General features: G+C 65.0%; 54 protein-coding genes and 4 tRNA genes (1 of these 58 cut by a window edge). 44 read left to right on the top strand and 14 right to left on the bottom strand.

Annotation, left to right across the window (positions count from 1 at the left end; all coding sequences use genetic code 11):
• The 3 genes in view from AC3LB0_RS04350 to AC3LB0_RS04340 are tightly spaced (at most 21 nt apart) and all read left to right on the top strand, a layout consistent with a single transcriptional unit that may run on beyond the window.
• On the top strand, positions 1–1,392 hold the 3' portion of the coding sequence (locus tag AC3LB0_RS04350; RefSeq protein ID WP_488649942.1) for a phosphoenolpyruvate carboxylase. Its footprint begins 1,329 nt before the window's first position; 1,392 of the gene's 2,721 nt are visible here — the last part of the coding sequence; the start codon falls outside the window, past its left edge; the stop codon is at positions 1,390–1,392.
• A gap of 21 nt (positions 1,393–1,413) precedes the next feature.
• Positions 1,414–2,226, top strand: coding sequence for an NAD(P)H-hydrate epimerase (locus AC3LB0_RS04345; RefSeq protein WP_488649941.1), 813 nt, complete (start codon positions 1,414–1,416; stop codon positions 2,224–2,226).
• Positions 2,223–2,417, top strand: coding sequence for a hypothetical protein (locus AC3LB0_RS04340; protein ID WP_488649940.1), 195 nt, complete (start codon positions 2,223–2,225; stop codon positions 2,415–2,417). The genes AC3LB0_RS04345 and AC3LB0_RS04340 overlap by 4 nt, the downstream gene beginning before the upstream one ends.
• Here the strand turns inward: AC3LB0_RS04340 and plsY are convergent.
• Positions 2,414–3,061 (bottom strand): glycerol-3-phosphate 1-O-acyltransferase PlsY, encoded by a 648-nt coding sequence (plsY, locus tag AC3LB0_RS04335; protein WP_488649939.1) that lies wholly within the window; start codon positions 3,059–3,061, stop codon positions 2,414–2,416. The genes AC3LB0_RS04340 and plsY overlap by 4 nt on opposite strands.
• A gap of 57 nt (positions 3,062–3,118) precedes the next feature.
• Here plsY and lpdA point away from each other — a divergent pair, with 57 nt between their 5' ends.
• The 3 genes from lpdA to AC3LB0_RS04320 are packed head-to-tail and all read left to right on the top strand — an operon-like array spanning position 3,119 to position 6,584.
• Positions 3,119–4,546 (top strand): dihydrolipoyl dehydrogenase, encoded by a 1,428-nt coding sequence (lpdA, locus tag AC3LB0_RS04330; RefSeq protein WP_488649938.1) that lies wholly within the window; start codon positions 3,119–3,121, stop codon positions 4,544–4,546.
• Between the two features lie 35 nt (positions 4,547–4,581).
• Positions 4,582–5,529 carry a lipoyl synthase gene (lipA, locus tag AC3LB0_RS04325; protein WP_488650038.1) on the top strand — a complete coding sequence of 316 codons (948 nt, stop codon included), beginning with the start codon at positions 4,582–4,584 and terminating at the stop codon, positions 5,527–5,529.
• Positions 5,526–6,584 (top strand): amidohydrolase family protein, encoded by a 1,059-nt coding sequence (locus tag AC3LB0_RS04320; RefSeq protein WP_488649937.1) that lies wholly within the window; start codon positions 5,526–5,528, stop codon positions 6,582–6,584. The genes lipA and AC3LB0_RS04320 overlap by 4 nt, the downstream gene beginning before the upstream one ends.
• On the opposite strand, the gene AC3LB0_RS04315 is transcribed toward AC3LB0_RS04320, so the two are convergent.
• Entirely contained in the window at positions 6,581–7,036 is a 456-nt protein-coding gene (locus AC3LB0_RS04315) for a hypothetical protein (RefSeq protein WP_488649936.1), read from the bottom strand. The two genes, AC3LB0_RS04320 and AC3LB0_RS04315, sit on opposite strands and share 4 nt — an antisense overlap.
• Positions 7,037–7,139: 103 nt before the next feature.
• On the opposite strand from AC3LB0_RS04315, the gene AC3LB0_RS04310 reads away from it, so the two are divergent.
• The 4 genes from AC3LB0_RS04310 to AC3LB0_RS04295 all read left to right on the top strand — a co-directional run bounded on the left by AC3LB0_RS04310 (position 7,140) and on the right by AC3LB0_RS04295 (position 10,505).
• Positions 7,140–7,216, top strand: a tRNA-Glu gene (locus AC3LB0_RS04310).
• A gap of 68 nt (positions 7,217–7,284) precedes the next feature.
• Positions 7,285–8,232 (top strand): acyl-ACP desaturase, encoded by a 948-nt coding sequence (locus AC3LB0_RS04305; RefSeq protein WP_488649935.1) that lies wholly within the window; start codon positions 7,285–7,287, stop codon positions 8,230–8,232.
• 69 nt (positions 8,233–8,301) lie between these two features.
• A complete protein-coding gene (locus AC3LB0_RS04300) occupies positions 8,302–9,333 on the top strand; it encodes a succinylglutamate desuccinylase/aspartoacylase family protein (RefSeq protein ID WP_488649934.1) in 1,032 nt (343 codons plus the stop codon).
• The gene (locus AC3LB0_RS04295) at positions 9,324–10,505 is read left to right on the top strand and encodes an enolase C-terminal domain-like protein (RefSeq protein WP_488649933.1); all 1,182 of its coding nucleotides are present in this window, start codon (positions 9,324–9,326) and stop codon (positions 10,503–10,505) included. The genes AC3LB0_RS04300 and AC3LB0_RS04295 overlap by 10 nt, the downstream gene beginning before the upstream one ends.
• A gap of 32 nt (positions 10,506–10,537) precedes the next feature.
• Here the strand turns inward: AC3LB0_RS04295 and AC3LB0_RS04290 are convergent, their stop codons facing one another.
• A complete protein-coding gene (locus AC3LB0_RS04290) occupies positions 10,538–11,044 on the bottom strand; it encodes a hypothetical protein (RefSeq protein ID WP_488649932.1) in 507 nt (168 codons plus the stop codon).
• A gap of 38 nt (positions 11,045–11,082) precedes the next feature.
• Positions 11,083–11,310: a hypothetical protein gene (locus tag AC3LB0_RS04285; protein ID WP_488649931.1), complete on the bottom strand. Its 228-nt coding sequence runs from the start codon at positions 11,308–11,310 to the stop codon at positions 11,083–11,085.
• A gap of 21 nt (positions 11,311–11,331) precedes the next feature.
• Here AC3LB0_RS04285 and AC3LB0_RS04280 point away from each other — a divergent pair.
• The 3 genes from AC3LB0_RS04280 (at position 11,332) to AC3LB0_RS04270 (ending at position 14,004) form a co-directional block, all read left to right on the top strand.
• Positions 11,332–11,408: transfer RNA gene (locus AC3LB0_RS04280), tRNA-Arg, on the top strand.
• A gap of 232 nt (positions 11,409–11,640) precedes the next feature.
• Positions 11,641–13,044, top strand: a complete 1,404-nt coding sequence (locus AC3LB0_RS04275; protein WP_488649930.1) for an NCS2 family permease — start codon at positions 11,641–11,643, stop codon at positions 13,042–13,044.
• 117 nt (positions 13,045–13,161) lie between these two features.
• Positions 13,162–14,004, top strand: a complete 843-nt coding sequence (locus AC3LB0_RS04270; RefSeq protein WP_488649929.1) for a hypothetical protein — start codon at positions 13,162–13,164, stop codon at positions 14,002–14,004.
• Here the strand turns inward: AC3LB0_RS04270 and AC3LB0_RS04265 are convergent.
• Together AC3LB0_RS04265 and AC3LB0_RS04260 are read right to left on the bottom strand one after the other, a co-directional pair.
• The gene (locus AC3LB0_RS04265) at positions 14,001–15,578 is read right to left on the bottom strand and encodes a phytoene desaturase family protein (protein WP_488649928.1); all 1,578 of its coding nucleotides are present in this window, start codon (positions 15,576–15,578) and stop codon (positions 14,001–14,003) included. The genes AC3LB0_RS04270 and AC3LB0_RS04265 overlap by 4 nt on opposite strands.
• On the bottom strand, positions 15,575–16,444 hold the full coding sequence (locus AC3LB0_RS04260) for a UbiA family prenyltransferase (RefSeq protein ID WP_488649927.1): 870 nt from the start codon (positions 16,442–16,444) through the stop codon (positions 15,575–15,577). The genes AC3LB0_RS04265 and AC3LB0_RS04260 overlap by 4 nt, the downstream gene beginning before the upstream one ends.
• Before the next feature lie 114 nt (positions 16,445–16,558).
• On the opposite strand from AC3LB0_RS04260, the gene AC3LB0_RS04255 reads away from it, so the two are divergent.
• Genes AC3LB0_RS04255 through AC3LB0_RS04245 form a run of 3 tightly spaced genes read left to right on the top strand, consistent with a single transcriptional unit; the run spans position 16,559 to position 19,166 of the window.
• A complete protein-coding gene (locus tag AC3LB0_RS04255) occupies positions 16,559–17,857 on the top strand; it encodes a DUF4032 domain-containing protein (protein ID WP_488649926.1) in 1,299 nt (432 codons plus the stop codon).
• Entirely contained in the window at positions 17,854–18,564 is a 711-nt protein-coding gene (locus AC3LB0_RS04250) for a J domain-containing protein (RefSeq protein ID WP_488649925.1), read from the top strand. Before AC3LB0_RS04255 ends, AC3LB0_RS04250 begins: the two co-directional genes overlap by 4 nt.
• An 8-nt stretch (positions 18,565–18,572) precedes the next feature.
• Positions 18,573–19,166 carry a hypothetical protein gene (locus AC3LB0_RS04245; protein WP_488649924.1) on the top strand — a complete coding sequence of 198 codons (594 nt, stop codon included), beginning with the start codon at positions 18,573–18,575 and terminating at the stop codon, positions 19,164–19,166.
• A 3-nt stretch (positions 19,167–19,169) separates the two neighbouring features.
• Here AC3LB0_RS04245 and trxA read toward each other — a convergent pair whose 3' ends face one another.
• Together trxA and AC3LB0_RS04235 are read right to left on the bottom strand one after the other, a co-directional pair.
• Positions 19,170–19,502: a thioredoxin gene (trxA, locus tag AC3LB0_RS04240; protein WP_488649923.1), complete on the bottom strand. Its 333-nt coding sequence runs from the start codon at positions 19,500–19,502 to the stop codon at positions 19,170–19,172.
• A gap of 74 nt (positions 19,503–19,576) precedes the next feature.
• A complete protein-coding gene (locus AC3LB0_RS04235; protein WP_488649922.1) occupies positions 19,577–19,915 on the bottom strand; it encodes a metallopeptidase family protein in 339 nt (112 codons plus the stop codon).
• A 36-nt stretch (positions 19,916–19,951) separates the two neighbouring features.
• Here AC3LB0_RS04235 and folE point away from each other — a divergent pair, with 36 nt between their 5' ends.
• The 16 genes from folE to AC3LB0_RS04155 all read left to right on the top strand — a co-directional run bounded on the left by folE (position 19,952) and on the right by AC3LB0_RS04155 (position 35,801).
• On the top strand, positions 19,952–20,593 hold the full coding sequence (folE, locus tag AC3LB0_RS04230) for a GTP cyclohydrolase I FolE (RefSeq protein WP_488649921.1): 642 nt from the start codon (positions 19,952–19,954) through the stop codon (positions 20,591–20,593).
• On the top strand, positions 20,586–20,993 hold the full coding sequence (locus AC3LB0_RS04225; RefSeq protein ID WP_488649920.1) for a cobalamin B12-binding domain-containing protein: 408 nt from the start codon (positions 20,586–20,588) through the stop codon (positions 20,991–20,993). The genes folE and AC3LB0_RS04225 overlap by 8 nt, the downstream gene beginning before the upstream one ends.
• Complete coding sequence (locus AC3LB0_RS04220; RefSeq protein ID WP_488649919.1) at positions 20,977–21,903, top strand: GTP-binding protein; 927 nt, start codon at positions 20,977–20,979, stop codon at positions 21,901–21,903. The genes AC3LB0_RS04225 and AC3LB0_RS04220 overlap by 17 nt, the downstream gene beginning before the upstream one ends.
• On the top strand, positions 21,896–22,840 hold the full coding sequence (locus AC3LB0_RS04215; RefSeq protein ID WP_488649918.1) for an SGNH/GDSL hydrolase family protein: 945 nt from the start codon (positions 21,896–21,898) through the stop codon (positions 22,838–22,840). The genes AC3LB0_RS04220 and AC3LB0_RS04215 overlap by 8 nt, the downstream gene beginning before the upstream one ends.
• Positions 22,841–22,881: 41 nt before the next feature.
• Positions 22,882–22,956: transfer RNA gene (locus AC3LB0_RS04210), tRNA-Lys, on the top strand.
• A 74-nt stretch (positions 22,957–23,030) separates the two neighbouring features.
• Positions 23,031–24,215, top strand: a complete 1,185-nt coding sequence (carA, locus tag AC3LB0_RS04205; RefSeq protein WP_488649917.1) for a glutamine-hydrolyzing carbamoyl-phosphate synthase small subunit — start codon at positions 23,031–23,033, stop codon at positions 24,213–24,215.
• Positions 24,212–27,529: a carbamoyl-phosphate synthase large subunit gene (gene carB, locus AC3LB0_RS04200; RefSeq protein ID WP_488649916.1), complete on the top strand. Its 3,318-nt coding sequence runs from the start codon at positions 24,212–24,214 to the stop codon at positions 27,527–27,529. The genes carA and carB overlap by 4 nt, the downstream gene beginning before the upstream one ends.
• A 4-nt stretch (positions 27,530–27,533) precedes the next feature.
• The gene (locus tag AC3LB0_RS04195; protein ID WP_488649915.1) at positions 27,534–27,932 is read left to right on the top strand and encodes a hypothetical protein; all 399 of its coding nucleotides are present in this window, start codon (positions 27,534–27,536) and stop codon (positions 27,930–27,932) included.
• A gap of 1 nt (position 27,933) precedes the next feature.
• A complete protein-coding gene (locus AC3LB0_RS04190) occupies positions 27,934–29,223 on the top strand; it encodes a M16 family metallopeptidase (protein WP_488649914.1) in 1,290 nt (429 codons plus the stop codon).
• Complete coding sequence (locus AC3LB0_RS04185) at positions 29,220–30,605, top strand: M16 family metallopeptidase (RefSeq protein ID WP_488649913.1); 1,386 nt, start codon at positions 29,220–29,222, stop codon at positions 30,603–30,605. Before AC3LB0_RS04190 ends, AC3LB0_RS04185 begins: the two co-directional genes overlap by 4 nt.
• A gap of 5 nt (positions 30,606–30,610) precedes the next feature.
• The gene (locus AC3LB0_RS04180) at positions 30,611–31,150 is read left to right on the top strand and encodes a PfkB family carbohydrate kinase (protein WP_488649912.1); all 540 of its coding nucleotides are present in this window, start codon (positions 30,611–30,613) and stop codon (positions 31,148–31,150) included.
• Positions 31,151–31,172: 22 nt separating this feature from the next.
• Positions 31,173–32,390 (top strand): rhomboid family intramembrane serine protease, encoded by a 1,218-nt coding sequence (locus tag AC3LB0_RS04175; RefSeq protein WP_488649911.1) that lies wholly within the window; start codon positions 31,173–31,175, stop codon positions 32,388–32,390.
• A 2-nt stretch (positions 32,391–32,392) separates the two neighbouring features.
• Positions 32,393–32,974: a hypothetical protein gene (locus tag AC3LB0_RS04170; RefSeq protein WP_488649910.1), complete on the top strand. Its 582-nt coding sequence runs from the start codon at positions 32,393–32,395 to the stop codon at positions 32,972–32,974.
• A gap of 5 nt (positions 32,975–32,979) precedes the next feature.
• Complete coding sequence (locus AC3LB0_RS04165) at positions 32,980–33,639, top strand: MBL fold metallo-hydrolase (RefSeq protein ID WP_488649909.1); 660 nt, start codon at positions 32,980–32,982, stop codon at positions 33,637–33,639.
• Positions 33,636–34,367, top strand: a complete 732-nt coding sequence (locus AC3LB0_RS04160; RefSeq protein WP_488649908.1) for a hypothetical protein — start codon at positions 33,636–33,638, stop codon at positions 34,365–34,367. The genes AC3LB0_RS04165 and AC3LB0_RS04160 overlap by 4 nt, the downstream gene beginning before the upstream one ends.
• A gap of 36 nt (positions 34,368–34,403) precedes the next feature.
• Positions 34,404–35,801, top strand: a complete 1,398-nt coding sequence (locus AC3LB0_RS04155; protein WP_488649907.1) for a class II fructose-bisphosphate aldolase — start codon at positions 34,404–34,406, stop codon at positions 35,799–35,801.
• A 21-nt stretch (positions 35,802–35,822) separates the two neighbouring features.
• On the opposite strand, the gene AC3LB0_RS04150 is transcribed toward AC3LB0_RS04155, so the two are convergent.
• The 5 genes from AC3LB0_RS04150 to AC3LB0_RS04130 all read right to left on the bottom strand — a co-directional run bounded on the left by AC3LB0_RS04150 (position 35,823) and on the right by AC3LB0_RS04130 (position 41,144).
• Entirely contained in the window at positions 35,823–37,163 is a 1,341-nt protein-coding gene (locus AC3LB0_RS04150) for an aspartate aminotransferase family protein (RefSeq protein WP_488649906.1), read from the bottom strand.
• The gene (locus tag AC3LB0_RS04145) at positions 37,160–37,954 is read right to left on the bottom strand and encodes an ABC transporter permease (protein ID WP_488649905.1); all 795 of its coding nucleotides are present in this window, start codon (positions 37,952–37,954) and stop codon (positions 37,160–37,162) included. The genes AC3LB0_RS04150 and AC3LB0_RS04145 overlap by 4 nt, the downstream gene beginning before the upstream one ends.
• Positions 37,954–38,784 carry an ABC transporter permease gene (locus AC3LB0_RS04140; RefSeq protein ID WP_488649904.1) on the bottom strand — a complete coding sequence of 277 codons (831 nt, stop codon included), beginning with the start codon at positions 38,782–38,784 and terminating at the stop codon, positions 37,954–37,956. Before AC3LB0_RS04140 ends, AC3LB0_RS04145 begins: the two co-directional genes overlap by 1 nt.
• A gap of 67 nt (positions 38,785–38,851) precedes the next feature.
• Entirely contained in the window at positions 38,852–40,027 is a 1,176-nt protein-coding gene (locus AC3LB0_RS04135; protein ID WP_488649903.1) for a polyamine ABC transporter substrate-binding protein, read from the bottom strand.
• A 19-nt stretch (positions 40,028–40,046) separates the two neighbouring features.
• Positions 40,047–41,144 (bottom strand): ABC transporter ATP-binding protein, encoded by a 1,098-nt coding sequence (locus tag AC3LB0_RS04130; protein WP_488649902.1) that lies wholly within the window; start codon positions 41,142–41,144, stop codon positions 40,047–40,049.
• A 115-nt stretch (positions 41,145–41,259) separates the two neighbouring features.
• On the opposite strand from AC3LB0_RS04130, the gene AC3LB0_RS04125 reads away from it, so the two are divergent.
• The 10 genes from AC3LB0_RS04125 to AC3LB0_RS04080 all read left to right on the top strand — a co-directional run bounded on the left by AC3LB0_RS04125 (position 41,260) and on the right by AC3LB0_RS04080 (position 51,465).
• On the top strand, positions 41,260–42,384 hold the full coding sequence (locus tag AC3LB0_RS04125) for an Mrp/NBP35 family ATP-binding protein (RefSeq protein ID WP_488649901.1): 1,125 nt from the start codon (positions 41,260–41,262) through the stop codon (positions 42,382–42,384).
• A 4-nt stretch (positions 42,385–42,388) separates the two neighbouring features.
• A complete protein-coding gene (locus AC3LB0_RS04120) occupies positions 42,389–43,144 on the top strand; it encodes a hypothetical protein (protein WP_488649900.1) in 756 nt (251 codons plus the stop codon).
• Positions 43,137–43,571, top strand: a complete 435-nt coding sequence (locus AC3LB0_RS04115) for a hypothetical protein (protein ID WP_488649899.1) — start codon at positions 43,137–43,139, stop codon at positions 43,569–43,571. The genes AC3LB0_RS04120 and AC3LB0_RS04115 overlap by 8 nt, the downstream gene beginning before the upstream one ends.
• A tRNA-Leu gene (locus tag AC3LB0_RS04110) sits at positions 43,551–43,636 on the top strand. The genes AC3LB0_RS04115 and AC3LB0_RS04110 overlap by 21 nt, the downstream gene beginning before the upstream one ends.
• A gap of 31 nt (positions 43,637–43,667) precedes the next feature.
• The gene (tig, locus tag AC3LB0_RS04105; RefSeq protein WP_488649898.1) at positions 43,668–45,032 is read left to right on the top strand and encodes a trigger factor; all 1,365 of its coding nucleotides are present in this window, start codon (positions 43,668–43,670) and stop codon (positions 45,030–45,032) included.
• Between the two features lie 45 nt (positions 45,033–45,077).
• Positions 45,078–45,680, top strand: coding sequence for an ATP-dependent Clp protease proteolytic subunit (locus AC3LB0_RS04100; protein ID WP_488649897.1), 603 nt, complete (start codon positions 45,078–45,080; stop codon positions 45,678–45,680).
• Positions 45,681–45,690: 10 nt separating this feature from the next.
• Positions 45,691–47,049, top strand: coding sequence for an ATP-dependent Clp protease ATP-binding subunit ClpX (gene clpX, locus AC3LB0_RS04095; protein ID WP_488649896.1), 1,359 nt, complete (start codon positions 45,691–45,693; stop codon positions 47,047–47,049).
• Positions 47,046–49,745 (top strand): valine--tRNA ligase, encoded by a 2,700-nt coding sequence (locus AC3LB0_RS04090; protein ID WP_488649895.1) that lies wholly within the window; start codon positions 47,046–47,048, stop codon positions 49,743–49,745. Before clpX ends, AC3LB0_RS04090 begins: the two co-directional genes overlap by 4 nt.
• Positions 49,745–49,999: an FmdB family zinc ribbon protein gene (locus tag AC3LB0_RS04085; RefSeq protein ID WP_488649894.1), complete on the top strand. Its 255-nt coding sequence runs from the start codon at positions 49,745–49,747 to the stop codon at positions 49,997–49,999. Before AC3LB0_RS04090 ends, AC3LB0_RS04085 begins: the two co-directional genes overlap by 1 nt.
• Positions 50,000–50,031: 32 nt before the next feature.
• Positions 50,032–51,465 (top strand): glycine--tRNA ligase, encoded by a 1,434-nt coding sequence (locus tag AC3LB0_RS04080; protein WP_488649893.1) that lies wholly within the window; start codon positions 50,032–50,034, stop codon positions 51,463–51,465.
• On the opposite strand, the gene AC3LB0_RS04075 is transcribed toward AC3LB0_RS04080, so the two are convergent.
• Entirely contained in the window at positions 51,462–52,277 is an 816-nt protein-coding gene (locus tag AC3LB0_RS04075; RefSeq protein ID WP_488649892.1) for an FAD-binding oxidoreductase, read from the bottom strand. The two genes, AC3LB0_RS04080 and AC3LB0_RS04075, sit on opposite strands and share 4 nt — an antisense overlap.
• A 182-nt stretch (positions 52,278–52,459) precedes the next feature.
• On the opposite strand from AC3LB0_RS04075, the gene dnaG reads away from it, so the two are divergent.
• Complete coding sequence (gene dnaG / locus AC3LB0_RS04070) at positions 52,460–54,373, top strand: DNA primase (RefSeq protein WP_488649891.1); 1,914 nt, start codon at positions 52,460–52,462, stop codon at positions 54,371–54,373.
• Positions 54,370–55,702 (top strand): sigma-70 factor domain-containing protein (locus AC3LB0_RS04065; RefSeq protein WP_488649890.1); only part of this gene is annotated, 1,333 nt, incomplete at its 3' end. The genes dnaG and AC3LB0_RS04065, both read left to right, overlap by 4 nt.

The following is a 55,702-nucleotide window of genomic DNA, read 5'->3' as shown; positions in this document are numbered from 1 at the left end:
GTTGGTGAGGTGCTGGCGACGATTCGCGTTGCTGCGGAGATCCAGCGCACGCACGGCGAGGAGAGCCTCGGTCGCTATGTGATTAGTGGCTTTGAAGGGGTCGATGACCTGCATGAGCTCATGGCGCTCTTCGCCTGGGCAGAGGATCAACGCATCGGCTTTGAACTTACGTCGGGGGCTGTTGCAGGCTCACCGAAGGTTGACATCGTGCCGCTGCTGGAATCTGCGCGCGTGCTGGAGCGCGCCGCTGATCTGGTTGATGAGATCGTTGCGAACCCGGTGCTGCAGGCGCGCATCGTGGAGCGCGGCCGGCGCCTCGAGGTGATGCTCGGTTACTCCGATACGAATAAGGAGTCAGGCTACCTCTCGAGCGTCTGGTTGCTGCATGTGGCTGAGGCGGCACTCGTAGAACGTGCCAACGCACACAACCTAAAGCTCACCCTCTTCCATGGACGCGGTGGTGCAATCGGTCGCGGCGGCGGCCCAACGCATCGCGCGATCTTGGGGCAACACCCAGCCGGCCTGCTCGGCGACTTTAAGGTGACGGAGCAGGGTGAGGTGATCGCCTCGCGCTACTCCGATCCTGCGATCGCGTTTAGCGAGGCGGAGCAGATCATCTCGGCGCTGCTGACCATGCGCAGCCCGCTCGCCGAGCAGCGACGCGCAGAGTGGGAGGGGGAGTTTGCCCCCGCCGTTGGCGCCGTCGCCCAAGCAGCACGCGACACGTATCAGCAGCTGATCCCGAACGACCCCGCATTTGAGTCGTTCTTTCGCGCCGCCACACCGATCGCCGAACTGGGCGGGTTGAACCTCGGCTCACGCCCTTCCGTGCGCGGGGGAGTGGCGAAGGGCGGCTCGGGTCTCACCAGCCTGCGCGCTATCCCATGGGTCTTCTCATGGAGTCAGGCGCGCGTGAATCTCCCTGGCTGGTACGGACTCGGTGCGCTGCGCGCAACGCTCGACGACGCCACAGCTATGGCCACGCTGAGCGAGGCGTATCGACGCTGGCCCTTCTTCCAATCGATTGTCGACAACGCGGCGATGATCCTCGCCAAGTCCTCACCCGAGGTCGCTGAAGAGTTCGCCGCGCTTGGTGGTGTCGGGAGTGATGCTGATGCGACGAGGGTCTGGGCGACGATCGTGGCCGAGCGCACCGCCGCTGGCGAGGCGCTACGACGCATCACTGGCACAGCCGAACTGCTCGCCAGCGACCCAGAGTTACGCGCCTCCATTGAGGGGCGTGCCCCCGAGGTGAACGCCCTCTCACGGGTGCAGGTGCAACTCCTTCGCGCACTGCGCAGCGCCACCGATGAGGGTCAGCGCGCCGAGCTCTCACACCTTGTTCGCCTCACGGTCAGTGGGGTCGCCGCCGGCCTGCGCAACACCGGCTAGCCACACGTCTATCCTTCACCCATGTTGAAGCGACCCTCCCGACCCAGCGTGCGCGGTGTGATGAGCCCCGAGCAGATTTCGGCGTGGGTTGGGCCCGTTGCCACACGTTGGCGTAAGCACCGCGATCTCGCCGCAGTTTCGATGGCGGCAATGCGCGGGATTGAGGCGAAGGCGCTGCGACTCGGACACACCTCCGAACAGTTGCTTGCGAGTGGCGGCGACGCGATCGCCGAACTCGCTCTGGCGCTCGCCAAGGGGCGCATTGCATCCGGTGCCGCCGCTCCTGGCGCGCCCGTTTTTATCCTCGCCGGATCTGGTGCCGAGTCGGCCCTGGCCCTTGAGGCTGGCTTGCGTATCGCTGCAGCTGGTACGCCGATTGTGGTGGCCCTCTGCGGCACACGCGCGCGGCCAGAGCATGCGGCAGCATCGGCCGCCTGGGATCGACTTGAGTCGCTAACAAATGCGCGACGCTTTCGCGTGCCAGACATGCGTGAAGCGGCGCACTTCCGCGCAGGCATTGAAGATGTTGCCCTGGTGATGGAGGCGCTCGGCGGCTCCACCGATGCGATCGTGCCACCCGTGCCAACGCAGGCAGGGATCGATCTGGTGATTCGCGCACGCGCCGCAGGCGTGCCCTGCCTGGCGATTACCTCACCAGTCGGGCTTGATCCGGAGACGGGGAGTCGACGACGCGGTGCACCTGGTGCAGATGTGACCATTACGCTGCACCGCCCGCTGATCACGCTCCTCAGCGAAACGTCGCGCAAGCTCGTTGGCGAGCTCATCGTTGCGCCGCTCGACCTGCCACGCGACGCTGATACGCTGGCACAGTGAGCCAGCCCAGGAGTCCGCTCCGCTCCGCAACGCTTGCTGCACTCGCCGCTGGAGCGGCTGTACTTGTACTGCAAGAGATCAGCGCGCTCGTACCACCGATCGGTTCAGCGGTGCGTAGCCTGCCAATTGTGGCGATCGTGCTGGTGCTGGCAACGATCTATATCGTGGTGCAGTTGATCCGTTCGCGTTAGTCGCGCTGCAGCATCCCCGTATCAAAGGTGCGCTCGGTGCCGTCGCGTAGTCGCGCGATGTTGTCGGCGTGAGCAAACCAGACCAACGCAGGTCCAACGATGCCATATGCAATGAGCGCGCCGTCGAGCATCCCGGTTGTGGTGTAGCTAAGGATGAAGAGGGCTGGAGCAAAGAGCGCTGCGGTGGCGAGTGACCCGAGCGAGACGATCCTGGTTCGCCAGATCACGATGAGGAAGATTGGCGCAACCGCAGCAAGTGCGAGTGGCGCAATCGCGAGCGCGGTACCGAAGCCGGTTGCGATGCCGCGACCCCCCTTGAAGCCGACCCAGATTGAACGGGTGGCGCCGATGACGGCAAAGAGCGCGGCGATCACAGTCCAGGTGCTCGTCCAGATCTCAGCCCCCTGCGCGGCCAGCGAGTGCACGGCGAGAACGGGGAGGGTCCCCTTGAGGATGTCTCCCGCGGAGACCACGGCGGCGCGTCGACGACCGAGCGCCCGTAGTGCATTGGTACCGCCAGTACGGCCAGAGCCGATTGAGCGTGGGTCGGGTCCACCGGTGAGGCGCGCCACAAGGAGACCGAACGGGATAGAGCCCGCCAGGTAGGCGCCCAGAGTGGCGGCGAGGATCAGCGGTAGGTCCATTGCGGCGGAGATTAGCAGCGCGCGGCAAGGGTCGGCGGCGGGGCGTAGGATTCTCGTATGCCCGACTACGACCTCCTAGTTCTCGGTGGTGGAACTGGTGGCTATGCCGCCGCCTTCCGTGCCGCCCAACTCGGCAAGCGCGTGGCGCTCGTTGAGCAGGAGAAGGTGGGTGGCACCTGTCTCCACTGGGGCTGCATCCCCGCCAAGGCGATGCTGGAGAGCGGCGACCTGCTCGCCAAGATCGGCAAGGCGGCCGACTACGGCATCCAAGTCACCCCCGCCACTGGCATCGACACGACCGTCGTTGGCGCTCGCCGCGACAAGATCGTGGCCAAGATGCACGCCGGCCTCAAGAGCCTCTTTAAGAAGAACAACGTCGAGCTGATCGCCGCCCGCGGCACCATCACAGCACCGGGCAGCATCAAGGTGGCCCTCGTCGACGAAGCGGGCGCACCAACTGGCGAAGAGCGCACAATCACCGCCACCGACATCGTCGTTGCCACGGGATCGAGTGTGCGCAGCATTCCAGGACTCGAGACCGACGGCACGGTCATCGTCGACAGTGATGACATCGTCACGGGGACACTGCATCCGAAACGTGTCATCGTGGTTGGCGGCGGCGCCGTTGGCTGCGAGTTCGCCTCCTACTTCCGCGACCTCGGCGCCGAAACCACCATCGTTGAGATGCTCCCCGCAATCGTGCCGCTCGAAGATCGCGACGCATCGAAAGAGCTTGCGCGTGCCTTCACCAAGCGCGGCATCGCCATCCACGTCGCACACCGCATTACAGAGGGGAGCCTGGTACGTAGCGCCGATGGCGTAACGCTGAGCATTGAGCCGGTTGACGGCTCGGGCACCGCAACGCCGCTGAGCGCCGACCTGCTCGTTATTGCCGCCGGTCGCGTGCCAAACAGTGCCAACATCGGTCTCGAGAACACCGCAGCCACTGTTGAGCGCGGCTTCATTACTGTCGACGCACAGATGCGCACCAAGCAGGAGCACCTCTATGCCGTGGGTGACGTGATCGGTGGACTGCAGCTGGCACACGTTGCCGCACACGAGGGCTTGATCGCTGCTCACGCGATTGCGGGTCAGCCGATTCACGCGATGAACTACGCGAAGCAGCCACGCGCCACCTACTGTCGCCCCGAGGTTGCCTCGGTCGGTGCCACCACGCAAGAGCTGGAGCGCGACGGTGTGCCCTTCGTTGCAGGGGTGATGCCATTCGCTGCGATCGCCAAGGCGCAGATCGGTGGCGACAGCGATGGCTTCTGCAAGGTGCTGCGACACGCCGAGAGTGGCGAACTGCTCGGCGTGCACATGGTTGGCCCGAAGGTGACTGAGCTTATCGCCGAGGCGAGCCTCGCCCTTGAGCTCGGCGCGACCGCCGAACAGGTGGGCGGCACCACGCATCCACATCCAACGCTCAGTGAGGTACTCGGCGAGGCGGCACTCATCTCGCTCGGCCGCTCGGTGAACTTCTAGTGGCTGGGTCGCCGCTGATCGGTCGACAGCTGCCAATGCTTGGCGCCTCTCCAAGCCACACCGAAGAGATTCTCGTCGCCTCGAAGCACCCAGAGTGGATTCGTTCAAAGGCCCCAGGCGGCGCACGCTATCGCGAACTGCAAACGCTGATGCGCACGAAGAGCCTGAACACCGTCTGTGAAGAGGCACGCTGCCCAAACATCGGCGAGTGCTGGGAGCAGGGGACCGCGACGGTAATGATTCTCGGTGACACCTGCACGCGCGCCTGCGGCTTCTGCGCCGTGAAGACCGGTCGACCGGATGGCCTTGACCTTGATGAGCCGCGCCGCGTTGCCGAGGCACTTGCCTCGCTAAACCTCGACCACGTGGTGGTGACGAGCGTCGCCCGCGACGACCTTGCCGACGGTGGAGCGGCAATCTTCGCCGCCACGATTCGTGAGCTTCGTGCCCTTGCACCAGACACGGGTGTTGAGGTGCTGATCCCCGACTTCGACGGCCGCGAGGAGCCGCTCCGTGCGGTCATGGAGGCGGCCCCCGACATCGTTGACCACAACCTCGAGACGGTGCAGCGCCTGCAGAAGCCGGTGCGGAAGCGCGCCCGCTGGGAGCGTTCGCTCGAAGTGATTCGCCGCGCCAAGGAGATGGCGGCGGAGCTCGGCAACCCGGTGCATACCAAGAGCTCGCTGATGGTTGGGCTTGGCGAGGAGCGCGCCGAACTGACCGAGGCGTTTAAGGCTCTGCGCGCCGTTGACTGCGACGTGCTGACGATTGGCCAGTACCTGCGCCCAACCGCCAAGCACCTGCCGCTGGTGCGCTACTACACGCCCGCAGAGTTCAACGAGATGCGCGACGAGGCGTTAGCGCTCGGCTTCAAGCATGTGGAGTCGGGCCCGCTGGTGCGCAGCTCGTATCACGCGCGAGACCAGGTGCCGGCTGGCTCCCCAGCGCTACGTGGCCGCCGCGCCGAGCGAGCGAGCGCATGAGCCGCGCCATCACGCTGAGCCCGCGCATTCCACTCGCTGAACTTCACTGCCACCTGGGTGGCTCCGTGACGCCAGCGATCATGTGGGGGATCGCGCACTCGCAGGGGATTCGACTCCCATCGAAGGATTACTGGGCCTTCCGCAAGATGATCACCGCGGGGGCCAAGCGCACGCGCAGCTTCAACGGCTACCTTGACCTCTTCCACTGGACGGAGCTAATTCAGTCATCGCCGATCGCGGTGGAACGCTCCGTGTACGAGGTGGTTGCTGGTGCGTATCGCAAGAACCACATCACCACCATGGAGCTGCGCTTCAATCCGATGAAGCGCAATCGCAACGGTGAGCAGGACCTTGACCACATCATTGCTGCGGCAATCCGTGGCGCTGACCGCGCTGCGCTGGAGTATCCAGTGATGCCAGGTCTCATCCTCTGTCTCGACCGCGGCTTTACCTATGCGCAGAACGAGATCATCGTGGAGAAGGCGATTGCCTGGAAGAGCCGCGGCATCGTCGGCATCGACGTTGCCGGCCCTGAGTCAGCCGCCTTCAAGGTTGCCGAATACAAGAAGCTCTTCCGCCGCGCCCGTCTCGCCGGCCTCGGCATCACCGTGCACACGGGTGAGTCTGGCCCCGTCAGCGAGGTGCTCGACGTGATCAAGAACCTCGAGCCCGACCGCATCGGCCACGGCGTGAAGTCGGCGCAAGATCCTAAGACGCTGAAGGCGCTCGCCGAGCGCAAGATTGTTCTCGAGATCTGCCCAACCTCAAACCTCATGACGCAGGTGGTGAAGGATTGGGACGAGTTCCGCCAGATCTTCGACGCCCTGCGCAAGAACAAGGTGCGCTATGTGATCGGCACCGACGGCCCCGAGATGCTGCAGACCTACATTCGCGACGAGCTCGCCGCCCTCGGCAGGCACAGCATCCTTTCCGTAGAGGAGCAGGAGATCGCCGCCGCCATGTCCATCAAGGCAAGCTTCGTGAAGAACGCCAGCAAGGCGGCAATTCCGCGCAGTGCGGGCACCTCGCCGCGCACGCTGAAGGAAGAGGTCTAGTTCCCCGCTGCGTCGTAGAGCGATGTGCGCAGCGCATCGATGAATGCCTGATCAGTCGCCCCCTCCATCACCAGCACGTAGGGCGAGGCGTCAATCATCAGTAGGCTCGCGGGGTCCGTGACCCACTCCGCGGCGCAGGTATCGACCGTGGCACGCAACTTGGTGTACGAGGCGTCGTTGCGGAAGCGGTAGAGGCGGGCGGGGAGGGGAGTAGCCTCGCCGAGCCCAGCGATCGTGAAGGAGATCGCCATGGGGGCGAGCCCCTGGTCGGTGCACCCTGCATCGCCGCTCACGACCGTGTCGACGGTGAGGTTGAACTTGGAGAATCGCTTGGTGAGCCCGGCGAAGTCGGTGGGGGTCGCTTTGGGCGACCCATGGATCGCATCGAGCCCCGAGCCGCAGCCCACCAGCAGCAGGGCCAGGGAGGCAACCAGGGCGATTCGGCTCTTCATGCACTAACCCTACACGCAGGGTCCAAAACGGCCTCCCGCCTCCCAGTTGGACGCATAGCGCCCCGATCGGTATCATCTGCATCCGGGCACGGCCCGCACTCGGGGCGCATTCGTCTAGCGGCCTAGGACACTGCCCTCTCAAGGCAGAGACCACCGGTTCGAATCCGGTATGCGCTACCACTACCCCAACAGCGATTTAGCCAAAAGGCACCACGGACGCTTTAGGAAACTTCAATTACACTTGCGCCATGACTGATGAGCAGCCTAACCAAGGGACCGCCCTCGACCGACGGATTCTCGTGGAGCTGGAGCCCGAGGCCGCCCGACTGCTGGATCGCCATCTCAAGGTGGCGGAAGAGTGGTTCCCGCACGAGTTCATCCCGTACCGTCTCGGCCGCGACTTTGACAAGGAGCCCTGGACCCCTGACCACCCGCGACTGACGGGCGTGGCGCAGACCGCGTTCGAGATCGGGCTGCTGACCGAAGACAACCTGCCCAGCTATCACCGCCTCATTCACGGCATGTTTGGCTCTGGCGACGGCGCCTGGATCAACTGGGTGGGTCGCTGGACGGCGGAGGAGGGGCGGCACGCCATCGTCCTGCGCGACTACCTCACGGTCACCCGCAACATCGATCCAGTCCTCTTGGAGCGTGGCCGCATGAGTCAACTTGAGAAGGGCTACGAGCACCCCTTTCCAGACACGCTGCACGGCCTTGCCTACGTCGCCTTCCAAGAGCTGGCGACGCGTATCGCGCACCGCAACACCGGGCGCTACTCCGACGATCCCGTGGCGGATCGGATCATGGCTCGCATCGCTGCCGATGAGAACATGCACATGGTGTTCTACCGCGACATGCTGAAGGCGGCGATCCAGCTTGAACCTTCGGCCGCGGTGCGGGCGATTGTCGACGAGGTCCTTGGCTTCCAGATGCCGGGTGCAGGCATTCCGAACTTTCTCCGCAAGGCCGCGGATGTGGCGAAGGCCGGGATCTACGACCTGCGCGTCCATCGCGATGACGTCCTAATGCCGATCCTGCGCTTCTGGGGAATCTTCGAACTGAGCGGACTCGACGCTGCGGCCGAGCAGGCGCGCATCCGCCTGCATGAGCATCTTGAGAAACTCGACGCTGCCGCCCGCCGCTTTGAGGAGCGCCTGGCATTGTCAACGGTTCCGCGCCTGGAGCGCGCCCGCTAGCCTCGTCCCTCAATCTGTTAGCCGCGGAGTCCCGCGGCATTAGCTGTTTCCCCCTGTCATGATGCGCGCATGAATGTGCAGCTCGGTACCGCCATCGCCGCTCCTGGAAGTCGCGCCACCGGTTGGCTCGCCATAGAGACGGCTCCTGGCGAGCAGACGCAGATCCCTGTGGTCGTAATCAATGGTGGGCAGCCTGGCCCACGCCTCGCCATCACCGCGGGCATTCATGGCGGCGAGTACACGGGGCCAGCCGCACTTCGTTCGCTGCTGCTCTCGGCTGAGGCTGGCGACCCAACAACACTCAGCAACCTCAAGGGCTCGATCATTGCGACGCTCGCCACGAGCCCCGCAGCCTTCAAGGCGCGCTCGATCTACGTCAATCCGCAAGACGACAAGAACCTGAACCGCGTCTACCCGGGCTCGGCGACGGGGAGTGCAAGTGAGCGGATCGCCCACGCGATTGCGACGCAACTCATGACCGGTGCCGACGTCTACCTCGATCTGCACGCGGGCGACATCAACGAGGCGCTCTCGCCCTTTGTCGGCATCGAACAGACGGGCGACGCTGCACGCGATGCACGCGCCGTGGCGCTCGGCCGCGCCGTTGGCGCAGAGTGGCTGCTGATTGGTGCGAGCCCTGGCACCACCACCTCGACCGCCGAGCAGCTCGGCGCGATCGGCATCCTCTGTGAGTTCGGTGGACAGGGGCACGTGGAGCCCGAGTTCGTCGCGCGCCATGCCGCCGGCGTGCGCGGCGTCATCGCCGAGATGGGGATGGGCAGCTTTCCGCAGAGCCCCATCGAACGCGAGGTCGGCCCGCTCAAGCCTGGCGCCAGCACTCGCCTCAACAGCGAGGCGTGGCTGCGCGCCGAGATCCCTGCCGATGTCGCCGGCTACTGGCACCCGGCTGTGGCCGTGGGCTCTGTCGTCAAGAAGGGCGAGAAGCTCGGCGAGGTGCAGGGCGTGTTTGGCGATGTGCTGCAAACGCCTACGGCACCGATTGATGGTGTAGTGATCTTCTTGGTTACCACTCTCGCCATGAACAACGGCGATCCGCTCCTGGCGCTCGGTGGCGACCCCGAGGGGGGCGTGTGGCCGTAGCGCCCACGCACTCGCGCCTCGCCGCGTTTAGCGCGGGCGGCCTCGACGTTGAGGTGCACCTGTGGGATATCCCGTATCTGGTGCCGTTCCGCATCGCGCGACCCGATCCGAACGAGGAGAGCTCGCGCACCGCGTTCGTGCACATCACCGATCGCGCCACCGGCCTCGAAGGGTGGGGGGAGGGCTGCGCCGACCCGTATTACGGCGACACCCCAGAGACAATCGCCGCCGTTGCGCCACTCCTCTTCTCGGTAGCGCTCCCCGCAATCGAGGCCGCACTCGCCGAGGCGGGTGGCGCAACGACTGGCAACGGCTACGCAGCGGCCCGTGGCCTAGCGGGCATCAGCGGCCGCGCGCCCGATGCACTCGCCCCAATGAGCGCTGCGATGGATATCGCCCTCGGCAATCACGGTGCCGCCAAGTCGGCGATCGAGCAGGCACTACAAGATCTGCTCGCCCGATCGGCGAAGACCTCGTTGCGCCGCTGGCTCGGTGCGCCAGAGACGATGGGGCATACGAACCTCACCATCGGTATCGCGCCGATTGACACCATGGTGGAACGCGCCGCCGCCGCAACGAAGTACCCGAGCCTCAAGCTAAAGGTTGGCCTCGGCGGGGAAGAGGAGCTGCTGCGTCATGTGCGCGAGGTGTATCAGGGGCCACTGCGCCTGGATGCGAACTGCGGCTGGAGCCTGGAGCGAGCGCTGGAACTTCTTCCGCTCATCGAGCGCAGCAACGTCGAGTTGCTCGAGCAGCCGCTGCAGCCTGGCCGCATCAAGAACATGGCGGCCCTCGCCGCCGCCACCGAGATCCCCGTGATCGCCGATGAGGACTGCATCGTGTACGACGACATTGAGCAGCTCGTTGGCCTGGTCGATGGCGTCAACCTGAAGCAGGTGAAGATCGGCGGGCTTGGCCCATCACTGCGTGGCTTCCGCAAGGCGGAGTCGCTCGGCCTGCGCCGCATGTTCGGCTCCATGGTGGAAACGAAGCTCGGCACCGCGGGCGCCGCTGCCGTTGCGGGAGCGGCAGAGTTCCTTGACCTCGACGGGCCGATCGGCCTCATCGGCGATCCATTCACTGGCCTCAATCTTGACGAGGGGTGCCGCTGGATACTGAACGATGACCAGCCGGGGAGTGGCGTAACCTTTTCTCCAGACGCGAACGGCTAGGGGATAGGCGCGAATCTTCTGCTCAGCGGGCGTTAGGGCTGTGGGAACGACTTGAGGATAATCTCAATCCCAAGCCCATCCGAGAGCTCAATGCTCGCTGGGTCGCTGACGACCTCGCCTAGAACCTTCACTTCGGCGAGCCCAGCGTTCACTGCATCTGGAATCGTTGGATTGGTGGAACGTCGCCAGATCTCCAGGAAGTCGGCAAGGGTAGCGGCCGTTGCGGCGGGAGCCTCAACGTGCAACTCCCCCGTCTCAGCATGGGTATGCAGCCAGTACATGCAGCCGGTTCCGACGCCGATATCTGGTGGAACATCGGCACTGGTGCCGTCGGGAAGATAGACGGCGAGTTGCGAATGCAGGTGGAACGCGGCGTCGTACCCACCCGAGTCGCAAGAGACATCTCCAACTGTCTCTCCGAATCCAGGTGCGGTCGGGGCAAGTGGCACGCCGTACTTGTCGGTGCTTGCGCATCCCGCAATGAGCACGATGGCAGCGAGGAGAGTGAATACTCCGCTGATGTGGTGACGCTTTTGCATGTCAAATCCTCCAATCATCATTTCCCGCCCTAATAGCCTTAGGCGCGGATCTTCCGCCGGGCCATCTCGCCCTCTATTTGGTGCTCTGCCTCAACGTAGAGGTCAATCTCGTCGCGGAGCTTGTTCGCCTCAGGGGTATAGAGATGCACCTGTTGCTGCAGGATGTAGGAGAGGCGGCGCGAGGTCATGCGGGTGTGGTCAAGGTTCTTCATCAGGACCAGGGGGTCCATCGATGCCAGCTCGGTTCCGTCATAAAGGGCCTTCATACCTCTATTCTACAAGAAGCTGGCCCCGTAGCTCAGTGGATTAGAGCAGCTGCCTTCTAAGCAGTTGGTCGCAGGTTCGACTCCTGCCGGGGCCACCAGTTCACCCTCACCGTTGTGCCTCTCCCGCCCCCATCTTGTGCATCTGCACGAAAAGAACTCCCAAGATCGTGTCATTTTGCCCAGTTTTGGGGGTCTGCAGCACGGTGGGGTGGCGTAGGTTGAGCACGACACGCCGCTGGTCACGCAGGTGACCGCTCCAGGCAGCGCGGAGGCTGTCCGGAGGTGGGGTTCCGGTCGGCCGACCGTCCATTCGGCCCAGGGGAGGAAACCATGGCAACGATTGCCTCGTACTTCGAGCTCAAGAAGCGTGGGACCACGGTCGGGACGGAAGTCCGCGCCGGTGCCACCACGTTCTTGGTGATGGCGTACATCATCTTCGTGAACGCGAACTATGTCGGCGCGGGCGCCGCAGGCGGCGCGATCGGCGCTGCGGGCGCACCAAGCGCTGAAGCGATCTTCGCCGTCACCGCGCTCGGTGCCGGCCTGCTCACCATTCTCATGGGCGTGGTGTCGAACTACCCGTTCGCCGTGGCCGCAGGGATGGGGCTGAATGCGGTCGTCGCATTCCAGCTGATTCTTGGTCTTGGGCTCACCTGGTCCGAGGCGATGGCCGTGATTGTCTGGGAGGGCATCTTCATTACGATCTTGATGCTCACCGGACTCCGCAAAGCGCTCCTCGAGGCGATCCCACTCAACCTGAAGCGTGCGATTGCCGTTGGCATTGGACTCTTCCTGCTCTTGATCGGCCTCTTTGAGGCCAATGTCGTCGTGAAGTCGTTCGCTGGCACCGTGCCACTCGGGCTCTTCTCCGGCATCGGCTTCGGCGGTACCGAGATTCCACGGGCGGATCTTCCGCAGCTGGCAATCTTTGGCGCTGGGCTTTTGACCGCACTCGCACTGATCCGCCGACCGGGCGGCATCTTGATCTCTATCGGTGTCGGCACGGCCGTCGCACTTGCGCTTGGGGTCAGCTCAATCCCAAGCAGCTTCGTCAGCCCGCTTGATGCATCTAACTTTGTTGGCATCGGTCAGGCGTTTGGCTCAATGCTCACCGTCTGGTCGAGCGGCGCAGGCTTCCTCGCGGTTGCGCTCGCCGTCTTCTCGATCATGTTGAGCGACTTCTTTGACACGGCCGGCACGATGGTCGGTCTCGGCGCACGCGCCGGACTCTTGAACAGCAAGGGTGAACTTCCTGGTGCAAAGCGCGTCCTTCTGGTCGACTCGATCGCGGCGATGACTGGTGGCGCCCTGGGCGTCTCCTCCAACACCACGTACATCGAGTCTGCCGCAGGCATCAAGGAGGGTGGTCGCACCGGTCTGACCAGCGTGGTGACCGGTCTTCTCTTCCTCGCAGCCGTGCTGCTCTCGCCAATCGCAGGGATCGTTCCTGCTGCGGCGACGGCACCAGCGCTCGTGATCATTGGCTACCTCATGTTTGAGGCGATTCGCGATGTGCAATGGAAGGACGCCGTCGACGGCTTCCCAGTGCTCGCAACGTTGATCGTGATGCCACTCTCGTACTCGATCACCGACGGTATCGGTGTCGGGTTCATTACCTACGCCATCTTGAAGGTGACGTCAGGGAAGGCTCGCGACGTGAAGCCCCTCTTCTGGGTCTCCATTGCCGCGTTCCTCGTGTACTTCTTGGTGAAGCTCGGCATTATCGCCGTCTGAGTCAAGCGTTCGCCCAGTGGGGGCGCAAAGAGGCCAGTCCCTTCGGGGGCTGGCCTCTTTCATTGCCGTGTAGGATTCGCTCGTGAGCAGGTCGCTGTGCTCGCAGAGGAGGTCTCAATGAGGGTTCGCAAGCTCGCCGCAGCCTTGACGCTCGTGAGTCTCCTGTTGAGCGGCGCGGGCTCAGCCCTGGCGCATCAGCCAGTCCTGATCGATAGCGAGGCGACGGAGGTCGTTGAGCCAGAGATCTCCAAGGCCTACTTCGGCAGGCTGTCAGGCGCGCCCCACACGTATCGAATTGATTCCGATGTGGAGTTCAACCTGTACGTGGGCATTCTCGTTCCAGAAGATGGGAGCCCCAAGAAAGACGTGACCGCCGAGATCTATGCGGGTACCGAGCTGATCGCCACCCTCGGAGGCGTCGGTGCCGAGTGGGTGACCTTCTACGAACCGTTCGGGCAGAACACCTATTGGGATGGCGGGGAGTACCGTACTCGGGCTCCCGCCGGCGTCTACTCCATCACTATCTCCAGCCCTGAAAATCAGAGTAAGTATTCACTCGCGGTTGGGGAGATTGAGTTCTTTGACCTCGAAGATCGAGCGAATGCTTTGGTCGTGCTGCCAGAGATTCAGCGAGAGTTCTTCGGCTCGTCACCTGTTGAGATGGTTGGCACTCGATTCGGCATCTTCAATCTCGTTGTGATCTTGGGCGCGGCACTCGTGTCGAGCCTGCTGTATCGCCTGCTCTTTCGAAACGTTCTCGCTCGCCTCGCGGGAGAGCGACGCTGGAGCATCAACTGGAAGTTCAGAGTGATCGCAGGTCTGGCGCTGTTCGGTTGGGCGATCGCCACCTCGTGGAGTCCCGTGGTGCTCTACCTCTCTGGGCTCACCCTCTTTGAGGCCTTGTTAGGGAGACTAGGCGTGTCAGATTCGGAGAGGGCTGCGGGCGCGCCACTCCGCTAGGCGATGTGCCCCGCCTCGCTGGGGGGCAGGGCGTAGCCAAGGTCGCGCAGGATCTGACGGCTGGCGATGTAGCCCGAGAGCATAACCAGCGGGATGCCGCCGCCTGGCTGCGTGCCGCCACCGGCGAAATAGGCATTGCGTAGATCGCTGGAGCGATTCGCTGGGCGGAAGTAGGCGCTCTGGAAGAAGCTTGCGGCGAGGGCGAAGATCGAGCCGTCGTGGCAGCGCTGCTCGTTCTCGAATTCGAGCGGTGTCCAATCGGCGACCTCTTCAATCTCTTCGGGCTTCAGGCCGGTGCGCTCGCAGACGCGCTTGATCGTGGCGGCGCGGTACTCGTCGCGATGCTCGGCCCACCAGCTGCGATCCTTGAGTGGCGGCACCGGGGTCAGCACATAGAGGGTGGTGCGGCCGTCGAGCTTGGCGGTCGGATCGGTGGCGGCAACGTGCTGGATGTAGAGGGTTGGGTCGCCGCTCGGCACCGGCGAGTCGATGATGCGGTCGAGCTCCTCGTTCGGGTTCTCGGGGTGCCAGACGGTGTGATGGGCGAGATCGGGGAAGGTGCGCTTCACCCCCAGGTGCAGGATGTAGGCGCTCGACGACGGGGTGATGTGCTTGAAGCGGCGGCGGCTGAAGAGGCCAAGGTGCTCGTCGCCGATCAGGTCGCGATGGGCGTGCACGATGTCGGCATTGAAGAGCACCGCGTCGGCCTCAATGCGCTCCTCGCCCGGCTGGTTCGGCGCGGCGGGGCCGCTGCCGAGCGCTCGCGTGTCGCTGCGCGGTGCCACGCGCAGCGCGCTGATGCGCTTCTTGCTGATGATGCTGCCGATCGCGTCGGTGCCGTAGCGAAACTCCACGCCGAGGCGACGGGCGAGCCGCTCCATGGCGAGCGGCGCTTCGTGCATGCCCCCCTGTGGATGCCAAGTGCCGAACTTCGCCTCGATGTACGGAATCGAGAGGAATGCGCCGGGCACGCTCTGCGGCGTTGAGCCCAAGTAGATGGACTTGTAGCGCATCACGTGACGAATGCGCTCGTCGTGGAAGGTGCTGTTGATGCGGCGGCTGTACGGCGTGGCGGCATCGAGACGAATCCCTGCGAGCCACGACATCGGTGCCAACAGGCTGAGTGGGCTCAGCGACTGTCGGAAGAAGGTCTGGTCCAGTTCGCGCCAGAGCTTCTCACCGCGGCGCATGAAGGCGGGGATCCCCGCTGCGTCGCGCGGATCAAGTGCACCGAAGCTTGCGGCGAGTTTGGCGAGGTCGCTCGACGTTTCAAGCACACTCCCGTCGGCGAAGAAGGTGCGCGACGCAGGTTCTACTTTCAGCAGCGTGAGGTCATCACTGCGCTTCGCGCCAGCGGCGCTCCAGAGCTGATCGAAGAGTTCTGGCAGGGTGAAGATCGTCGGGCCGCTATCCCAGCGATACGGGCCGATCTCGCGTCGGCCCATCTTGCCGCCGGGGCGCGTGCCGCGCTCGACGACGGTGACCTGCACCCCCTCGGCGGCGAGGCGAATGGCGGTGGCGAGTCCGGCGAGGCCGGCGCCAACAACAACGACGCGCTTCGGTGCGAGGCTCATCGGCGCTGCAGAACTGCGCGGCCCACGGAGACGCCGAGGGCGATCGCGGTGCCAGCCATCGCCAGGATCCCGGCAGGGATCGCCGCATCGACGCTGACACTCAGCAAGACCATCATGGTGATCGATGCGCCCAGGGCCACGTTGGTGATGAGGAATAGGCGATAGAGGCGACGCCCCGCCTCACCACGAGCATCGCGCCCAATGAAGCAGAGGGCGAGGTAAGGGAGGGCGAGCAGCGCCGCTGCCGGTGTTCCGGTGACGGAGGCAACACCCAGCCCAACGAGCGCAAACCAGGCGGCGGCGAAGAGCGCCGTGTTGCGACGGCCAAGGAGCACCGCAATGGTGCGCACGCCAGCTGCGGCATCTTCATCGCGATCGGTGATGGTGGTGAGCGCATGCGCGCCGATCCCCCAGGCGGCGAAGACGAGCACTGGTGCGTCGATCAGGTTCGGGCTCCCTGCCGCATGTAGCCCGATCTGCAGTGGAATCGCGTAGAGCACGTTGGTGAGTGAGTCCAACACTGGCCGCCCCTTTAGGCGCGTTGGTGGTGCGTTGTATCCGGCGGAGAGAACGAGCAGCACAAGGAGCGAGAGCAGGGTGAGCGGCGGCGTTGTTGCCGCAACGGCAACAAGGAACGGCGCCAAAAGGAGGGTGCTGATGATCGCGTGTCGCGCCAGGAGCGGCTTCGGTGTGAGGGCGCCCTCAATGCCGCCCTTGCGCGGATTGCGCGCGTCGGTCTCAAAGTCGAAGTAGTCATTCGGCGCGTGCAAGAAGTAGTTGTACGGGAAGAGGAAGAAGGCGAAGAGGACCACATCACTGAGAACAAGATTTCCGCGCAACCCAATCGCACCCCAGAGCAGCGGCATCGACGTGTTCAGCCAGAGCAGGGGTCGCGAGATCTCAATTGCCTTAAGTAGATTGCGGATGGAGCCTCCTTCGTTCTCCCCTCATCGTAGGGGAGGGGGCTAGACTTAGTTTCTATGCCTGTAGCCGCCCCACACGTCACGCTACGCAGCCCTGAGCCGGCGCTGATCGCGCTGCCGTGGGCGAAGCCGTTACGCGACTGGGCCAGCCCCGAGGTGGAGTTGGTGCCGCTCGAAGTCGGGCCGTCGCGTCACCTCGTGCGCTTCGTGCGCGTGGCCGGTCGTCTGTTGGCCGTCAAGGAGCTCCCGACGCCACTCGTGGAGCGCGAGTTTGCGATCCTGCGCCGCCTTGAGTCGGCGGGGATGCCGGCCGTGACGCCCGTCGGCGCCGTTGACCGCGGCGAAGGCGAGGGCTTCATCATCACCGACTACCTGCGCGGCAGCATTCAGTACCGGCGACTCCTCAGCACTCCGGGTGCCGCAACGTCGGGCCAATTTTCGGGTCGACTTCTTGACGCCCTTGCCGTTCTGCTCGTTGACCTTCACCGGCACGGCGTCTGGTGGGGCGACGGCTCGCTCGCGAACGCGCTGCTGAAGCGCGACGGGAATCGACTGCAGGCCTATCTCGTCGATGCCGAGACGGCCGAGTATCACGAGCAGCTGAGCGATGGGCAGCGCCAGCACGATCTCGACATCCTGGTGGAGAACGTGGCCTTCGGCCTCGCCGATGCCGCCGCCGCCCTGGGCGGCAGCGAGGTTGATACCGATGCGGCGGTGCGCGCCTCGGCGGCGCTGCGCGATCGCTACATCGCCCTCTGGGGGCAACTGCACCGCCCCTTCGTCGCGAGTGCAGACGATCGTCGCGCCGTGGCCACCCGCATTCGCGACCTGAACGTGCTCGGCTTTGCCGTCGAAGAGTTGAGCCTCGATGTGACGAGTGGCGAGGGGATGCGCGTCTCGCTGGCGATCGCTTCGCGCCGCTTCCACGCCGAGCAGCTCCTGCGCCTCACCGGCGTTGATGCGCTCGAGGGTCAGGCTCAACTCCTACTAAATGACCTTCACGAGTACGGGGTCTGGCTGCAAGTGCAGGGCGGCGCACAACTCGCCGCTGGACTCGTGGCGGCGCGATGGCGCGCCGAAGTTTTGGAGCCGACACTCGTTCGCCTGCGCCCGCACCTGGCTCCGGGCCGAGACGCGCTGCAGGCCTACTGTGATGCGCTAGAACACAAGTGGATCCTCTCCGAACGGGCTGGTGCCGATGTTGGTCTGGATGCCGCGGTGGTCGACTACGTCGCACTCGGCGCGCCGGCCCCCGAGAGTGCCCGCGCTGGCAGTGATGGCGTAGACACGATGTTTGCCGAAGACGCACTCGTCTCTGCAGCGGTGAGTGCCGCCGATGAGGATGCCTCGCGATGACTCGTCGTCGCACACCGCATGAGGTCCTCGGTGTGCCACTCGGCGCGAGCGCCGATGAGATTCGCGCCGCGCGTCGAGGGCTCGCCCGCGAGCATCACCCAGATCGATTCATGGATGACCCGCAGAGCGCCGCGAAGGCGACGCGCGAGATGGCCCTCATCAACGCTGCGGCAGAAGCACTGCTCGCTGAGGCGTGGGCCTCTGATGGTGCGCCCGCCGCTGAGCCTCCGGCAAAGGGTGGACATAAGCCAGAGCGCCCCGTCACCGCGAGCGTCGTGGTCGATGCCGCACCCGCCGCAAATGCGCGCACCAGTCGCCCGACGCCGATCAACTGGCGCCCAGAGCAGCCGTGGGCGCCGCGTGCGCCGCGCGGCCCCGTTGGCCCGCTCCCAGGCTCACCCGCGGGCCCCGTGGAGCGGAGCTTCGCGCCACTCCCGGCCGACTACCGACGCCCGACACTTAGCGAGGCCGCCACAACCGTCTTCGCCTTCGGTCGGTACGAGGGGGCAACGGTTGGTGACGTGGCGAAGCGCGATCCGGGCTACCTCGTTTGGTGCGCCGATAACGTGCGCCGCGATCAGGAGCTGGTGCGCGCAGCGAATGTGGTGCTCGACGATCTAGAAGAGCGCGGCGCGCCGCACCCACCTCGGGGGAGCACCAGGCGACCAACGGCACCGCTCTTCGATCCGAACAGGGAGTTGGAGTAGGCGTCATGATGAGCGCTATGCGAACGCTACTTGCGGCACTCCTTCTCGTGGTTACAGCGGGTGCCTGCGCGCCAGTGGCGCCACCCGACGGCTCACTGCCGTGCAACGAGACGATCGATCAGCAGCGCGCCGCAGGCTTCGACACCGCGCTTGAGGCTGCGCTTCCCGTAACGGGTTGGGATGCAACGCCCGTGACGATTGACTCTGGCCGCGAGTGCTCGCCGCTGCGCCTCGGCCCACTCTGGGGCGCGGGGATCCGTGAGCTGCGATCCGCGGGAGCCGTCTTCGAGCTCCCTGACAAGACGGGCTACTCGCTCGTGGTCTATGCCGCGGATGGGCTTACGCTCACTAATCTCTCCTACGCGTTTGAACGCGGTGCCCGCGGTGGGCGCAAGACGCAAGGGCTGACGATCATCGACATCAAGGTCGGGGACTGGCCAGGGAAGCAGTTCACGCTCCTGAATGGCGATCACCGCCAGGTGATCACACTGTTTGATACGGGCGAGCCAGATCGCGTGCGCGCGCTGCTGGCATCCGATATTTCGAACGCACTCATCGCCGAACGCCTCGCCGCATACGCGGCGGCGTTGGCTACGCCGTAAGGGTTAGACGAGCTCCTTCAACGCGAAGCGCGCCTCTAGCTGCTCAGCAGTCTGGAAGCCGACGGCGCCAACTGGCTGTGCACCGGCGCCCTTGAAGTAGGCGATCGTTGGGATCGACATGATGTTGAACGCCTGCTGCAGGGCAGGGTTCTCGTCGACGTTCACCTTCACGATGGTGACCTTGCCGTCGTACTGCGCGGCGAGCTTCTCGAGCTCTGGGGCAACAAGCTTGCACGGGCCACACCATGGCGCCCAGAAGTCAACGATGACGGGATGTGCCGAATCCATGACGTCCGTCTGGAATGCTGCATCGCTGGTGTGCTTGATCTCCGCCATGGTTCCCCCTGCGCTCTTCTTGTGGCGGAACGGTTCCTCCGCCCTAACCACCATCATAGCGAGCGGCGGCAAAACTACTCGAGCCCGCGGGCGTGCAGATCCTCCTCGCTCAGCCCAAGGTAGTGCCCGATTTCATGGACGAGTGTTCGGCGCACCTCCCGCCGCAGGGCCTCGGCATCGGGGAAGTCGGCGAGGAGCGTTGCGGCGTAGAGAGTCACCTCGGGGGGCGGCTCGCCGAGGCCGCCCTCAATCCCCTTCGGTAGCCCGTAGAACTCGCCATAGAGGTCAACCCCAGGCTTATGGCTCACGGTGACGAGGAGCTCCTGGGCGGCGGAGCGTAGGGGTTCAGGTAAGCCGCGCAGCGCCTCTTCGGTCAACTGCTCCACGCGTTCAATCTCTTCCAGGGGGTCCACGAGGAGATCCTACGACGGGGCGGGTAGGATGAGCGAATGCAGTCAAAGAGCAAGACAGCGCGGGCAATCGTGCCCACTACAGATGCCGAGGCCCGGATCGCTGAGGCGGCTGAGACCATCCTGCGCGCCATTGGCGAGGATCCAGCGCGTGACGGGCTCGTCGATACCCCAGGCCGCGTTGCTCGCGCCATGCTCGAGCTCACCAGTGGCTATGCGAGCGATCCGTACGAGATCCTTGGCACCGTCTTCGAGGAGCCAGCGGGCGCCCCAGCCGGAGACCTCGTCGTTGTTGAGGGGATCCCGTTCCACGCCCTCTGCGAACATCACCTCCTCCCGTTCCCTGGCGTCGCCACCGTTGGCTACGTGCCGAGCGGTCGCATCGTTGGCCTCTCGAAGATTCCACGCCTCGTTGATGCCTTTGCGCGCCGACTGCAGGTGCAGGAGCGCCTCACCGCGCAGGTCGCCGATGCACTGAACGACGCCCTCGCGCCAGCCGGCGTTGGCGTGCTGATCAGCGCCGAGCATCTCTGCCTTGCGGCGCGCGGCGCACGCCAGCCGGGCGTTGTGATGACCACCGAAGCGATGCGCGGGTCGCTGCGCACCGATGCCACGTTGCGTGAGGCGCTGGCGCGCGCACATGATCGCGGCGTGGCGCGACGCGAGGGGCTCCATGGCTGAGCGAACGACGCCGATTCGTGTGTTGATCGCCAAGCCTGGCCTTGACGGCCATGACCGTGGCGCCAAGGTGCTTGCGCGCGGTCTGCGCGACGAAGGCTTCGAGGTGATCTACACCGGGCTGCGTCGCACGCTTGATGCGATCGTTGCCGCCGCAATTGAAGAGGACGTGGATGTGGTCGGCTGCTCGATCCTCTCCGGTGCCCATGCAACCCTTCTGCCGAAGCTCGTCGCAAGCCTGCGCGCCTCTGGTGCCAGCGATGTGCTGGTGGTCGCGGGCGGAATCATCCCCGAGGCCGATCGCCCAGAGCTCGAGCAGGCCGGCATCTCGGGAATATTCGGGCCAGGAACCACGATTGCCGAAGTTGCCACCTTCCTACGCGCGAATGCCCGCCGACGCTAAGCATCTCGCGGCGCGGCGCGAGCTGGCGCAGGGGATCAGCGCGGTAGAGCGTCCGGGTCCGGCAGCAAATAAACGCATTCAAGAGGCGCTCGCCGCATCGGTGGCCGACGCGCGCAACGCCCTTGTCGTGGGGCTGACTGGTTCGCCTGGGGCGGGGAAGAGTTCACTCGCTGCAGCCCTCGCCGATGTGGCGCGTGCTGGCGGTCGTCGCGTCGCCATCCTCGCAATTGACCCGAGCTCCCACGAGAGCGGTGGTGCACTGCTTGGCGATCGCGTGCGCATTGACGAGCATCCCGACGATGACGGTCGCTTCACGCGCTCCATTGCTACACGTGGCAGCGGTCGATCGCTCGCGCATGTCGCCGCTGCGGCAACCATCTTGGTTGAGGCGGCAGGGTTTGATCTGATCTTTGTGGAGACCGTAGGCGCTGGACAGGCCGAGATCGGCATTGCACGGCTCGCCGATGTGCTGCTCGTTGTGGAGGGGCCTGAGGGTGGTGACGAGGTGCAGGCGATGAAGGCGGGGATCCTCGAGGTTGCCGATATCGTTGCGGTGAACAAGTCGGATCGACCTGGCGCACAGGCGGCCTTCGATCGCCTGCGCAGTGGACTCGCCCTCGGCGCTGGCGCGCCGGAGCTTGCGCTCGTCTCTGCCACCGCTGGTGCTGGAATCAGTGAACTCTTGGCCACCATCGACGACCTGGGCGCGGGCCGCGGCGTGCGCGGTCGCGCTCGCCGTGTTGAGGCGCACCTTGTTGCCGCCGCCGAATCACATGTTGATGCGCAGGTGCGCGAGGCAAGGGCGAGCGGCGCACTCACGACGCGCGCCGAGCAGATCGTTGCCGGAACTCAATCGTTGACTGGATCGCTCACCGCGCTCTTCGGCATCAGCGAGACGCCTGATGCGTAAGCGTCTTGTTGCTGGTGCCCTCGCCGGACTGATCGTCGCCGCGCTCGGTGGCGTCGGCGGGCCAGGGCTGCGCTTCGACGCGGCGATCCCGGCGCCGATCCTGGTCGGCCCGAGTGATGCATCACTGCCAACGCTGAACCTCGTTGTTATTGGTGACAGTTACGCGTCGGCGGCGCTCCCGTTTGATCGCGGCACGCTGCAGGTTCTTGGCGCGCCGAGTGTCTGTGCCCGCGGGCCAGCCTGGCCGCGCCTCTTGATGCCAACCAACATGCGACTCTCACTGACCCACGTCTCGTGCAGCGGCGCCGTTGTCGCCGATCTGGTCGATCGCCGCATGCGCGCGGGGGAGATCTTGCAGGTGCAGGCGCTCAGCGCCGAGACCGACATCGTCATGCTCGGCATCGGCGGGAACGACGCCGGCTTCTCTGAGGTCTTCGCTGCCTGCCGCACCGAGGATGCGGCCGCCTGCGTCGCCGCGGGCGAGCGCATGAAGCCCCAGGCGGCAGCCCTCAGCGGCACCCTGGTGCGCCTCTATCGCACGGTGCTCGCCAAGGCGCCGAACGCGGTGGTCATCGTGGTCATGTACGCCGACTCGCTCCCTGCGGCGGGCACCCCCGGCCTTGACGCATGCTCCGGCTTGCGTGCTCCCGGCGACAGCATCTCTGACGCTGACCTTGCGGTGCTCGAAGAGTGGGGGGGCGACATCGCCGACCGCGTTCGTGGGGCGATCACCACCGTCAACGACCCGCGACTCCGTGTCGCCGAACTCGCCGACGCCTTCCTCGGCCATCGCCTCTGCGACCCCGAGCCATACCAATGGGGGAGGGATGGCGAGATCCCGTTCCACCCGAATGCGTCCGGCCACGCCGCCTTGGCAGCTCGACTCTCCGCGGTGCTGGATGCCCTTGTTACCGAGGGAGCCGCCGCGCGCCGGTAGCGCCGTAGCACGCTACGCCCCGCTCATCTATTCTCCGCCGTGGGCCGGTAGCTCAGCGGTAGAGCAAGTGACTCTTAATCACTAGGTCGTGGGTTCGAATCCCACCCGGCTCACCAGTGAAGACTGGCGTTCCTTTCGAGACGATCCAGAGAGATCGCAGATGGCCCTGTGAGGCCGGAGAGGAGTACAGGTGAACGAGCGCGCAATTCGAAGCCTCGCACCCTATCGCCGCTCCCTTATTCCCCTCCCAGAATCTGCCTCTGTTGTTGACGCGCGCATCGGCGATCACGGGCCCGCCCTCCTCACACTCGAAGATGGCAGCGTCTTCCCTGGCGTCTCGTGGGGTGCGCCGATCGCATCGGGCGGTGACCTCGTCATGAACACCAGCCAATCGGGCTACCAAGAGATCTGCACCGACCCGAGCTACGCCGGCCAAGTCGTGCTGATGACCTATCCGCTCATCGGCAACCACGGCCGACTGATCGCCGACGACCAGAGCGCCCGCCCATGGCTGCGCGGACTCGTGGTTGCGCACGCCACCGCCGCGATCAGTGACGATGCCGCGCAACTTGCCGCACTGCTGCGTGCGCATAACGTGCCAGCGATTGCTGGCGTCGAGACGCGCAGCCTTGCCCGTCGCTTGCGCGATACGGGCGCCCAGCGCGCGCGCATCTCTGCGCCGTGGGAGAGCGACTTCGACGCCGCCGTTGCCGCGACCAAGCTGATCACCCCGTGGGAGAGCGAAGACTTCGTCGCTCAGGTCTCACCAACGCGCGTTGAGACGTATGGCGACGCGAACGAGCCGCTCGTTGTCGTCGTGGACTTCGGACTGAAGTCCAATATCGTTCGCGCGCTGCGATCACGCGGCCTGCGCGTGCGCGTGCACCCGCACAACACCTTGAGCAACGACCTCTTGGATGGGGGGCCGGTCGGCATCGTGCTCTCGCCTGGTCCTGGGGACCCGGCGCGACTCACTGGGCCCGTTGCGCTGGCGCGCGAGATCATCGCCACGGGGCGACCGCTGCTCGGCATCTGCCTCGGGCATCAGATTGTGGCGCGCGCCGCTGGTGCCGAGACGAAGCGACTCGCGTTCGGGCATCACGGCGCGAATCATCCGGTGCGCGACCTGCCGAGTGGCCGTGTCTACGTAACGGCGCAGAACCATGAGGTTGAGGTGGTTGGCGGCACGCTCCCGATTGACTCAGGATTTGAAGTGAGCCAGATCAACCTGAACGACGGCTCCGTTGAGGGGCTGCGACACCGCGAGCTGCCGATTGAGACGGTGCAGTATCACCCCGAAGGTTCGCCGGGCCCACTTGACGCGACGCCAGTGTTTGATCGCTTCATGACCGCGATCGCTCAGAGCGAGCGATGAGTACCAAACCGGCAAGCGTTCTGATCATCGGCTCAGGGCCAGTGGTGATTGGCCAGGCGGCGGAGTTTGACTACGCAGGAACGCAGGCGTGTCGCGCGCTGCGCGCCGAAGGGATCCGCACCATTCTCGTGAACTCCAATCCGGCGACGATCATGACCGACCCGTCGGTTGCCGATGTCGTCTACTTAGAGCCACTCACCGTTGAGGTGATTGAACGCATCATCGAACGCGAGAAGCCTGAGGGGCTGCTCGCCGGGCTCGGCGGGCAGACGGCACTCAACATGGCGGTGGCACTCGACGATGCCGGTGTGTTCAAGCGGCATCCGATTCGCCTCCTCGGCACGCCGCTCTCTGCGATCAAGATGGCGGAGGATCGTGAACTCTTCCGCGAGATGTGCGATCGCATCGGTCAGCCGACGGCACCGAGCGCCATGGTGCAGGGGGCCAGCGACGACGAGCGCATGAAGGCCGCAACGGCGGCGCTCGCACAGATCGGTCTCCCCGCCATCATTCGCCCCGCCTTCACCCTCGGCGGCACGGGCGGCGGCATCGTCGCCACTGGGGAGGAGTACTGGGAGCGCGTGCAGAGCGGCTTGCGCGCCAGCCCGATTCGCCAGGTGATGATCGAGCGCTGCCTCGTCGGCTGGCAGGAGATCGAATACGAGGTGATGCGTGACGCCGAGGACACCTGCATCGCCGTCTGCTCCATGGAGAACGTGGATCCGCTCGGCGTGCATACGGGCGACAGCATCGTGGTCGCCCCCGTGCAGACCCTGCCCGACCCAGTGCACCAGCGCCTTCGGACCGCCTCGCTCGACATCATTCGCGCCCTCGGCGTAGAGGGGGGCTGCAACGTGCAGCTCGCCCTCTCGCCCGACTACACCGAGTACGTGGTGATTGAGGTGAACCCGCGCGTCAGCCGCAGCTCGGCGCTGGCCAGCAAGGCGACCGGGTATCCGATCGCACGTGTGGCGGCGCAGATCGCCATCGGTCGCACGCTGCGCGAGATCCCGAACGCCGTCACGCGCACCACCGTCGCCGCCTTCGAGCCCGCCCTCGACTACATCGTGGTGAAGCTGCCGCGCTTCCCATTCGACAAGTTCCCTGGCGCCGATCGCCTGCTCGGCAGTCAGATGAAGGCGACCGGCGAGGTGATGTCGATCGATCGCACCTTTGGTGCCGCACTGAACAAAGCCCTGCGTTCGATGGAGCAGTCGGGGAGCGGCCCAACGGCGGAGGAGGCCTCGTGGGAGGCGGAGCTCGCGCCGATCATCGCGAAGGACGATGCGCCAGCGCTGCGCCACTTCTTGCGGCCATCGGACTCGCGACTCTGGCGACTCTTCGCAGCGATGCGCCGCGGTGTGTCGGCCGACCAGATTCACGCCGCAACGGGGATCACGCGCTGGTTCCTCGCGGAGTTTGAGCGTCTCATCGCCATTGAACACCGAGTGCGCGCCGCGGGCCAGACGCTGATCGGCCCAGATCCCGCCTCGGTCTCACTGCTCGCCACGGCGAAGCGTTCCGCAATCGGCGATCGCGACCTTGCGCTGATGAGCGGCGTGTCGGAGCCGCGCATTGCCCAGCGCCGCTCGCAGCTCGGCTTAACGCCCGGGTACGCGATGGTCGACACCTGCGCCGCGGAGTTCGCCGCCGCCACGCCCTACTTCTATTCAACCTACGCCGCAGCTGGCTCACCGCCAGAGGCGCCGCCAGTGCCGCGAAAGGCGGCGATGGTGATTGGCTCAGGGCCAGTGCGCATTGGGCAAGGGATTGAGTTTGACTACTGCGCCGTCCGCGCCGCTGAGCGGCTGACGGAGCGGGGCTGGTCGGCGGTGATGGTGAACAGTAATCCCGAAACGGTCTCAACCGACTTTGACGCGTCGACGCGCCTCTACTTTGAGCCGCTCGACGCCGAGTCCATCATGGAGATCGTGCGTGCCGAATCGCCCGAGGGGGAGACGACGCTCCCAGCCTTCGTGCAGTTCGGCGGGCAGACGCCACTCAATCTTGCGGCACCACTCGCCGCAGCGGGCGTGCCACTCCTCGGCGCCTCACTCGAGGCGATCGATGAGACCGAGGATCGCGTGCGCTTTGCTGCGCTCCTCGATCGTCTCGGCATCTTGCAGCCCGAGGGCGGCCTGGCGCGCAGTCGTCAAGAGGCGATCGACCTGGTGGAGCGCATCGGCTATCCGGTGATCGTTCGGCCGTCGTATGTCATCGGTGGTCTCGCGATCGATTTCGCCTATTCGCTCCCGGATCTTGAGCGCCAGCTCGACCGCATCGGCGAGATCGGTGATGGTCGGCCGTTGCGCATCGATCGCTTCCTTGAGGGGATCGAGATCGACATCGACGCAGTCACCGATGGCGAGACGGTGCTGATCCCTGGCCTCTTAGAGCACGTCGAACTCGCCGGCGTGCACTCAGGCGACTCCATCGCCGTCTATCCACCACAACGCCTCTCAGCGGCGAAGCAAGAAGATCTCGCTGGAATCTTCATGCGCCTGGTGCGCGAGATCGGTGTACGCGGCCTCGTCAACGCGCAGTTCATCGTGCGCGACAAAGGGATCTACCTGATTGAGGTGAATCCGCGCGCGAGCCGAACCGTGCCGTTCATGAGTAAGGTGACGGGGATCCCGATGGTGCCGCTCGCCGTTGACATCGCACTTGGTGACACGCTGGCGTCAAAGGGCTATGCATCGGGGATCGCCTCAGCCCCCACCGGTGTGGCGGTGAAGGCACCAGCGTTCAGCACGGCGAAGCTCCGCGGCGTCGACCCAACGCTCGGGCCCTTCATGCAGTCGACGGGCGAGGTGATCGGACTCGGCCTGACAGCAGAGGAGGCGCTCGGCAAGGCGCTGATCGCAGCGAACCTGCTGCCGCCGCCGCCGCGCGATCCTCAGCGCATCGCCCTCTTGAGCATCGCCGACCGCGACAAGCACCTGCTGGCGCGCCTCGCCACGCCACTCCTCGCCGCCGGCTACGAGCTGGTCGCCACGCCCGGCACGCGCACCGCCCTCGCAGGGCTCGGCATCACTGCCGGCACGGCGCACCCGCTCGGCGACCAGGGGCGCGATGGGGCGCCTGGGATTGCCGACCTCATTCGCTCTGGCGCCGTCGCCCTCGTCGTCAACACGCCGTCGATGGCGACGGGTGCGCTGCGCGACGCGCTTGAGATCCGCCTCGCCGCCGTTGAGTACGGGGTGCTCTGCCTCACCGCTATGGAGACCGCCGTGGCGTCGGCAGAGGCGCTCTCGGTGCGGGCAAGCATGTCGGGCGTATCGCTGAACCCGATCGGCGTGCACGGGCTACGATAGGCAGGTGGAACTGACCTACGCCCCTGGCGCCTGCAACATTGGACCCGATGAGATCGCGCGCCGCCGCAAGGCTGCCGTTGGGGGCCTCGTCGCCAGCATCAGCCTTGCAGTCGGGCTGGTCGCATTCGGTTCGGCCCCTGGTGACTCGGCGCGCCTCCTCGTTGCACTGCCGCTCACTGGCGCAGCAATCGGCTGGATTCAGGCACAGCGACGCTTCTGCATGGCGTATGGCCTGGCGGGCACCTTTAACCTCGGCAAGATTGGCGAGATGAGCCGCGTGAGTGACCAGGTCGCACTCGCCGCCGATCGCCGAACTGCACTGATCATCGCAGCGCAAGGTCTTGCCGTCGGCGTTGGTGGCGCTCTCCTCTTCTTAGCACTTCCAATCGCCATCCAGAACTAGGATGACGACGCGCACGGCGACGCCGCCGTTGCCGATTCGCGAACATCGGCTCGCCAACGGCTTGCGCCTCTTCCTGATCGTTGATCGCACCGCGCCGATCGCCGCCGTCAACATCTGGTATCACGTCGGCTCAAAAGATGAACGCGCCGGGCGCACCGGATTCGCGCACCTCTTTGAGCACCTGATGTTCCAAGGATCCGAGAACGTCACCAAGGCGGAGCACCTCACCCTCGTTGAATCAATCGGCGGAGAGGGGAACGCCACCACCTGGCTCGATCGCACCAACTATTTCGCCACCGTGCCAGCGGAGTGGGCGGAGCTGATCCTCTGGATGGAGGCCGACCGACTCGGCACACTCCTGTCGGCGCTTGATCAGGCGAACCTCGACAACCAGCGCGATGTGGTGAAGAACGAGAAGCGATCCAGCTACGACAACCAGCCGTACGGCAGCGCCTACATTGAACTCTTCGCGCTCGCGTATCCGAAGGGGCACCCGTACCATCACCCCACCATCGGCTCCATGGAAGACCTTGACGCCGCCTCGCTCGAGGATGTGCGCGACTTCTTCACCACCTGGTACGCACCGAACAATGCCGTCCTCACCGTTGTTGGCGACATTGATGAAGAGGAGATCATCGCCGCCGTGGAGCGACATTTCGGCGCGATCCCTGCAAACCCTGCACTTCCGGCGCACCCTGACCTCGCGCTGAGCGCACCGCTTGGTGGTGAGATCCGCAAGACGATCCACGACAAGGTTCCCGAGGCGCGCGTGCACTTCGCCTTCCGCGCTCCGGTGCTGAGCGCGCCACTGATCCCCGCGATTGAGATCGCCACCCAGATCCTTGCTGGCGGGAAGGGGAGTCGCCTCTACCGACGCCTCGTTCGCGATGAGCAGGTCGCGCAGGATATGAGCCTCTCACTCCTCCCGTTTGTTGGCGGAGCATCGATCATCGTTGGCGCCGCCACCGTGCGCCCTGGTGCTTCGAACGAGGCGGTGGAGCGCGCCTTCGTCGAAGAGTTGGAGCGTCTCGCCGCCGAGGGGCCAACCGCGGCAGAGCTTGAGCGCGCGAAGGCGCTGACCGAGTCCGAAGAGCTGCTGGCGCGATCCGATCCAGAGGAGCTCGCCGATGCGGTCGGCATGTACGCCACCCTGCTGAATGATCCAGGTCGCATCAATCGCGATCTCGACCTTGCCCTTGCGGTGACCGCGGACCAGGTGCAGACGGCGGCAAAGCTCTTCGCCAAGGAGAATCGCATCGTGCTCTGGTACGTACCGGAGGAGAAGTCATGAGCAACAACGCAGCGCGACCAGGCCCAGGGTCGCCACGCACCTGGCGCTTCCCACGTGCCATCGAGCAAGTGACCGGCGCAGGGATGCGCGTGATCCTGCTGCCGATGCCATCACGCCCAATCGCCTCCGTTCAGTTGCTCTTCGGCGGCGGCGCGGCAGGGGAGCGCCCAGAAGAGTCGGGCCTCTCAGCTCTGCTGGCACGCCTCCTCACCGAGGGGACAGAGCACCACGACGCCGACGGACTCATTGAAGCTGGCGAGTTGCTCGGCGCCTCTATCGGGGCTGAGTCGGGCTGGGAGAGCCTCACCGTTGGCGCTGGGGCACCGGTCTCGCGCCTCGCTGGCGTCGTCGACCTGATGGCGGAGATCGCACTCACCCCGCGCATCCCCGAAGCCGACGTGGAGCGACTGAAGGCGTTGCGACTCGCCGCCATCAAGCAGGCGCACGCAAGCCCACGCAGCCGCGCCGTTGATGCGCTCTCGGCGGCCCTCTACGCACCTGAGGCCGCCTACAGTCGACCCTTCGCCGGAACGGCCCACGGCGTCGCAAGCCTGACGCGCGACCAGGTCGTTGCGCGACACCAAGAGATCCTGCGCACCGGCACGCCAACGCTAGTGCTCGCTGGTGACATTGATGCTGATGCAACCTTCGCGCTGATCGAGGCGAGCCGCCTCAGTGAGATCAGCGCAGGTGGGGGCACCTGGGGCCGCGGCGAGCCAGATCGCGCGGCGTCCGCTCCCTCCGCGACAAGTGCCGCGCCACTCGTGAAGGTGTTGGATCGACCCGGTTCTGTGCAATCGGAGATCCGCATCGGCCGCATCGGTCGCTCGCGACTCGACGCGAACCACCACGCCGCACTCGTCTACGCCGAGATCATTGGCGGACTCTTCGGCTCGCGGCTCAATCGCGTGCTGCGCGAAGAGAAGGGCTACACCTACGGTGCTGGTGCGCGGTTCGATTTGCGACGCGGGCGAGGCCCATTCATGGCGGGGACTGCGGTGGAGACGGGCGTGACCGCCCCTGCGCTCGCCGAGGCGCGACGCCAGCTCGCCACGATGCAGAGCGCACCACCAACCGACGAAGAGCTGACCGAGGCGCGTGACTATCTCTGCGGCACCTTCCCACTTCGCTTCGGCACTGCGACGCCCGTTGCCAGCATGGCCGCAGCGCTCACGGTGCTCGGGCTCTCGCCCGATGAGCCGGACCACTTCCGTGAACGAGTCGCCGCCGTCGACCGCGCCGCGATTGCGCTGATCGCCGATGAGTTGGCCGCCTCTGCGGAGCAGATCGTCATCGTTGGCGATGCTGCTGCAATCACTGGGCCGATCGAGGCTGAAGGATTCACCGTGCAGGTCGAAGCAGATGGCGCGGCCTCGGCATGATCGTGGTGATCGGCACCGTGAGCGCGCGGGCCGAGGGAGCAACCTACGGCCTTGGTGGCTATGCCGCGACCGCGGCACTCGCCCTCGCCGCAGCCGGCGAACCTGTTGAGATGGTGAGCAAGATCGGCGTTGACGCAGCGGGCGAGGCGGTGATCACGAAGCTTACGGCGGCCGGGATCGGCCACGTGGCGCTCATTCGTGACGGCGCGTTGGCGACCGCTGTTGATGGGGCGGGTTCGCTCGAGATGGATGCCGCCGACCTGCAGTTGGCGTTGCGCTATCTGACAAGCTTCGACGCAGTCCTCTTGGTTGATCCTGTTGATGATTTGGTCGTTGCCACCGTGCTTGAAGCGTGCGCCTATGTTGGCGCACGACTCGTTGTGACGAGGCCGGAAGGGTCGACCCCTGCAGGAGTGCCGACGGGTGAGCGCGGCGAGACCCCGCCGCCGCTGGAGGTTGAGCGCCCAGCGGGCGATCCGGCCGCCGTTACCGACCTCTTGGTGGCGCTCCTCCTGCCTGATCGCGAGTCGCCTGCCGCCTCGTAGCGCATCGCGTACGCTGCAACAGATGAGTGAAGCGCTGCGCCAACCCTCCGAAGCGACCGACCTACCGAGCCGCATGGAGCTCGGCGTGGACGCCCTTGACCGCGGTGACGCGGAGGGTGCCGCTCTCGCCTTCGCCGCCGCCGTTGCCGGGGCGACGCCAAGCGACGATCGCATCCTCGCTGAGCGCGCCGCCTATGGCGCCGCGGAGGCGCTGCTGCGACTAGAGCGCGACGACGAGGCGGCGGAGTACCTCGAGATCGCCGCCAACTCCGCAGACCAAGAGCTGCGCTTCCTCGCCCTCCGCCGTCGCGCCATGGAGGAGGTCCGCCGCGGCGAACTCCCCGTCGCCCTTGCCACCTACCGCCAGGCAGAGGGGAGCGCCCCAACGAGCGCCGCCCGCGCTGAGATCGCCTCGCGCATCGGCTGGCTCACCAAAGAGACGGGCGGCTCCTCACTCCGCTCTCAGGCCGCCTTCCGCCGCGCCCGTGGCGTATCTGCCAGTGCATGGGTGCCGCGCGCGCTGGTCGCCGTCACTATCGTCCTCTCAGTGCTGACGAAGTTTGATCCGGCACTTGCCGAGCTCTTTGCGCTCGAGAAGATCACGAGCTCCGGCGGTGATTTCCTCAGTAGCAGCCCATGGAGGCTCGTCACTGTAGCCTTCGTTCACGGTGGCATTAATCCAGAGTGGCAGTCGTGGGCGCTCCATCTCGGATTCAACGTCATCGCACTCGACATTGCCGCGCAGCTGGTCTATCGCCTCTACGGCGCACGTCGAATGCTCTCCTGGTATCTCATTGGGGTGATCGGCGCATCACTGGCAAGTGCCATCTGGTTCCCATACGCCCCTTCAGTTGGTGCTTCTGGCGGCGTCTTCGCGCTCTTTGGCATCGCCCTTGGCGCGGAGTGGGCGCATAAGCCGCTCGTTGAGCGCGGCATGCGCGAGGCGCTCGGTCGCGTCGGCGGCCTTCTGCTCATCAACATCGTGCTCGGCTTTGGCATCGGGTTCATTGGCGGTGGTATTGATAACTCCGCGCACATTGGCGGACTCGTTACAGGGCTGATCCTTGGTGTGCTGATTCAGCCAACACGTGTAGAGGCGATGCGTCGACGTTGGACCGCCACCGTCACAGGATGGCGTGGTGGCGAAGTGCTGGTGACACTCGCGTTGAGCGCCCTCCTTCTGGCTCTCTTTGCAAACTGGTTTGATCTCGCGCTCTGGCGCGACACCCTTCCGTTCTAGGCGTGTTCGCAACGTTTCTCGATCCAGCGGCATTCGCTTGCGAGCCCGACTCCAATGCTGCAATTCACTTCGTCAAGTGCCCAGAGCTTACGGCGGCCGATCCCGCATCGCGCGAGCACCTCGCTGAACGACTGACTGCACTCACGGGGGTTCATCGCGCGCTGCTCCCAATCGGCGGAGACCTGGTGGGCATGAGTCACGAAGAGTGGCTGAAGATTCCAGCTGAGAGCCTCGTGATCAATCCCATTCGCGATCCAGAGTCGTGGCGTGCCGCCGCAACCTGGCCGGGAGATCGCGGCCTGATCCTCGCGCTCGTTCCTGCCCCAAGTGACGAGGCGGCTGAGCCGGTCGAGATCCTGCTCTGGGCGGTGCGCTACGCCGCGTCGCTCGGTGGGCGGGGCCTCAATCGTGTTGGCGTGGCTGGCATGTTGCCGATTACAAAGGGAGCCCCTGATCCCGTTGAGGCGGAGAGGCGCATTGCACTGCTCGAACGTCTGGTGCAGCTCTCTGCCGCGAACGAGGAGACGCTGCGCGCCGAACTTGATTCGCGCGCCTTTCAGCCGATCAAACGGCCGCAGCGATGATTGAGGTGCAGGTTCTCCCTATCGGGCCGCTGCGCACCAATGTGGTGCTCGTAGGCGACCCTGAGCGCCGCGAGGCGATCGTCGTTGACCCAGCGATCCCGTCACTCGCCGCTCTCACCACACAGCTCGCCGAGCGCGGCTGGCGCTTGGTCTTGGCGCTCGCCACCCACGGGCACTGGGACCACATGGGGGAGATGGCGGCACTGGCGGCGCACCATGCAACGCATCATCACGAGGAGCTGCCGATCGGCGTGCACCCGCTCGACCGCCATCGCCTCATCGAGCCGCAGCCGCTCGCCGCACCCTTTCCGATCCCGCCGGTCGTGCCCACGCGCGACCTAAACGATGGCGATCGAATCACCGCGGGTAGCATCAACTTCACGGTGCTCCACACGCCAGGCCATACCGAAGGGTCGATCTCGCTGTTTGATGCGAGCGCAGGCCTACTGCTGAGTGGCGACACCCTCTTCTTTGGTGGGTGGGGGAGGACCGACCTACCCGGCGGTGACGCGGCGGCGATGCTCGACTCACTCTCGCGGCTGCGAGGGCTTGACCCTGCGACACGGGTAATTCCAGGGCACGGGCGAGAGACGATGATCGGCACCGAATCGGCGTGGATTGACACCTCAATTCGCACGAACACGTTGACGGCGGCGCGCTCATGAGCCACGTGGCACTGCGCAACTTGGTGGCTGGTGGCGAGCTCAGCGCCACACTGGCGGCGCAGATCACCCTCCTCGCCGACGCGGGTGTCCCCATCGTCGTAACGGGGAGTGCCGCCGCTGAACGCCGCGATGCACTCGCCGAGGCAATTGCCGCGGCCTCGCCACTCCCCGCAGGTGCCGAGAGCGCCGAGATCAAGATCGCCCCCGAGGAGGCCTTCGTCTGGCTCACTGATCCCGCAGGTGTTGGCTGCCTCGTTGTAGGTGCCGGCGGCGCGCCGCGCAGTCCGCGCTCCACACGACTCATTGCTCATGGACTGATTGAGCGCTTGAGCGCAGCAACCACGAAGACCGTGGTGCGCTCCCTCGTTCGCGGCTTCCCTCTCATCGCCACGGCACCTGGCCACGACCTTGCTGAGCTGCTTGACCTGCTGCGCGGCGCAAACCTGCGCGTGCCAGAAGATGACCTGCATCGACTTGGGCTCGTGATCGTGCTTGGTAGTGGCGCAACGGCGCAGAGCCACGTGGAGTCGGCACACCTGCTGCGTGCACCAGCGCTGGATGGGGGCGCACGACGTCCGCCGGCGCTTCTCGCAACCTGGGATGGCAGCGGTGGCTGGGATGATTTCTCTTGGGCGGCGCTCCCAGAACTCGCGGTGCGGGTCGGCGTCACGCAGGCCGTGTACAGCAGCCAGCTGGCGGCGCGCGAGCGGGAGCTTGCCACCCCCTAGAGGGAAGCGCGTTCAAATTCGCGCTACGATTCCTGCATGAGTCGCATCGCCACCTCACCCGCAGTCCTCCGCCAACTTCTCAGCGCCTCGCTGCGTGTTACGACCGCGGGCGCCGTTGAGATTCTTGATGCGGCGCAGCTGCGCCAGAGCGGTGCTGCGACGATCGCCTGGACCGCCGCCTTCGCCACCGACGAGGCGACCGTTGCTGCGGCGCAGTGGCTGGCTCGAGCCGCCGCGGCCGCTGCGGGGATCCAGAGCGCCAGCATCGCGCCGCTCTATGCCGCCCGAGCAAACGGCGCATATGAGGGGCTCACCGTTCCTGCCCTGAACTTGCGCAGCCAGGTCTTCGAGATGTCACGTGCCGCACTAGAGACCGCCGCCGCTATGGACGGCGCAGCGCTCATCTTTGAGCTGGCGCGCTCTGAGCAGACCTACACCTTCCAGCGCCCCGCCGACTACGCCACGAGCGTGCTCTGCGGCGCCATCGCCGCCGGCTGGCGCGGACCAGTCTTCATTCAGGGCGATCATTACCAATTCGTTGCCAAGAAGTACGCCACCGACCCTGAAGGGGTCGCCGCCGAAATCGCACGTGCCTGCCGACTCGCCGTTGACGCTGGCTATCGCAACATCGACATTGACGCCTCCACGCTCGTTGACCTCGCCCTGCCAACGGTGCAGGAGCAGCAGCGCGTGAATGCCGTGCGCACCGCCGAGGCGGTCGCCCTCGTTCGTGAACTGGAGCCCGCTGGGATTGAGATCAGCATGGGTGGCGAGATCGGTGAGGTGGGGAACAAGAACTCCACCGCCGAAGAGCTGGCCGCCTATCTTGACGAGTTCGATGTCGCCCTCGCCAGTCGCAGCGCTGGAGCCCGTGGCCTGCGCAAGGTTTCGGTACAGACCGGAACGAGCCATGGCGGCGTGCCGCTCCCAGGCGGCGGCGTCGCTGAGGTTGCCCTTGACTTCACCGTACTCAAGGAGCTCGGCGAATTGGCTCGCGCTCGCGGCCTCGCCGGTGCGGTGCAGCACGGTGCGTCGACACTCCCCGAAGATCTCTTCCATCGCTTCCCCGAGGTTGGCGCCGCAGAGATCCACCTCGCCACCGGATTCCAGAACATCCTGCTCGACCACCCGGCACTCGATGCCACGCTGCGTGCCGAGATCACCGCGTGGCTGCGCGCCAACGCCGCCGATGAGGCGAAGCCTGGCGACACCGATGAACAGTTCCTGTATCGCACGCGGAAGAAGGCGCTTGGGTCATTCAAGCAGGCGCTCTGGGAGGCGGCAGGTACGCCAGAGATTCTCGAGACACAGCGCGCGAAGTTCCAGTCACTCTTCTCGCAGCTTGGGGTTGGTGGCTCACGCGCGCTCGTGGAGCGCTACGTACCTGAGACATCGGATCCGCTGCCACCTGCACCGGCCGATCTGCTGAGCTAGGCGGGGGAGCCCCGCCTCGAATTAGCTGCGAGTTACCCCAGCAGCGTCGAGCGACTCTTCCAGAATTTTTAGGGCGAGGTCAATCTCGGCCGCCGTGGTGACGAGTGGCGGGATGATGCGAATCACTTGGACGTAGGTTCCAGCTGTCAACAGGAGTAGCTTGCGCTTGTTCGCCTCGGCGATGACGCGCTTCACTGCGGCAGGATCAGGTGTGCGGCCGTCACCAGCGCCAGGCTGCACAAACTCCAGGGCGATCATCAAGCCAAGTCCGCGCACGTCGCCGATGCCAGGGCGACCGGCGGCAATCTTGCGCAGGCCGTCGAGCATCTGCGTGCCGCGGGCGGCCGCATTCGCAACGAGCCCCTCCTCTTCAAAAACGTCGAGTGTGGCGAGGGCGGCGGCGCAGGCAACAACGTTGCCGCCGTAGGTGCCGCCGTGTGTGCCAGGCTCCCAAGTATCAAGGAGCTCCTTGCGCGCGATGATCCCCGAGAGGGGGAGACCAGAGGCGATCCCCTTCGCCATCACCAGGATGTCGGGCTCAACGTTCTGGTGCTGCACGGCGAACATCTTGCCGGTACGCCCGTAGCCAGTCTGCACCTCGTCGGCGATCAGCAGAATGCCGAGCTCGCGGGTGAGTTCGCGTAGGCGCGGCAGGAAGCCGGCCGGCGGCACAACGTAGCCCCCCTCGCCCAGGATCGGCTCAACGATGACGGCGGCAACATCTTCGGCGCTGGCGAGGGTGTGTAGCGTGAGATCCCACTCCTCCTCCCAGCGGCAGCTGCACCCAGCGCAGGCGCCTGGGGCACCGGCAACGGCATGATCGCGTGCCGCTACTGGCGCGCGGAAGCAGGATGGGAATGCGGTGCTGTAGACCGAACCGGGGAGTGGCTCAAAGTGGCCGCGGTAGACGTTCTTCGCCGTGGTCATCGCCATCGTCTGCGCGGTGCGACCGTGATAGCCGCCGCGGAAGGTGAGGATCACGCGACGCTTGGTGGCGCGTCGCGCTAGCTTCACCGCCGCCTCGACCGCCTCGGCTCCTGAGTTCGAGAGGAAGACGCCCCACGGCCCACCGTCAAGCACCTTGCTGAGGCGTTCGTGCAGTCGCAGCCCAGGCTCATGGAAGACGATGTTCTGTTGGCCGTGGATCAACTTGGTGGCCTGCTCGGCGATAGCGGCGGAAACCTTTGGATGTGCATGCCCCGTGTTCACCACGCCGATCCCCGAGGTGTAGTCGAGCCAGCGCTCGCCGTTGCGATCGATCAGCCAGGAGCCCTCACCGCGCTCAACGTCAATGTTGGCGGCACGACCCCACACGGAGGAGATCACGCTGTGTGGTGGAATTGGACCGCGATCGTTGCTCATGCGCGCCTCCGCTGTAGGAACGAGCCGATTGCCACGGCGCTCACCGCGACAACGAAGAAGATTGTACCAATAGCGTTGACCTGCGGCGGTACGCCAACGCGCGCCGAGCCCCAGACGAACATCGGGAAGGTGGTCGTTCGCCCTGCGGTGAAGTTGGTGATCACGAAGTCATCGATGGAGAGGCTGAAGGCGAGGAGGCTCGCCGCGGCGATGCCAGGGAGGATTAGCGGGAAGGTGACGCGCCAGAAAGTCTGCCACCCATCGGCGCCGAGGTCGGCCGACGCCTCCTCCAGTCGGCGATCAAATCCAGATAGTCGTGCGCGCACGGTGACAATCACGTAACTGATGTTAAAGGTTATGTGCGCGATCAGGATCGTGAACTCATTGAGCGGGAAGAAGGGGGGCTGGCCGATCGCCACGAAGAGGGTGAGGAGCGATGCGCCGAGGATGATCTCAGGGGTGGCGAGTGGCAAGAAGATGAAGAGGCTGGTCGCCGGTCGCCCACGGAACTGATAGCGCACCAGCGCCAGCGCAGCGAGCGTGCCGAGCGTTGTCGCAGCAAGCGTAGAGATGAAGGCAATGCGAATGCTGACAACAACCGAATCGAGCAGACCAGGAATCGCGAAGAGATTTGTCCAGTGGCTGAGGGTGAAGCCGACCCAGGTGTAGTTCGTCTTTCCCACCGGGTCGTTGAAGCTAAAGAGGGCAACGATAAAGATCGGCAGCAGCAGGTAGAGCAGCGCCAGGCCGGTATAGGCACGAAGGGCGTTGCGACCGAGCCAACGCAGCATTAGCCGATCCCCGACTCAAGCTCGTCGGTGCCGAGGACGCGGGCATAGATGAAGACGGCGGCAAGGATGCCGGCCATCAACATAAAGCTCAACGCTGCGGCGGTCGGGTAGTCGTTGTTCACCAAGAAGCGACTCTGGATCACATTGCCGATGAGGCGGGTCTGCACGCTTCCGAGCAGCTCTGCGTTCACGAAGTCGCCCATCGCGGGAATAAAGACGAGCAGCGAGCCAGCGAAGACGCCAGGGAGCGCGAGCGGAAGCGTGATGCGCTGAAAGGCGCGGACCGGACCTGCATACAGATCCTTCGCCGCCTCAACCAGTCGGCGGTCGATCTTCTCTAGTGAGACGTAGATCGGCAGCACCATGAAGGGGAAGAAGTTGTACGAGATGCCGAAAATCACCGCAATCGGCGTAGCAAGAATGCGAAAATCTTCAGGGAGTGCGCCGATCGACTTGAGCGGCCCCAAGAGGAAGCCATCGTCGCCGAGCACCGTCTTCCAGGCGAGCACGCGCAAGAGGAACGAGGTGAAGAATGGTGCGATAACTATGAAGAGCAGGAGGGTGCGGAACCGCCCCGCGCGATAGGCGATGGTGTATGCGAGCGGGAAGGCGAGGACCAGGCAGACCACCGTCGACACCGCCGCATACAAGATCGAGCGCAGGAACTGATCGGAGTAGCGATCGAGCGCCGTCGAGTAGGTTGCCGCGTTCGCCCACGAGAAGACGAACCCTGTCTCAAGGGTGCCGCTCCAGAGGCTGGCTTGCAGCATCTGGAGCGCTGGGTAGACGTAGAACGCCACCAGCCAGGCGATCGCGGGCGCGAGCAGCAACAGGGGCAGAAGCCCCGGCCGCCGACGCAGAAACGCGATCACCGTCGGCTCCGCTTGGTGCGGTGTCTTAGTTGCCCTGGAGGGCGCTGAAGGCGTCGTTCATGTAGATCTCGTCCTCCTCAGAGAGGCCGGCGAACACATTGAGCTGTGCCTCGAGTGCCGCGTCAGGGAAGATGAACGGGTCGGTGGCGAGCGTTGCGTCAATCTTCGCAATCTCCTCCTTCGTTCCCTTCACCGGCGATACGTACTGCACGTAGGCAGTGAGCTGCGCGGCGATCTCTGGAATGTAATACCAGTCCATCCACTTCTCAGCGGTGTACTTATGCGCCGCGCCGAGCGGGATCAACATGTTGTCTGAGGAGAAGGTGCAGCCATCGGTTGGCGTGACCCAAACGATGTTCGCATCCTCGTAGCCGATCTGCACCGTGTCGCCGCGCCAGGCAACGCATGCCGCCACGTCGCCCTTCACGATGAGCTCCTTGTAGTCGTTGCCCGTGAATGCTCGAACCGTGCCGTCGCTGACGCTCGGCTCAATCAGGGCAATAGCGCGATCAAATGAGGCGCGGTCCGCCTTGGCCGGATCATCACCATTCGCGAGCATGGCGAGACCAATGGTGTCGCGCATCTCGGTAAGGAGCGAGACCTTCCCCTTCAGGCGTGGGTCGAAGAGGTCCTTGAACCCCTTAACGAAGCCTGCAGTGGTCTTGTTGGCCGCAATGCCGCCAACAATGCCCGCCCACGGGGCGAGGTACTCAACGCTTGGGTCAAAGCTGCGCCCCTTGTATACGTCGAGCAGGTTCGCGGTGAAGTTGCTCATGTGTGCGGTCTTCAGCTTCTCGGCCCAGCCAAGACGAATGATGCGCGCCGCCATCCAGTCGGTCAGCGTGGCGATATCCCAGCCCGCATCTTCGCCCGCCTGCAGCGGTGCCTTGATCGTGCCGAAGAAGGAGTCGTTGTCATTGATCGCCTCAACGTAGTTCACCTTGGTGCTGTACTCCGTCTCAAAGGCGGTCACCGTTGGTCGAGCCAACTCGTCTTCGCTCAGGTCGATGTAAAGCGTCCAGTTCGCGACGTTGACAACATCAGAAATGGTGTCGGACTGCGATGGCTTTGGGCTCGGCGACGTCGAGCTGCCAGAGGTGCCGCATGCGGCGAGGAAGGCGGCGGTGCCAGCGGCGGCCGCGCCAACCTTGAGAACCGTTCGTCGGCTTACCAGCTTCTCGGTGCTCTTCTCGGTGCTCATCGTGCCCTCCTTCTGCGCCTTAGGCGCTCTTCGAATCACCGACCACGAAGCCGTGCTCGGGTTTCCAGGTGAGAGCGACCCGCTCGCCGGGTCGCCAGGTGTCGCTCCGCGTCGTGCGGTCGACGTTCTGCTCGCTCACGAGAAGGCGCAGGCCACCTGCGCCCTCCACGGTGTACTGCGTCAGCACGCCGAGGTAACTCGTATCAACGACGGTGCCATCGAGGCGATTCCCCTTCGACTCCTGCCCCGGTTCCAACAGGGTGAGCTTCTCTGGGCGCACGCCGATCGCGCCGCCCGTGCCGATGTCGCCGAGGCTCTTCGGCGCGCGTACAACATCACCCGAAGGGAGCGTGACGGTCCATGATTCGCCATCCGAGCCGATCTTCCCCTCGAGCAGATTGCTCGCGCCGACGAAGCTCGCTACGAATCGCGTCGCTGGGCGCTCGTAGAGCGTCTCTGGTCCGGCGAGCTGCTCGTAGTGACCCTTGTTCATGACGGCAATGCGATCGGACATCGTCATCGCCTCCTCTTGATCGTGGGTGACATAGATGAAGGTGATGCTGACTTCGCGCTGGATGCGCTTCAGTTCGATGCCCATCTGCTTGCGCAGCTTTAGGTCGAGTGCGCCGAGCGGCTCGTCAAGCAGGAGCACTGCGGGGCGATTCACCAGGGCGCGTGCAAGCGCGACGCGCTGCGCCTGTCCGCCAGAGAGTTGCGCCGGCTTGCGCTTCTCGTAGCCGATCAGCTGCACCAGTTCGAGTGCCTCGCCAACGCGACTCGTGACTTCGTCACCCTTGATGCCCGAGCGACGAAGGCCGAAGGCAACGTTCTCAAAGATGGTGAGATGTGGGAAGAGCGCATAGCTCTGGAATACGGTGTTGACGTCGCGCTCGTGGGCGGGGAGGAAGGTAACGTCTTCGCCCTTCAACTCAATGAGACCGCTCGTCGGCTGTTCGAAGCCGCCGATCATGCGCAACGTGGTGGTCTTGCCGCAACCGGATGGGCCGAGGAGGGTGAAGAATTCGCCGTCGGAGACATCAAGCGTGATGCCGTCTACCGCGGTCTGATCTCCGAACTTCTTGGTCACGTTGACCAGGCGAACGTCGACGTCTGCCACCCTCGGTTTCACCTCCGCGGACACCTGTCCTGTCTCTGCCCCTCAAGTGAGGACGTGCGAAGATTATGACCCACGAGGGGTGGGGTCAAACGCCGTTCCGAGTAGAATGTTGGGGATGCGCCCGTGGGGCGCCGCCGAGAGCCCCGATCGGGGCGAAAGGGGATCCGTGGCCACCACCGAAGCAGCCGTCCTCCAGGCCCTCTCCGGCGTCCAGGAGCCCGAGCTCGGTCGCGACATTGTTACATTGGAGATGGTCAAGGAGATCACCCTGGACGGCGACAAGGCCAGCTTCATGATCGAGCTCACCACCCCCGCCTGCCCCCTGAAGGATGTGATTGAGCGTGATATCCGCGCCGCCCTCGATGGGATCGGTGTAACAGTGGCCGAGCTCCGCTGGGGCTCGAAGGTCCGTCGCGCCTCATCCTCGACCCAGGAGCGCCTCCTCCCTGGCATTCGTAACATTGTGGCCGTCGCCTCAGGGAAGGGCGGCGTCGGCAAGAGCACCGTCTCGGTCAACCTTGCCGTGGCTCTGGCCCAGAGCGGCGCCCGTGTCGGCCTTCTCGACGCCGACATCACCGGGCCGAACATTCCCCAGATGATGGGGGCGACCGGCACCCCGAAGTCGAGCGCCGGCGGCAAGATCGAGCCGATCGAGCGCCACGGCGTCAAGGTCATCTCCATTCAATTCTTCGTTCCCGAGGGTCAGCCGATCGTTTGGCGCGGGCCCCTCATCGGTGGCGCAATCCAGCAATTCCTGCGCGACGTGGAGTGGGGCGACCTCGACTATCTCGTCGTTGACCTGCCGCCTGGAACCTCTGATGCGCAACTCACGCTGGCGCAGGCGGTGCCAATTGCTGGGTGCGTCCTTGTGACCACGCCACAAGATGTCGCCCTCTCCGATGTGACCAAGGCACTGGCAATGTTCCGGCGCATGAATGTGCCAATCCTCGGCATCGTTGAAAACATGTCGGCGTTTGCCTGCCCGCACTGTGGCGAACTCACCGAAATCTTCGGACGCGGTGGCGCAGAGCGTCTCGCAAAAGAGGAGGGGCTCGACAATCTAGGCCGCATTCCGCTGGAGATGGCGGTGCGACAGGGTGGCGATGCAGGGATCCCCGCCGTTGCACAACGCGAAGAGGGCCCAGCTGCGGTGGCACTCAAGGAGTTGGCCGGCAAGGTTGCCGCTCGACTGGCGGTACGCGCCGCAAACGAGACGGCACCAACGTTGACGGTCGCCTAAACACGTGACAGAAACTCCTGGCGGATCAACGGAGCGCGAGGGCTTCAGCGACGACATTGAGCAGCTGATCATCGCGGTGCGTGCACTTCTCGGTGGGCACTGGGATCTCTTCCGCGCCGAACTCGGTGCGATCTCCCGTGACGCAGTGGGGGTGCTTCTCGGCGCGATCGCCGTTATAACGCTCGTCACCGCAGCGTTGCTTGCGCTGCTCATCGCCCTCTTCATGCTGCTCGGCGCCGCCTTCTTCGGCTCCATGGTGTGGGGCGCAGCACACGTCACACTTCTCTTGCTCGTCGTCGCGGCGGCGATCACCTCGGCAATCGTGCAGATCACTGCGCCACGGCGCGCGCGTTCATTTGCCCTCGCCGTTCTCGGTGGTGCGATCGGTGCGCTTCTTGTGCTCTTCGTTTTCAACGGCTCGGCCGGCCCGGCAACAGCGGCGTCGCTCCTCTTTGCGCTGAGCTTCTTGCTGGTGGATCTGCTGGTCGGGCTGGCAACTTGCGATATGCAGCGCTTCACCGACCGCTTCCGCCCACTTGCCACGGAGCACGAGCTGCGCGCCACCGTCGATGCGATGGATGATCTTCGCGACGAGGCGGCATCCGCCTTTGCCGAAGAGGTTGGCGGGGCGGTAGGCGCCGCCGATGCCGCCATTGCGCCCGCCCGAAAGGTGGTCCGCGCCGCCGCTGATGCGCTGCGCGGTATTGCCGATCGTCTGCGTGAGCGACGTGGGGCCGGCGACGAGGGCGACGATGCCTGACCAGACGAACGAACGAGATCTGCGCGTCAAGCGGGTGGAGCTCCTCGCCGCAAGCCGCCCTGCGGTGGCCGATCGACTCTCAGTCGTACGCCACTCTCGAGAGGCGTCGCTCGTGCGTGTTCGGGCGATTGGCGGTCGACTGCGACCCAGCGGTGGCCTCGCCAAGGAGCTGCGTGACCGCCCTCTCCGTGCGCTCGGGCTGCTCGGGATCCTGGCCCTCCTTCTCGTCCGTTGGTTCGGCTCACGCTCAGGCGGCTCAGCGAGCCGTGGCGGGGGAGCGGGGAGCGCCTTTGTGAGTGGGGTAGTGGCGGCCGCTGCCCAGCGTGGCGGACGCGCGGTGATTGATGCGTTGATCGATGGCCGACCTGCGGTGGACGGAACCCCCGTGGGCGACGATGATGCTCGGGGGCGAGTGGCGAAACGGTAGACGCGCCGGCCTTAGGAGCCGGTGTCGGCAACGACGTGTGAGTTCGAGTCTCACCTCGCCCACCAGAACAAGGGTCGTCGGGTACCCTGTGCGCTCATGGAATTCACGACCACTCCCGCCGAGAAGAGCACCGTCCGACTCGAGGTCACCCTCGCGGTCGCAGACGTGGCCGCGGCAATCGCCGAGGCGGTTCGCCACGTGGCGGGCCAAAGCCGCATCCCAGGCTTCCGCCCGGGGAAGGCGCCGCGCTCCATCGTTGAGCGCTTCGCTGGCATCAACCGCATTCTCGACGAGGCGACCGAGATCCTGATCGAGCGCGGCTATCGCGACGCAATCATGAAGTCGGACGTCGTGCCGCTCACCAGCCCGAAGATCGATGCGAAGCCGATCGTCGAGGGCGAGGCCTACACCTTCACCGCCGTCATCCCCGTGCCGCCTGAGGTGAAGCTCGGCGACTATCGCGGCTATACGTTCGAGCCAACGTTTGAGGAGCCTGACGAGGCGAAGGTTGAAGCGGTCGTCAACGATCTGCGCGACAGCTACGCAACGCTCACCGCCGTCACAGATCGTGGCGCGGAGATGGGCGACTACGCGATCATCGCCTTCGATGGCTATCGCGTTGACAGCGGCCTCGCAATCGAAGGCGCCTCGTCGGAGCGCATGCCGATCGTGATCGGATCCGACCGACTCATTCCGGGATTTGAGGCGCAGCTCGTCGGCGCGAAGGTCGGCGATGGCACCACCGTTGAGGTGACCTTCCCCGAGGACTATCAAGAGGCGGCACTGCAGGGCGTGCCGGCACGATTCGATGTGGTCATCAGCGATCTGCGCGCGCGTATCCCGCCGCCGCTCGATGATGCCTTCGCCGCTCAGGTTGCAAACGTCACTGATGTGGCCGGCCTACGCGCAGAGATCCTGATGCGCCTCAAGGCGAGCGCCGTTGACCGCGGTCGACACGAGTTCGCCGACAAGATCGTTGAGTTCGCCATGGATGGCGCCACCGTTGAGATCCCCGATCCACTGATCGAGGAGGAGATCGACGGACTCGTTGACGAGTTGGCGCGCGGCATGGCTCGCCAAGGGTTGACCTTTGAACAGTACATCGGCGCCGCTGGCAAGAGCGTTGAAGAGATTCGCGTCGAGATGCGTGAGCGCGGCGAGCGCCGCGCGCGAACCCTCCTGGTGTTGAGTGCGGTCGCTGGCGCCGAAGGGGTCGAGGTCCCAGAGGAGCTGATTGACGAAGAGGTGGAGCGCGCCCGTCCGCAGACCCAGGGGCAGCGCAAGCTCGAGGCCTACCTCTCGTCGGAGCGCGGGCGCCGAGCAATCCGCGCCTCCCTGCGCCGCTCCCTTGTGGTTGAGCGGCTCGTCGACGAGTGGTTTGACGCTCATCCGAAGGTCTGGCCAGCCTGGGCTCCCGAGCGCCCAGCGACGCCTACCGCCGCGAAGGCTTCCGCCAAGTAAACTCAGCCTCCCGCAGAGAGCGGGTGCACATGTAGGGGGTGACTAATGCTCGTACCAATGGTGATTGAGTCTTCCAGTAAGGGCGAACGCGCCTACGACATCTGGTCGCGCCTACTCAAGGAGCGCATCATCTTCCTGGGCGGCCCTGTCGAAGACGACATCGCCAACCTGATCATCGCGCAGCTCCTCTTCCTTGATTCTGAGGATCCCGAGAAGGAGATCTCGCTCTACATCAACAGCCCAGGGGGCGTGATCACCTCCGGCCTCGCGATCTACGACACGATGCGCTACGTGCGCGCCCCTGTGAGCACGATCTGCACCGGCATCGCCATGTCGATGGGTGCGGTGCTCCTCGCCGCTGGCGCACCAGGTCGACGCTTCGCACTGCCGCACAGCCGCATCATGATCCACCAGGGCTCTGGCGGATTCCGTGGCAACACGCCCGACGTCTTCATTCAGGTGAAGGAGATGGAGCAGCTCGTGCGAACGACCCAAGAGATCCTCGCCGCCCATACGGGTCAGCCGATGGAGAAGGTCGTCAAGGATACGGACCGCGACCTCTTCCTCTCGCCAGAGCAGGCGGTGGAGTACGGCATCATCGACGAGGTCTACAAGCTCCCTGCCGTCGTCCCGCCTAAGGGGAAGTGAGGCGCGCCGCATGAGCGGAGGAGCAGGATCCGGAGAGTCGGGAGGCGGTAAGACGCGCGGCCCACGCAGCGCAGGGAGTGGCCCGTATCGCTGTTCCTTCTGCCGCAAGACGCAGGAGCAGGTGCGCAAGCTGATCGCCGGCCAGGGCGTATACATCTGCGACGAGTGCGTCGCCCTCTGCGCCGAGATTGCCACCGAGCAGTCACCATCGGCGCCGCAGCGCAAGTCGTTTGGTGGCGTCACGCCAACCCCGCGCATGATTCACGCGGCTCTCAACGAGCATGTCGTAAGCCAAGAGCGCGCGAAGCGCTCACTCGCCGTTGGCGTGCATAACCACTACCAGCGCGTTGGCGCACCAAACGTGGCTGACGGCGTTGAGATCGCAAAGTCGAACATCCTGCTCGTTGGGCCGACCGGTTCTGGCAAGACGCTGCTCGCACAGACGCTGGCGCGATTCCTTGATGTGCCCTTCTGCATCGCCGACGCCACCAGCCTGACCGAGGCTGGATACGTTGGCGAGGATGTCGAGAATATTCTCCTTCGCCTGATCCAGGCCGCTGATGGCGATATTGAGCGCGCGCAGCGCGGCATCATCTATATCGACGAGATTGACAAGATCACCCGCAAGTCCGATAACCCGTCAATCACGCGGGACGTCTCGGGCGAAGGGGTGCAGCAGGCGCTGCTCAAGATCATCGAGGGTACGGTGGCGAACGTGCCACCCCAGGGTGGTCGCAAGCATCCGCACCAGGAGTACCTCCAGATCGACACGACGAACATCCTCTTCATCTGCGGCGGTGCATTCGAGGGGCTTGAGAAGATCGTTGCTGACCGAGTCGGACGACGGGGCATCGGCTTCGGCTCCGACACGCCAGCAAGCAAAGGCGAGCGAACCCGTGTGCTGGAGCAGCTGATGCCCGACGATCTGCTGCGCTACGGCCTCATCCCGGAATTCATTGGGCGCCTACCGATGATCGTCGCGCTGGATCAGCTCACCCTTGATGACCTGGTTCAGATCTTGGTCGCACCGAAGAACGCCCTGGTGAAGCAGTATCAGCGCCTCTTCCAGATGCACCATGTTGATCTGCAGTTCACGCCGGCTGCTCTGCATGCGGTTGCGGATAAGGCACTGCTGCGTAAGACCGGCGCCCGCGCACTGCGCGCAGTGCTGGAAGAGGCACTCCTCTCAACGATGTATGACCTGCCAGACCGACCCGACGTACGTCGCTGTGTGGTCACCGAAGAGACGATTAGTGCCGGCGCATCGCCACTCATGCTCACCGAGCGCGAGATTGACGTGAGCGCGCCGGCGGCACCGGGCCGACGCGCACCTCGCACGCGCACGGCCACCCCTCGCGCATCAGCGTGACGGCGGAACGCGAGCTCGGCCCCTCCTATAGCGCCGCTGAGGTAGAGCGCAGCGTTGCAGCCCGCTGGGCGGCAACCGATTACGGCAGCCCCGACGGACGCGAGACACGAGATGCCGAGGGGCGCGAGTCCCTGCCACCGTTCACGATCATCATGCCGCCGCCGAACGTCACCGGCGGATTGCACGTAGGCCACGCGCTCTTCGTGACGCTCGAAGACCTGATGGTGCGCCGCGCCCGCATGCAGGGGCGAGCGGCACTTTGGCTCCCTGGCGTTGATCACGCCTCGATCGCCGCGCAGTACGTGCTCGATCGCATCGTTGAGAAGGAGGGGAGCAGCCGCGCCGATTTGGGTCGCGAGCGCTACCTCGAGCGCATGCACAAATTCATGGACGAGACGCGGAACACCATCCTCGCGCAGTTCCAGCGCCTCGGCGCTTCGGCCGACTGGAGCCGCACCCGCTTCACCATGGACGAGGTCTCGAGTCGCGCCGTGCGCACCGCCTTTGCGACCCTCTACGAACGCGGCCTTGCCTATCGTGGCGAGGCGCTCGTCAACTGGTGCCCAGGCTGCAAGACGAGCGTCTCTGATCTTGAGTCGGTAGCGACCGAGGAGCAGGGGAGCATCTGGGAGATTCGCTACCCACTTGAGGGGGGCGACGCCACCAGCGGCGTGGTTGTCGCGACCACACGACCAGAGACACTTCTTGGTGACACCGGGGTAGCCGTGCACCCCGACGATCCGCGCTACACCGCACTGGTCGGGAAACGTGTGATGGTGCCGTTTGTGCATCGCGCCGTTCCAGTGGTAGCCGACGCATTCGTTGAGATGGGTTTCGGCACGGGCGCGGTGAAGGTCACCCCGGCACACGATCCGAACGACCGCGAGGTTGGCTTGCGGCACAACCTGCCTGCACCGACCATCCTCGATGAGTCGGCGCGCATCGTTGCCGATGCCCCAGCACCGTTCGCCGGGATGGATCGCTTCAAGGCGCGCAAGGCGATCGTCGCCGCACTCGAAGAGCTTGGACTCCTCGTTTCGGTCAAGCCGCATACGGCGAACCCGGCGCGCTGCCAGCGCAGCAACGACATCTTGGAGCCACGCCTGCGCACGCAGTGGTTCATTCGCGCCAAGCCGCTCGCCGAGAAGGCGCTCGCCGCAACGCGCTCGGGCGCAACGCAGATCGTGCCAGCGCACTTTGAGAAGACCTGGGAGCACTGGCTCACCGAGATTCGCGATTGGAACGTGAGCCGACAGCTCTGGTGGGGGCACCGCATCCCCGCCTGGTACTGCGCCGACGGGCACATCACCGTGACCGATCGCGAAGAGGGTCCGGTCGGCTGTGGCACCTGCGGCGCTGAGTCGAACACGCTGCAGCAGGAGAGCGACATCTTCGACACCTGGTTCAGCAGCGGCCTCTGGCCCTTCAGCACACTCGGCTGGCCCGACAAGACGCCAGACCTCGCGCGCTACTACCCATCACAGGTGATGGAGACCGGCCACGACATCCTCTTCTTCTGGGTTGCGCGCATGATGATGCTCGGCATTGAGCTGATGGGCACGCCGCCGTTTGAAACAATTTACCTCCACGGCATGGTGCGCGATCCCGAGGGGCAGAAGATGTCAAAGACGAAGGGGAATGTCGTCGACCCGCTCTCGGTGATTGACGAGATCGGCGCCGACGCGCTGCGCTTCACACTCGTCTCGGGCACCGCACCAGGTGCAGACCAGCGCCTCTCGCCAGAGAAGCTCGAGAACGCGCGCAACTTCATGAACAAACTCTGGAACGCCGCACGCTACGTGCTTGGCGCGCGACCTGTTGAGGCAACTGGCGATCGACCATCTGCTGCCGATGCGCACGCAGCGGCGGGGGAGTTCGGCACCTGGATGGCGACACGCCTCAGCGCCGCTGTTGATGATGTTGATCGTGCGCTCGGCCAGTACGGCTTCTCCGAGGTGTCGCAGCGCATTTACGATGCGATCTGGGCGGAGTATTGCGACCAGGCGATTGAGATTGCCAAGGTGACGCTCGCCGACGAGACGCGACCTGCAGCGGAGCGCACCGCCGTCTGGTGGACACTCGTGGATGCGCTCGACGATCTCTTGCGCCTGCTGCACCCGATTGCGCCATTCATCACGGAGGGGATCTGGGAGGCACTCCCGCGACGCGCGGGCGACCCTGGACTCTTGGCAACGGCGGCATGGCCGGCGCGACATGCCGCTTCGAGCACCGCGGCGAGCAGCATCGATCATTGGCTCAACCTCGTGCGCGAGGTTCGTGCGGCGCGCACCACCGCAAAGCTTGCCGCTGGCGCATGGATCCCACTTAACGTTGCAGCACCGCCGCAGCTTGCCGCATCGGGTGAGGGTTTGCGCTCTGCCATTGAGCGGCTGGCGCGCGTGCGCCCACTCACCATCCAGGCTGTACTTCCGACCGAGGGTGAGGGGCTGCTCGTTGTGGCGGGCGCGCTGACGGCGCGACTCGAGCCGCCGCAGGCTGATGCTGCAGCGCTTGATGCCGATCGCGCCCGACGCGATCGCGACCTCGTCGCCGCGCAGTCGCAACTGGCCGCCGCTGAGGCCCGCCTCGCCGACCCGTCCTTCACCGGCAAGGCACCGGCCGCTGTGGTCGCAGGGGCGGAGCGCCGCGTTGCCGAGCTGCGCGATGAGATCGCCCGCTTGGAGCGAGGTTCGTAATGCCGTTCTATGACTATCTCTGCGCGAAGTGCGGTGGGACCGTAGAGATTCTGCACGGCATTGATGAGCAGCAGGCACGGACGCACGAAGATTGTGGTGGGTCGCTCGAGCGACAATTCTCTGCGGCGAGCGTGCACTTTAAGGGGAGTGGCTGGGCCAAACTCGATCGCCGTAGCGGCGGCTCGGGCACGTCGGGCGCCTCGGACGCGCCTGCGAGCACGCCAGCCCCAGCCCCGAAGAGCGACGCGAAGTAAGCGATCTTCCTGATCGGGTAGGCTTCCTCGCAATGAGCATCAACGCCGACTCCTCGAAGACCTTGGCTGGAACCCCAGCGGCTGACGCGACCCCAGCCGTTGCAGAGCTTGACACCATCGTCTCGCTGGCGAAGCGCCGCGGCTTTGTCTTCCCGAGCTCAGAGATCTACGGCGGCATTAACGCGGTGTGGGATTACGGCCCACTCGGCGTCGAACTGAAGAACAATGTGAAGCGCGCCTGGTGGCGCAGCGTTGTGCAGCAGCGCCACGAGGTGGTGGGACTCGATGCCGGCATCCTGATGCACCCACAGGTCTGGAAGACCTCTGGCCACGTCGGTTCGTTCAGTGATCCGCTCGTTGAGTGCACCGCCTGCAAGCGTCGCTACCGCCTCGATGAACTCCCAGGAACAGGCGACCTCACCACCACGCAGCTTGCCGATGCCGAGATCGTCACCAAGATGGGCTTGAAGTGCCCCGATTGCGAGGGCTCGCTGACGGCCCCCCGCCGATTCAACCTGATGTTCAAGACCTTCATGGGACCTGTGGAGGATGAGGCCGCGGTTGTCTACCTTCGCCCCGAGACGGCGCAGGGCGCCTACGTGCAGCACAAGAACGTTCGCGATTCGTCGCGCAAGAAGATCCCGTTCGGCATTGCCCAGATCGGTAAGTCATTCCGCAACGAGATCAGCCCAGGAAACTTCGTCTTCCGCATGCGCGAGTTCGAGCAGATGGAGCTGCAGATGTTCGTGCGCCCCGATGAGGCCGCCACCGCGGCGTTCGAAGAGTGGCTGCCGCGACGACTGGAGTGGTACAAGGCGTACGGCGTTTCGCCGGAGCGACTGCGCGTGCGCGAGCACGCCCCCGACGAGTTGGCCCACTACGCCAAGCGTGCCATCGACGTGGAGTACCGCTTCCCATTCGGCTGGAAGGAGCTCGAGGGGATTCACAACCGTGGCGACTTTGACCTTTCGCGTCACGCCGCTGAGAGCGGCGAGAGCCTCGACTACTTTGACCCTGCTACCGAGACCTCATTCACCCCATGGGTGGTTGAGGCCGCAGCAGGCGCAGACCGCGCCGCCTTCACCTTCCTGATTGACGCCTACCGCGAAGAGATGGTGCGTGACGAGAAGCGCGTCGTCCTCTCGCTGCATCCAGAGCTGGCACCGTACAAGGTGGCGGTGCTGCCGCTGCTCAAGAAGCGCGACGACCTCGTTGAGATGGCGCATCGTATTCGCGACGGCCTCTCGCGCGAGTTCACCGCCGTCTACGACGACACCGCTGCAATCGGCAAACTCTACCGCCGCCAGGATGAGATCGGCACGCCGTGGTGCATTTGTGTCGACGTGGACTCCATGGATGACAACGCCGTCACGGTGCGCGATCGCGACACGATGGAGCAGGAGCGCGTCAGCGCTGATCGGCTCGAGGAGTTCTTCCTCGCGAAGTTGCGCGCCTCGCGCCTTTAAGCCTCAGTCGAACCGGTTGGCTGCTTGCCGGCCGGCCAGTAGAGCTCCTTGTGGATCGCCCCTTTAGGTAGGCCGTACGCTGCGAGCTCAAGCTCGGCTGCGACGATCATCTCGGGATTTCCGCAGAGATAGGCAACCGCCTCACTCGCGTTGATGCCACGATCGCGCAGCGCAGACTGAATGATGCTCTCGACGCGGCCGGTAAGGCCGGTCCAGCCAGCATTGAGCGGGTCAGCTGGTCGCGAGATTGTTGGAACGTAAGTGGCCGGATACGAACCACTCTTCTCCCACCCCTCAATCAACTCGCGGTAGCCGATGTCGCTGACATAGCTCACACCATTGAGGTAGATCGCACGTCGTGGGGCACCGTCGTCGGCGAGGGTGCGCGCCATGCTGACAAACGGCGCGATCCCTGTTCCTGATGAGACGTAGATCTGCAGGCGCGTGTCGTTAGCCTCCATCGTGAACTTCCCCTTCGGCGCGAGCACGCGCATGCGGTGGCCCACAGGGAGGGCGAAGACGAGCGGCGTGAACGCGCCTCCACGCACGAGGCGGAGGTAGAGCTCATAGCCCCCATCAAGGGCGCGGGCCGAGGAGGCGACGGAGTAGGGGCGCTGCAAGAACTTCTCGCCCACCTTCACACCGATCGTCACGTACTGGCCGGGCTCAAATGGGGTCGGCACCCCATCGGGCTTGATCCAGACGCGGGCGAGCGTGTCGGTGTCGTCGATGCGTGCGGCGAGGGTGGCGTTGTAGGCGGGGTCGTCGGCCAGGATGCCGAACGAGGCGGGGGTAGCTGCCGTCTCTGCCATGGGGCCTCCTCACGGTTGGTGCGACGCTGAGCGTCGCCGTTGCAAGGGAGTGTAGGGGAGGGGGCGTGCGGATGCCTTGGCACTGGGGAGGGGCTGGCTGCTATTCTGCGCCCAACAGCGCTTGACACTCACGGGCAACTGCTTTGCCCGATCACGAAATCACAAAGGAGGTCCCCCCACCGATGGCTTCCGGGAGCGTTGCTGAGATCAAGAGCCGACTCGCCGTCGCCGACGTTGTCGGCGAGACGGTCGCGCTGCGCAAAGCGGGCGTCGCGTTCAAGGGCCTCTGCCCATTCCATGGCGAGAAGACCCCCTCATTCGTTGTCACACCGGCCCGTGAAACCTGGAAATGCTTCGGCTGCGGCAAGGGGGGCGACATCTTCACCTTCGTCATGGAGCGCGACAGCCTGCCGTTCGGCGAGGCGCTCACCCTCCTCGCCGCCAAGGCCGGCGTCACGATCGACGATCGCAGTCGGGCTGAGGATGCCCGAAAGCTGCGCCTCCGTGATGTGCTCGAAGGTGCGGTGAGCTTCTATCACGCCATCCTCACCTCACACGAGCTCGGACGCCCAGCACTCGACTACCTCCACTCGCGCGGATTCACCGATGAGACGATCGAGGCGCAGCGACTCGGCTGGTCACCAGACTCGTGGGACGCCTGCTCTAAGGCGCTCGCGGCGAAGCGCGGTGCAACGCCCGCTGAGCTTGCCGCCGTCGGCCTCACCACCGAACGCGATGGTGGTCGTGGCGCGTATGACCGCTTTCGTGCGCGCGTGATCTTTCCGATCCGTGATGCGAATGGCAAGATCACCGGCCTCGGTGGTCGCCTCCTCCCCGAAGACGACAAGCGCGGCGATCGCGGACCGAAGTACCTGAATAGCGCGGCAACAGAACTCTTCGACAAGTCGCGCACCCTCTATCTCATCGACAAGGCGAAGCCGGCGATGCGCAAGTCTGGCACCGCCGTGCTGGTTGAGGGATACACCGACGCACTGATGGCGCATCAGTCTGGCTTCACAAACGTTGTGGCGAGCATGGGAACCGCACTCACTCCTGCGCAGGTCGCCCTCCTCTTGCGATACGGATCGAAGATTCTCTTGGCGTACGACGTTGACGCCGCCGGAGCGAAGGCGGGCGCCTTCGGAGCCACCGAGCTGCTGCGCCTCGTCACAGAGCTTGGCAGCGCTGATGGCGGACCATCACTCGTTGATGTGGGGATCGTGCGCCTCCCTGACGGCAAAGATCCAGATGAAGTTGTACGTGATCAACCTGAGACGTGGCGCGCCGCGACGGAGCAGCCGATTCCGGTGGTGGAATATCTCATCGATACGCATGCGCAGGCTCATGACCTGAAGGACCTTGGCGGTCGGAAGCGTGCCATTGACGGCATCAAGCCGATCCTCCGCAGCCTGCGCGACCCAATCGTTCGCGATGGCTACATCTCTGCCGCCGCGCGACGCATTGGTGTGGACGAGAACTCGATTCGCGAGGCGATGATCCAGCGCGGTGCCGAGACGGCTGGCGCAGAGAGCCGCATCTCTGCGGATCGCGTGCGCGCCGCCGACGCAGACGGTGACGTCGACTCCATCCTCGCCGGCGTAACACCTCCTGAGGCTGAACTGCTGCGACTCCTGATTGCGGCGCCAGCCGAGCGGCTACGCGTGCGCGACGTGCTCGTCGATCAGCTCTTCACGAGCGGGTTGGCGCGCTCGCTCTGGCTTGGACTACGTGCGGGCCTCGACGCCGCGCTAGAGGCGGGAACCACCGCTGATGCCCTTGAGCGCCTACCTAGTACGATTGAGGGCGAAGAGCGTCGCCTGGCCCAGGCCCTCTCCGTACGCCTCGGGGCCACCGTTGAGCTCACGCGTATCCGGATTGGTATTGATCAGACCATCTTGCGGCTGGAGGCTGATCGCCTGGAAGAGGCGATGGCCTGGTCGCGTAGTGAGATTGCCGAGGCGGAGCGAGAGGGCGATGCCGCTCGCGTTCGAACCCTCATGGAGGCTGAACGAGATCTAGGAAAAAAGCGGAAGGCGCTCGACCGACGCTTCTTGGCGTCGGGAGTGCTCACAGCGGCAAAGGGGGGGAGCAAGTGACGAAGGCGAAGCAGGTAAGCAAGGTGACCGTAGGAACGCCCGTGAAGGCGGCACCAGCCAAGGCCGCATCAACCAAGGTCGCCCCAAAGGCCGCTGCAAAGCCCGTCGCTAAGGTCGCCCCAAAGCCAGCCGCTAAGTCAGCCCCGAAGCCAGTCGTAAAGCCGACGGCGAAGGTCACCACGAAGGTCGCCGCGAAGCCCGCCGCCAAGCCGGTTGCAAAGCGCGGAACTCTTGCAACTTCCAAGCCCGCTGCAAAGCCAGTCACCAAGGCCGCCCCAAAGCCTGCTGCGAAACCGGCTCCGAAGAAGCCCGTGCCAACAAAGGCCGTCGTGAACAGTTCAACCAAGCCAGCGGCGAAGAAAACCGCTACGCCGATCGCCAAGGCGAAGCCGACCGCTAAGCTTGCGCCAGCGAAGGGGAAGAAGCCCGTTGTCGTAGCCGTTGCGAAGGGCAGCACTAAGGCACGCGCTTCACTCGCGACATCACCTGCGTCAGCTGCGAAGTCGAAGGGCGAGAAGTCCAAGGTAGAGAAGGCGGCACCAGCCGCGGTGGTCGCCCCCGCAAAGGCGCAGGGGAAACTCGCGAAGGGTAAGGCAGCGTCCAGCCCAGCTGCAAAGCTTGATGGCGTCGCTGAACCTGGCGCGGCCGATCTCGCCGAGATCGAGGTTGATGGCGTCGAGATGCTGAGCCCAGAGGCGGCCGCTGCACTCCTTGTTGCTGAGGTTGCCCCAGAGGCACCGAAGCCTGAAGTCGTCGAGCCAGTTGCGGAATCAACGGGTGTCGACGATCCAGTGCGCATGTACCTCAAGGAGATTGGCCGCGTCGGCTTGCTCACCGCTGAAGAGGAGGTCGTCCTCGCCAAGATGATTGAGCTCGGCGAGCAGATGGCCGACGAGCCATGGAAGGCCGTCTACAACCTGCACCAGTGGACCCATCACGAGACGGAGCTCAAGACGCGCAAGAAGAAGGAGTGGTACCGCCTTGATCCGGCGCTTGCCGCTAAGGCTCACGCCACGTATGCCGAAGCGATCGGCGCGTGGGTCAAGGGGCATCACGTGCACGAATGCAAGGTCACCGGTTTTGATAAGGCCTCGCGCGAAGTGACGGGCGAGACCGCCAAGAAGAATTTGATGATTGCGAAGAGCCTCGTAAAATCGTTCAACGATCCGAACCGACGCAACCTTGCAGCCAAGACGGCGGAGATGATTGACTTCGCCTTCCAGACGGTGGGAACCGGCGACATGGAGAGCCGGGACAACGGCGTGCTCCAAAATCTCTTCCTCTGGGCCCGCGACGAGATCGCCTGGCCAGCACTGGAGACGTGGATTG

The sequence above is a fragment of the Candidatus Limnocylindrus sp. genome (assembly GCF_040397235.1).
Lineage (GTDB): Bacteria > Chloroflexota > Limnocylindria > Limnocylindrales > Limnocylindraceae > Limnocylindrus.
The sequence above is the reverse complement of the archived record's forward strand: the minus strand, read 5'-3'. Positions and strand labels throughout refer to the sequence as shown.

What these genes read in the sequence shown, in the direction of transcription:
- AC3LB0_RS04100 (WP_488649897.1), top strand. Translation starts at nt 45,078, where the DNA reads ATGCTCGTACCAATGGTGATTGAGTCTTCCAGTAAGGGCGAACGCGCC.
- AC3LB0_RS04125 (WP_488649901.1), top strand. Translation starts at nt 41,260, where the DNA reads ATGCGCCCGTGGGGCGCCGCCGAGAGCCCCGATCGGGGCGAAAGGGGA.
- AC3LB0_RS04345 (WP_488649941.1), top strand. Translation starts at nt 1,414, where the DNA reads ATGTTGAAGCGACCCTCCCGACCCAGCGTGCGCGGTGTGATGAGCCCC.
- AC3LB0_RS04250 (WP_488649925.1), top strand. Translation starts at nt 17,854, where the DNA reads ATGACTCGTCGTCGCACACCGCATGAGGTCCTCGGTGTGCCACTCGGC.
- AC3LB0_RS04185 (WP_488649913.1), top strand. Translation starts at nt 29,220, where the DNA reads ATGAGCAACAACGCAGCGCGACCAGGCCCAGGGTCGCCACGCACCTGG.
- AC3LB0_RS04135 (WP_488649903.1), bottom strand. Translation starts at nt 40,027, where the DNA reads ATGAGCACCGAGAAGAGCACCGAGAAGCTGGTAAGCCGACGAACGGTT.
- AC3LB0_RS04275 (WP_488649930.1), top strand. Translation starts at nt 11,641, where the DNA reads ATGGCAACGATTGCCTCGTACTTCGAGCTCAAGAAGCGTGGGACCACG.
- AC3LB0_RS04305 (WP_488649935.1), top strand. Translation starts at nt 7,285, where the DNA reads ATGACTGATGAGCAGCCTAACCAAGGGACCGCCCTCGACCGACGGATT.
- folE (WP_488649921.1), top strand. Translation starts at nt 19,952, where the DNA reads ATGCAGTCAAAGAGCAAGACAGCGCGGGCAATCGTGCCCACTACAGAT.
- trxA (WP_488649923.1), bottom strand. Translation starts at nt 19,502, where the DNA reads ATGGCGGAGATCAAGCACACCAGCGATGCAGCATTCCAGACGGACGTC.
- AC3LB0_RS04220 (WP_488649919.1), top strand. Translation starts at nt 20,977, where the DNA reads ATGCCCGCCGACGCTAAGCATCTCGCGGCGCGGCGCGAGCTGGCGCAG.
- AC3LB0_RS04175 (WP_488649911.1), top strand. Translation starts at nt 31,173, where the DNA reads ATGAGTGAAGCGCTGCGCCAACCCTCCGAAGCGACCGACCTACCGAGC.
- AC3LB0_RS04315 (WP_488649936.1), bottom strand. Translation starts at nt 7,036, where the DNA reads ATGAAGAGCCGAATCGCCCTGGTTGCCTCCCTGGCCCTGCTGCTGGTG.
- clpX (WP_488649896.1), top strand. Translation starts at nt 45,691, where the DNA reads ATGAGCGGAGGAGCAGGATCCGGAGAGTCGGGAGGCGGTAAGACGCGC.
- AC3LB0_RS04080 (WP_488649893.1), top strand. Translation starts at nt 50,032, where the DNA reads ATGAGCATCAACGCCGACTCCTCGAAGACCTTGGCTGGAACCCCAGCG.
- AC3LB0_RS04215 (WP_488649918.1), top strand. Translation starts at nt 21,896, where the DNA reads ATGCGTAAGCGTCTTGTTGCTGGTGCCCTCGCCGGACTGATCGTCGCC.
- AC3LB0_RS04190 (WP_488649914.1), top strand. Translation starts at nt 27,934, where the DNA reads ATGACGACGCGCACGGCGACGCCGCCGTTGCCGATTCGCGAACATCGG.
- AC3LB0_RS04255 (WP_488649926.1), top strand. Translation starts at nt 16,559, where the DNA reads ATGCCTGTAGCCGCCCCACACGTCACGCTACGCAGCCCTGAGCCGGCG.
- AC3LB0_RS04225 (WP_488649920.1), top strand. Translation starts at nt 20,586, where the DNA reads ATGGCTGAGCGAACGACGCCGATTCGTGTGTTGATCGCCAAGCCTGGC.
- tig (WP_488649898.1), top strand. Translation starts at nt 43,668, where the DNA reads ATGGAATTCACGACCACTCCCGCCGAGAAGAGCACCGTCCGACTCGAG.
- AC3LB0_RS04115 (WP_488649899.1), top strand. Translation starts at nt 43,137, where the DNA reads ATGCCTGACCAGACGAACGAACGAGATCTGCGCGTCAAGCGGGTGGAG.
- AC3LB0_RS04160 (WP_488649908.1), top strand. Translation starts at nt 33,636, where the DNA reads ATGAGCCACGTGGCACTGCGCAACTTGGTGGCTGGTGGCGAGCTCAGC.
- carB (WP_488649916.1), top strand. Translation starts at nt 24,212, where the DNA reads ATGAGTACCAAACCGGCAAGCGTTCTGATCATCGGCTCAGGGCCAGTG.
- AC3LB0_RS04085 (WP_488649894.1), top strand. Translation starts at nt 49,745, where the DNA reads ATGCCGTTCTATGACTATCTCTGCGCGAAGTGCGGTGGGACCGTAGAG.
- plsY (WP_488649939.1), bottom strand. Translation starts at nt 3,061, where the DNA reads ATGGACCTACCGCTGATCCTCGCCGCCACTCTGGGCGCCTACCTGGCG.
- AC3LB0_RS04145 (WP_488649905.1), bottom strand. Translation starts at nt 37,954, where the DNA reads ATGCTGCGTTGGCTCGGTCGCAACGCCCTTCGTGCCTATACCGGCCTG.
- lipA (WP_488650038.1), top strand. Translation starts at nt 4,582, where the DNA reads ATGCTTGGCGCCTCTCCAAGCCACACCGAAGAGATTCTCGTCGCCTCG.
- dnaG (WP_488649891.1), top strand. Translation starts at nt 52,460, where the DNA reads ATGGCTTCCGGGAGCGTTGCTGAGATCAAGAGCCGACTCGCCGTCGCC.
- AC3LB0_RS04245 (WP_488649924.1), top strand. Translation starts at nt 18,573, where the DNA reads ATGAGCGCTATGCGAACGCTACTTGCGGCACTCCTTCTCGTGGTTACA.
- AC3LB0_RS04260 (WP_488649927.1), bottom strand. Translation starts at nt 16,444, where the DNA reads ATGCCGCTGCTCTGGGGTGCGATTGGGTTGCGCGGAAATCTTGTTCTC.
- lpdA (WP_488649938.1), top strand. Translation starts at nt 3,119, where the DNA reads ATGCCCGACTACGACCTCCTAGTTCTCGGTGGTGGAACTGGTGGCTAT.
- AC3LB0_RS04320 (WP_488649937.1), top strand. Translation starts at nt 5,526, where the DNA reads ATGAGCCGCGCCATCACGCTGAGCCCGCGCATTCCACTCGCTGAACTT.
- AC3LB0_RS04285 (WP_488649931.1), bottom strand. Translation starts at nt 11,310, where the DNA reads ATGAAGGCCCTTTATGACGGAACCGAGCTGGCATCGATGGACCCCCTG.
- AC3LB0_RS04300 (WP_488649934.1), top strand. Translation starts at nt 8,302, where the DNA reads ATGAATGTGCAGCTCGGTACCGCCATCGCCGCTCCTGGAAGTCGCGCC.
- AC3LB0_RS04270 (WP_488649929.1), top strand. Translation starts at nt 13,162, where the DNA reads ATGAGGGTTCGCAAGCTCGCCGCAGCCTTGACGCTCGTGAGTCTCCTG.
- AC3LB0_RS04075 (WP_488649892.1), bottom strand. Translation starts at nt 52,277, where the DNA reads ATGGCAGAGACGGCAGCTACCCCCGCCTCGTTCGGCATCCTGGCCGAC.
- AC3LB0_RS04290 (WP_488649932.1), bottom strand. Translation starts at nt 11,044, where the DNA reads ATGCAAAAGCGTCACCACATCAGCGGAGTATTCACTCTCCTCGCTGCC.
- AC3LB0_RS04150 (WP_488649906.1), bottom strand. Translation starts at nt 37,163, where the DNA reads ATGAGCAACGATCGCGGTCCAATTCCACCACACAGCGTGATCTCCTCC.
- AC3LB0_RS04155 (WP_488649907.1), top strand. Translation starts at nt 34,404, where the DNA reads ATGAGTCGCATCGCCACCTCACCCGCAGTCCTCCGCCAACTTCTCAGC.
- AC3LB0_RS04265 (WP_488649928.1), bottom strand. Translation starts at nt 15,578, where the DNA reads ATGAGCCTCGCACCGAAGCGCGTCGTTGTTGTTGGCGCCGGCCTCGCC.